The following is a 57,671-nucleotide window of genomic DNA, read 5'->3' as shown; positions in this document are numbered from 1 at the left end:
ATCAGGATCTCTTTCGCTCCCCTAAAGCTGATTGCCTTTCCGGAAGATGGCCAGCCGGCGACAAAACTGTAGTCGGTTTTACCATTGTTATAATCAATCACAACAGCATCGTCAAGCGCTGAAGTAGGATCAGCACCACCGCTGTCAAAATTCCAATGGTAGAGGAGTTGCGCTGTGTTGTTTTCGCTTGTCGAAGCGCTTCTAGTCTTAAACGATTGTGCTCTCAAGGGGGTGACAATCGTTTCAAAATCCTTGATTTTGAATGTTACCGCATGTGTTTTTTCGTTGCTTTCATCAGGAAGTTTCGAGTTTTTCTTACAGGATGATGCTACGGCTAGCATCACGATGAATAAGCACGAAAAAACTCCCAACGTAAACTGGGATTTCTTTTTCATAACGATGAATGATTTATAAGTTAACTAACCGGCAGATTAAAATTAACTCATAAATCATTAGGCTTCAACACTGTAACTAAAAAGTTACTTCTGTACAATCACTCTTACAGGTCGTTTCCCTGTCTACTTTTTGGACATAAACTTTTCGGGAAGTACTGGAACGATCCAGGACCAGTATATTATTTGTTCCGGCCGGACGGACGTATTCGCCATTGAACTCGTCCCATTCGTAAATTGGTTTACCTTTCTCATCCAACCAAATATAATTATAACGTGAATTTTGTTTTTCCTGTACGGTCAACTGCACCTTATTTTTCTTTTTGTCAATCTTGATGCGGATTTCCTTGGGTTTTTCCACTTGCATAAGTGTTTTCACCAGAATTTCAGCTTGCGTGGAGTACTTATCTTTCCAATAGGCAACAACATGATATTTTTTGGATACGGAGAGGTTCCGGACAAAAATATTAGCTCCTGAGCCAATATGTGTACCGGTTGCTGTCTCATACCAGCGATATTCAAGTCCTGCGACAGGCTTTTTGACCGTAAGCACCTGATCGCCCCCAAAACAAGTTTCCAATGTATCCCCCCAGCGATTGGTGGGTTTGGCTAGCGCATTGGATTGGAGCTGATTAAGTTTCCATACAATAGAATCCTTAAGGTTCACATAATTTGGGTTGCGGAGCAAACCCGTAGTATCCTGAATACATACTTTCAATTCATTTGCGCCATTATGCAGCATTCCCGGGTCTAAATAAATTGAGTCGATATTATGAGCAATCGCTTCATTATTAAGAAGCCATACCAGCTTAAATGTATTTGGAGACGGTTTTGCTAGGCGCAAAGTAAATTTCTGTACACTATCCAAGGTCAGCACATTATTTAGTACTGGTTTTACAGCAATAAAGGGACTCGATTTTCGCTTTATTGAAGCCACGAACTGTTCTTGACAAACGGGACAAAACGGGGCCACAAGATATTGCATTTTGCAATATTCGTGCGGTCTGAACCAAGTTGACGGAGATCCTTTCCCGCCATAAGAATAGATCCCTACGCCATCTTTTCCAAGCCAATATTTCCAGGGAAGAGTATTTACATCTGCCGTTTGGGAACGGTTGACTGACTCGATAGCATATTGATTGCCTGCCCAATACTCATCAGCCAGCTGTGCAAAAGAATGCCCAATCTCGTGGACAGCGATATCGTTGCTTTTGAAGTTGACCGTTGAGGTGGCCCACTTTCCTCCCGATCCGCCATAAAATGGTGAGTTAACCAATATGACCACCTGTGTATAATTTGGGATATGTGTTTTCAATACTTCCTCAATACGGTCATTTTTTTGAGGGACCACGAGACGATGCAATCCGCCATTGTCAAAGCTACTACCAAAAATTGTATTGGGATGCGTAATCGGTACCGCATGATCTCTGGTGAATTTATTATAGCGTTTTGGATATTTACTGAGATCGGTATCACCATGTACGCAGTCACTCGCTTTACAGTCATGGATGGCGCCGGATTCTTCTGATACAGTCTGAATAGCAAACACATTAAAGAAATTACTGTATTGTTTGAAAGGCTCTATCGCAAAAAAATAGTTGGTAAACTGCTTGGAATCTCCTGCATAATCTTCCAATTGGTCTTTTGTATAGCCATCACCCAAGATAACCAAGTTCACCATATGGTTAGCTGATCCTTGGTACAGCAGGGTATCAATCTTGAAATGCTGCGATTGGGCTGCTACCGGCAACCAACAGCCAAGTAGTATAAGCACTATAAAAATTAAGCTTTTATTCATCGGAGTAACAATCGTTAGATTTCAAAATTAGGGTTTTCATCCCCTTAATTTTTAAACTTTATTGCGGAGTACTTCTCCGATATTATCCACTGATCTGGATTTGTAGGGCCCTCTGCGGCCGTCTTTTCAGCAATGTTTCAGCTATAGCAAGTCCTGTAGTTTAATCCCGCATCCGATGTTCCTGCACATATTCGCTTGGGGAATGCTTTGTGATCTTCTTAAATACCCTGTTAAAATTGACCACGTTGTTGAACCCCGTCTTAAATGCAATATTGGAAACGCTTTCAGAGGACTCGTCAATCAGCATTTTACAGGCACGCTCAATCCTAATTTCATTCAGAAAAGTAACATAAGTCTTTCGGGTATGTTTTTTAAAGTACTTACAAAATGCATGTGGCGTCATGTGGGCAACTGCCGCAATATCTTCAAGGGAGATCTTATCGCCAAAATGCTGAAAGGTATATTGAAATATTTCATTAATGCGCAAGCCTTCGGCATCCGAAAATTTCTTCTGAGGAATGCCCGTATACAGCGAGGTCCATTGATCGACCTTTTTACTCAAAAAATTGATCAGTTTTACAAAAGATAACAGCCGGTCTATCCCTGCACTTGTATTGATCTGGACAAATTTATCCTTGAGCGCAACAGCATGTTCGGCATCCAGTTTCTTACTTACATTGATATGTTCCAAAAAATATTTGACATCGTCAAATTCAGGAAAATCCAGAAAAGATTTAAAATGCTCATAATCAAAGAAAATATGGATAGCGTGAATGCCATCCTTGATATCCTCTGCTGTTTTAAACATATGCGGCTCATCTGCATCAACGATATAGATTTCATCTTCTTCAAAACTATGCGTAAAGTTGCCGATCATAAAGGTACCCCGTCCTTTTAGGATATAGGTCAATTGGATCTCTTTATGCCGATGATAATTACTATAAAAGGATGGCAAGATATCTTCCTGTACACAAATAGATCCTTGATAAACCACCGGAACTGTAAATTGAACAACTTTCATCGTCTATTGAAATAACAAATATTAAACCGTTAATTCAAATATACCATTTTTTAAGACAATAATCGTTAATTTTTATCCAAAAACTCGTTGACTTTACTGATAAACCGCGGCAATGTGGGATCTTCGCCTGTGAGCGACAAGATTTTGAATGTCTGTGGATCAACCCACAGGTAGCTTGGTGAACGGTCTATACCAAAATCATTTTCCATTGTAGTCCGATCATTGGTATTCAGATAATAGTTATGCGGTCCCAAAGCAAGGGAGTTACTTGCCTTAATCCATTTGTCTTGATCACTATCTAACGAAAAATAAATGACTCGCACCCCCATTGTCTTTAGTTGTGGCTCTTTTTTACGCAATAAACTAACGTCGGAGAGACTGTATGAGCTGGATGCTTTCCAGAATGCGACGATCAGCATTTTTGCTTTTGAAAATTCAGTCAATGCCAGCGAATCCCGTTGAATATTCATTGGCGTGATGGCTGGAAAGACTGGCATATTCTCGTAGAAATCTTTCACACGGTCTACTTTCTCACGTGCAAATTTATAATAAGGGTGTTTCTGTAAAGTCACATCAAACTGTTGAAGCGCGTTATCAAATTTTTTAAAGTTCGCCTGATCGATGGAAACATACTTAAAAAAGTAAGGGAGCACCAAAGAGGACCGATGTATACTGTCCAGGATAAAATCAGCATATAATTCGCGAAGGTTATAAGGTTTAATGGCCGACAAGCGTTGTATTTCATCCACCGCTTGCTCGTAGGATCCGTCATTGCGTGCTGCCATGCCTGGAAGCTTACCATTTAATGTACCGATCCTCCCCTTTCGTTTTTCTTCCTTCAACTTTTCTTCTTGTTCACGTTTGTGATATCTTTCGATAAATTGGATAAAATCTCTTGCATTATCAGATGTTGTCGTCAAGGTATACAGTCCTTGATGCTCCTGTAAATCATAGTCACTATCGCCTTCCAGAAAAAGCGTATAGGGATCTCCTCCATTAATCTGGATCGCATAGAAACCGGTCATAGCCAATTCGCCTTCCAAGACAAATTGCCCATTCTTCACGCTTGTTTTTGTAAATTGCTGTATTTTGTTCTCAGGGTCTATAAGTGTCACAGGACTTCCTTCGGCTGCAGTTGTCTGGCCAGTTATCTTATAAGCAAATGTTTTCAACAGCGCTTCTTTTCTTGTCTTATCTGTTTTTTCGGAACAAGCGGCTGCTCCCAGCAAAATAAGCAACAAGCAAAAATAGTTAACGAACTTTATAGTCCTTATATGCTCCGTTTTCAAATATCCGAACATTTCCTTTTTTTCCTTTTATTTTAAGTGCGACAATTTTCCCCTGTTCCCAACGCATATCCACCGTGTAATTACCTCTGGCCTTCAGCCCTTTGACCTGCCCTTTAGCCCAGGCTTTGGGCAAGGCCGGCAGTAGGTGAATATAGCCATTATGGCTTTGGATCAGCATCTCTGCAATACCGGCAGCACCACCAAAGTTGCCATCAATCTGAAACGGCGGATGAGCACAGAATAAGTTGGGATAGGTTCCCGCACCGACACCCTGATAGGTTGTCTCACTGACAAAAGCAGGTTTGAGCAGCTGGCGAAGAATCTCCAGCGCATGATCGCCATCCTGCAATCTTGCCCAAAATAAAATTTTCCAAGCCCTGGACCATCCTGTCCCTTCATCTCCTCTTACTGCCAAAGTCTTGCGCGCAGCTTCTGCCCAAGCAGGAGTCGTTTGTGGCGAGATGAATGCCGCAGGATACAAGCCATAGAGATGGGACACATGGCGGTGTGTGGGTTCAACCTCCTGATAATCTTCGAGCCATTCCATCACACGCCCAGATTTACTGATCACTATCGGTGGTGGAATCTCTTTTAACTTCCCTTTCAAGCTAGCTGCAAAACGATCTTTCATAGACAAAATAGAATCTGCCTGAATCACTGCCTGATACAGTTCGCGTACAATCTGATTGTCGATTGTAGGCCCCATCACGACTGCCGCAACCTTTCCGTTGGACATTCGAAACGCATTTTCCGGGGACACAGATGGCGAGGTTACCCACCAACCTGTTTTTGGATCATGCACTAAGGTATGATCATAAAATTGTGCAGCGCCTTTGAGTATCGGATAGATTTCTTTCAGATATTCTTTATCACTGGTAAAAAGATAATGCTCCCACAGGTGGTTGCACAACCAGCCTGACGCAGTGCTTGCTCCCCAGGAAGCCTGTTCGCCCGGAGCAGAATACCCCCAAACATTGGTCATCATATAAACGACCCATCCGGGCGCATTATAATACGCTTTCGCAGTTTGCTCACCTGTTTTTGCTATCCGCTTGATCAACTCAATAAAAGGTTGATGATATTCACTGAGATTATTCACCTCCACTCCCCAGTGATTCATCTGTGCATTGATATTTAAATGGTAATCACCATTCCATGGTGTATTGATCTGATTGGCCCATAAACCCTGCAAATTTGGCGGAAGTGAATTTGAGATTTTTGGTGCCGCACTTGAAATATTCAAATAACGGCCATATTGATAATAAATACTTGCTAAATCGGGATCCTGTGCCGGATCTTTATAAAAATTAGCGATTCGTTCGTTGGTCGGAATGTCCGCATTCGATTTATTCCCAAATAGATTCAGTTCGACCCGGTTAAAAGTCTTCTGGTAGCTATTCACATGATTACGGTACATTTTTGCAGCATTGGAGGAGTGCAATGCTGCAATGGTCGCTTTTACAGTAGCCAGTGGATCCCGTCCATAATAAGACGTGCTCGCAGTGATATAGATAGCAAGGTTGCCTTTCGCCGAAACTTCCAGTACCTGGTGCTTTTTATTGACCTGAAGATCCTTGCCCTGTACGTTTAGTAAACTAACAAATTTCAGATTTTTACCCCCTTTACCATCCGGGAGCGACCCTTCGACCAAAATACCATCATCCAATAGCGTGTAACGGTCAATATGCTCCTTGCGTTCGAAAGAAATACCGACCGTCTGTCTGGCGCCGCTGTTTTGATTCAATTGAATAACACCGACATTCCTGTCAAACGAAGTATAATAGGTTCGCTGAATCTTTATGTCCCCAGTACGAAAAGAGGTTTGCGCTGTCGCCGTGGTTAGGTCCAAGGATCTTGTATAGTCCGCTATCGGAGAGGAGGGTAATTGATAGTGCAGTATGAGATCTCCCAGTAACTGATAACAACCATAAGGAACCTCCGCGCCATTTCCAAAGCCGGAGCCTTTTCCTTTGGTGATAAAGGTTTCATTAACCAATTTCTCGGCCTCGTCATTTTTACCTGCTTTCAACAAGTTCTGAATCGCACTGACATTTTTATAGGCCTCATACTTATTGGGATCTTCTGGACTCCCTGACCACATACTGATCTCATTCAACACGATTTTTTCCTTCTTCGGATTTCCATCCGGCATCATCCCCATTAGCCCATTGCCCAGTGGCAAAGTTTCTTCCCAGATAACGGCCGGTTTATTGTACCAAAGGCTGAGTGGATTTTGCTGAGCGAACAAAAGCGTGGTCTGACAGATGCAGACCACAAGAAGTGTTAAAATTCTATTTTCCATAAAGTTCAAGCTCCGCAATAGTCAGCTCATTTCCTTCAATAAATTGCTTTGGTTCAAATTTTATAAACTTGGTATTGTTGTTCGTTTCAAAAAATACCTGTTGCAAAATTGGATTTGCTTTGATGTTGGAGAATTCGCCCTCCTTAACGCTTGTCCACTTTTTGCCATCTCTACTAGTTGAAATTGTATATTTGGTCGGAATACCAGCAGTCTTTTTGTCCTGGCGAGGCAGGAAACCAATCCCTGAAATAGGGCCATTCGTTTCAATGACCAAAACCCCGCGGTCTGCTACGGTCGCAAAGGTACTTGGATTAGCATCGGTTATATAGGCATTATCGGTAGAGCTGCCTGTCTTTAATTTAAAACCTGTTTGTTTTTTAAGCTCTTTTGTATTGAAAGTAAAGGATTCGTTATATTCCTTAAATAGTCCGAAGTCACTCAAGGTAATTGCGACAGGAGCATAGATATGCACGCGTAAATCTGCCGTTGTCGTTGGCTGCTCAAGTTTTAGCAGGCGATTCGCACCAATGCTGGTCGCTCTGGCCAATGGTTTCCAGGCGTTATCTACCCTGTGTTCAATAATAACGCTGTCAATCCGTTGTCCGAGCTTGATATTTTCACGCAATTGGATAAGATCAAATGTCGCCGGTGATGTTAGCTTAATTTCAAGCGTAGCTGAGGTTTTGGCATCATCAGTTGCCCAATAGCTGTAACGGTCATTATCGGTAATCAGCGATGTTGCATATGTCTTGAAATCATCGTTGCGCGTATTGGAGGCCGTAATGGTAGCACCTTTTGCCAGATTTGTCCGGAAAGTTTCTTTGATCTTTTTACCAAAAGCCTGTAGCGATTTCACGTCATTTTCGTGGAGTGTACCTGAAGGCATTGGCGCCAGGCCAAGATTCATACAGGCACCTCTACCCACAGATTTCAGATAGATTTCAAACAGCTGATTTGGTGTTTTTACACGGCTATCCTGTTCCTGATGATAAAACCATCCCGGACGTTGGGGCACATCACATTCTGCGGGAATCCAATATTTCCCATTCCGGTCGCCCGTTTCGGCATTATGCGATTCGGTCGCACCGGGTACAGCCACTTTTCCATTTAAACCTCTCGGTGTAAATGTCGCCCAAGAAGTTTCAGCAGCGAAACCATGCTCATTACCGACCCAGCGCATATCAGGTCCAATATCCGAGAAAATAACGGCATCGGGTTGAAGTTTACGCACAATAGGCCATGTTTTCTCATGCCATTCATAATAAGTCGTCCGATCGATGATCCTTTTTCCCTCATGTCCGCCATAGTAACCATCACCGCCATTTGCCCCATCGTGCCACGAAGTGAACAAAGGACCATAATTGCTCATCAGTTCGGTCAGCTGCTGCCGATAAGCAGTTGCATAAGCTGGCGTTCCATAATGTTCATCATGACGGTCCCAAGCAGACAGGTATACCCCGAATTTCATTCCATTGCGATGTGTCGCTTCCATAAATTCTTTCACCATATCCCCCTTCCCATTCTTCCAAGGTGAGGATGCAACGCTATAAGAAGTTGTTTTGGTCGGCCATAAACAAAATCCATCGTGATGTTTCGCTACACTGATCAAGCCCCTGAAACCACCATCTGCCGCTGCTTTGGCGATTTGATTCGCATTAAATGCCGAAGGATTAAATAAGGAGGGCTCCGCATCTCCGTACCCCCATTCCTTATTTTGAAAAGTTGTCGGTGTATAATGGATCAAACAGTAGGTTTCCATCTCCTGCCATTTCAATTGGCGTTCGGTTGGCAAGGCCCCATAAGGTTTTAACGTATCTGGTTTGACTACCGTACCGCTGGAAAGTAAGATGGAGGATAACAAGATTGTGAACATATTCTTTATTAAATAAGTACTAGAAAATTAGGTTGTAAAGCCCTAATATAAGAAGTTTTATAAACTTATCCATGTAACATTTGCGCTCTGGAACAGATTGGAAACATGTGTAAAATGCGCCTTCTAGCTAAAAAATGGCCTTCACGAATGATATCAATCGATTGATATAAAGTGTTTAGCTATCCTGTAAAATGATCTCCCACCGCAGTGTAAGTGTGTTTTTTTTATAAATCTTATAAAGAAAAATTTATTTCAACGCAGGAGTGCAAACAAAAAACATAGGTTTGTTATTAATAGAAGATAAAGAAGTTAGCTGTACTACAGCAGCTGATTGCATGTCATTGGGACAAGACTGGCATGATAATTATAAGCTATAGGGCAGAAAAAGGAATATTTATTTTATTAAAAATGATTATGAAAGTAAATTTAATGATTTTAGCAGTAGCATTGGCATTTTCCACTGTCGCTTGTAATACAGCAGGAAAAAAATCCGAAGCAACAGGAGCCGGCGATACCGCAACATCGGTGCAAAAACCAAGTGTGGTGGATAATGCATCGCTGGAAGGAACTTGGGAACTAAAGTCACTCACTACGCCCGAGACAGCCGGAAAAGGGCTCAAAGACCTCTTTAAAGACAAGATTCCTACTTTGACTTTCACAACCAAAGACCACAAAGTCGAAGGCAACAATGGCTGTAATGGTATCGGCGGCACTTACGAAAGTGAAAAAGGCAATTCCATTAAAATCGGTGATAAATTGATATCTACGATGATGCACTGTGAAAATGCCGCTTATAACGAATTTATGAATGGTCTAAAGTCAACGACAAACTTTGATGTTAAGGATAATGCGTTAACATTCATTTCCGGCGATATTGTTGTGATGCAATTTGTAAAAAAATAGGGTAATAACAGCGAACTCTGCTGACATATAGGCGCCGCTGCCCATAACGATGGTAATAAAAAAGGGGGCTTACAGATCTACTGTAAATCCTGAAAAAAACTGAGTACAAGGATGTGCTCAGTTTTTTTTATAAAAACACGTTATTTAGCAGCGAAATATACCATATTAAAATTTCATCTCGTAACTTTACACATCATGAAAAAAGATCAATCTAAAATCATACGTGAACAGGTCGATCGTTCAGCACTACGCGAACATTCGACTCCCTTATACCTCACATCAAGTTTTATCTTCGACAGCGCTGAACAAGGTCGGGCGGTCTTTGCTGGAGAAGAAGATGCAATGATTTATTCCCGCTATGCCAATCCGAATACATCCGAATTCATCAACAAGGTCTGTATTATGGAAGGTGCCGAAGCTGGCTTATCTTTTGCGTCCGGGATGGCCGCAGTATTCGCGTCCTTTGCGGCAATTATTGAAAGTGGAGACCACATTGTTTCTTCACGTGCAATATTTGGCTCCACCCATCAGTTATTTACCGAACTTTTTCCACGTTGGGGGGTGACAACAACTTACGTAGATGCAGCTAATCCTGAGGAGTGGGAGAAGGCCATACAGCCTAATACGAAGATTATATTTCTGGAATCGCCATCCAATCCAGGACTCGAATTAGTAGATTTAGAATGGCTGGGTAAATTCAAGCAAAAATATCCGAATATCATTCTTTCGATCGACAACTGTTTTGCGACACCATATCTTCAAAAACCGATTCAATATGGTTTTGATTTGGTGATCCATTCGGCCACCAAATATATGGACGGACAGGGTCGTGTTTTAGGTGGTATCGTGGTTGGGAAACAGGAATTGATCGATAAGCTCATGTTCTTTATCCGACACACAGGACCAGCATTATCACCTTTCAATGCCTGGATCATTTCTAAAAGTCTCGATACCCTGGGTATCCGTATGGACCGCCATTGTTCAAATGCACTCGCACTGGCCCAAGCATTGGAAAATCATCCGGAGATTGAAGATGTAAAATATCCTTTCCTACCAAGCCATCCACAATATGAACTGGCGAAGAAACAGATGAAAGCAGGAGGTGGTATTGTTACACTTGTTGTCAAAGGTGGTTTTGAACGTGCAAAAGCTTTTGTCGATCAGCTGGAAATGATCCTATATACATCCAATTTAGGTGACTCGCGATCAATCGCTACGCATCCTGCATCAACGACGCACTCTAAGTTGTCAGAAGATGAGCGACTAAACCTGGGCATACAACCCGGCAGTATTCGTTTGTCTGTTGGCCTGGAGGATCAGGAAGATATTATCAACGATATCTTACAGGCTTTAGAGAAAACCAAATAAGTGATAAAAAGCGTGCTGAGGCACGCTTTTTATCGCTTATTTGGTTTTTAGTATTGAGATAGGAGATTTGTTCTCAACATCCAATATTCTCCTAGTTCAATGAAGCAATAGCAGCTGCATAGTTCGGTTCGTCCGCAATCTCCGCAACTTGCTCCTCATACAATACTTTTCCGTTTTCATCCAATGTAATAACCACACGGCTCAATAGACCGGCCAAGGGTCCATCCGCAATCGCCAATTGATAAGCATCAGAGAAATTCGAATCTTTATATTCGGATAATGTCACCACATTGTTCAAGCCCTCAGCTGCACAAAAACGTCCCTGTGCAAACGGTAAATCTTTCGATATACACAGTACAACCGTATTGTCCAATTGAGATGCTTCTTTATTAAATGCACGTACGGAAGCTGCACAGGTTCCGGTATCCACACTTGGAAAAATATTCAACACAATTTTTTTCCCTTTAAAGTCTGCTAAAGATTTATCGGAAAGATCGCCTGCAGTTAATTTAAAATCAGGTGCTTGCTCACCGACTTGTGGTAAGTTGCCTTTAGTATTCACTGGATTACCCTTAAAAGTGATTGTAGCCATAAAATATGATTGTTTAATTTTAGTTTCCTTGCACTTAAAGGTACGAGCAAAAAAAATATTACACAACATTTATTAATATTAGCCAAACATTTACTATGTTAGCATTGTATTTTAAAGAGGAACGTTAACCAACAATAAACACTAGTATGAAGAAATTATTATTCTCAATACTTTGTGCATCACCATCACTGCTCTTTGCACAAGGGTCTCAAGTGAATACACAGGGCGTACGGGCATTAGGCATGGCTGGTGCCGGATCTGCGCTTTTCACAGACGAAACAAGTATATTCTACAATCCGGGAGGTTTAGCAAAAATGGACCACAATGCGGTTTCTGCAGGCATATCCACGGTAATGTATCGATCAGCCTTCAAAGAATCAGGAAGCAATCAAGTGTATAACACGCGCTCGCAGGTCACTCCTCCTTTTTCTGTTTTTGCGACCTTTGGTCCAGACAATGCCCGTTGGAAGGCCGGACTTGGTGTCTATACGCCTTATGGCGGAGCAGTGGACTGGGGAGACAGTTGGCCTGGAAAATACGAGCTCAACCACCTAAAATTGCGTGCGATTTACATCCAGCCCACCATCAGTTATAAACTTACGGATAACTTAAGCGTCGGTGCAGGCTTTGTTTACAACATCGGTATGGTGGATTTGGCCAGATCATTACCTTTATTTTTAACGGACGGGTCCTCCGCACATGCGAAATTGACCGGAACAGGTACCGGGATAGGTTACAACGTCGGCGCCCATTACAACTTTGACAACAATGTCGCGATCTCTTTATCTTACCGGTCAAAAGTCGTTACAAAGCTGAAAAAGGGGGATGCCGAATTTACGGTGCCTGATGCTGTTGCAGCCTCGTTTCCCGACACCAAATTTAGCGCAGAACTTCCTTTGCCAGCATCACTTAACCTCGGCCTCTCGGTTCCGGTGAGTGACAAAGTGGATATTGTTGCCGACGGAACTTTTATCCAATACAATATCTATAAAAAGCTAGTTTTTGATTATGCAGACAATACACCTTTGCTACAGGATACAGAGCAAATAAAAAATTATAAGAATGCATTTTCAGGAAAAGTTGGGGTGAATTACAAAGCCAACGAAAAGTTAGCTGTACGTGCCGGAGTGGGATATGTAAAAACGCCAGTTGATAAAGACTATGTCTATGCGGAGACTCCGGACAATGACCGTATTATGGGTGCGCTGGGCTTGTCTTACGCGATCAACGACAAATTCAGCCTTCATGCAGCTTATGTTTTACAAAAATTGAAAGAGCGCACTGTCACAAGCCCCGTCACACAAATTGAGGGTGCTTACAAGACTAACATTCATGCCCCTTCAATTTCATTCACCTATAAATGGTAATAGATTATGAAAAGATTTCAAAAAAATATTAAGCTTTATATTGGTTTTGCTGCGCTGGCATTGGCTGCGTCCTGTAAACCATCTATCGACATTGACACCAAAGGCGGAAACCCCGAAAATGTAGATTTCAGCAAATATATTGCTGTTGGTAACTCCCTGACTTCGGGCTACGCCAATAGTGGACTTAGTCTGAAGGGGCAGGAACAATCTTTCCCGAATATGCTCGCACAAGAGATGAAAAAAGTAGGCGGCGGAGAGTTTTTGCAGCCTTATTTTCCTGCAGAAAACTATAATGGAAGCGGGTTCTTATATTTAAAAGCACTGGTGAACGGTCAGCCACAATTGGGGACCGTAACTGATCACCTGGCCATCCGTGGTCAAACAGAAGACAAAAAGCCCCTTTACATCAAATACACTGGCCCCATCAATAATCTCGGCGTACCCGGCATGCGCTTGGATATGGCATTTGCGCCAGGAATAGGTACGACAAAAGGGAATCCTTATTTCGAGCGATTGCTACCAGACAATGCACCCGCTACAACGACCTACGTAGATTTTGCAACAACCAAAGACCATACGTTCTTTTCCTTCTCATTAGGAAATAACGACGTGCTGGGCTATGCCACAAACGGTGCCGTAACCACGGATGCCACAAACACCCTGATTTCAGAACAGACCTTTACAGTGCGTTATACTGAATTTATAACCAAATTGACAAGCAAAGAACAGAAAGGGGTCGTAGCCACCATTCCTGATGTGACGGCAGTGCCTTATTTCACGACAGTAACACGTCAGGCCCTACTGGCTGGAGCGAATGCGGCATTATTGGCACAAAACCCCACGGCCACTCCATTCAAGGATATTTATATTAAAACAAAGACAGCCCCTTTTCGGGCAGCAACGGATAAAGACATGTTTATCCTTCCATTTTCCTCGGCTGGGCTATTGGGCAGACAAGATCTCAAAGACCCTGCAACAGGTATTGTTAATCCGGCTCCTTACGGCCTACACCCCGCGAATCCAGTTGGTGATAACTTCGTTTTAGATGAGGCTGAGGCAAAAATGGTCCAAGATCGTATTGTTGCGCTCAACACCACGATCAAACAGGTTGCTGATAGTAAAAAACTTGCTGTGGCGGACATCTACAGTTTCCTGAACAAAGTAAAATCGGGCTATCAGATTAACGGTATCGCCATCAGCAATAAATACATCACCGGTAATATATTCTCTTTGGATGGTGTTCACTTAACGCCTATGGGCTATGCCATTATGGCCAATGTTTTTGTTGATGCCATCAATGCGAAATATAGCACCAAACTAGGAAAAGTAAATGTGAGCCAGTATGGCGGAGTTGCCTTACCTTAGTGCTATAAATTAGCCAAAAGGATCTAAAAAAGGTCATTTGAATTGAACATTCAGATGACCTTTTTTTGTAAAACAATGCGTATTTTTGTTATACAAAGTCATTCATCGACTTGAAAAAGTTTTATGTTTGTTTCACATTCATTCGCTTCAAAAGCTGGGTCAGACAAATCTGTATAAGAAGACAACACAATGAAAACCAGTACTGATGGTAATAGGGATGCAACAACAAATACAATACGCGTAAATAATTATTCTTATGAAAGTCAAATTAAACCGTGTCAATCAAGCTGTGCATTTCGAAGCCAGCAGTGAATTATCTACTGTCAAAGTGAATATCGATGGTTCTGAAGCCATCGGCGGTGAAGGCAAAGGTGTCCGCCCCATGGAATTGGTCTTGATGGCATTAGGTTCTTGTAGCGTTTTTGATCTACACAGTATATTGGTCAAACAACGCCAGCAAATTGACGATATCCAAGTGGAAGTAGAAGGAAAACGTCGCGAAGAAATCCCGCAGATATTCACAGCTATCCACATCAACTTTTTCCTAAAGGGGGATATTGATGAAGTGAAAGCCGCAAAAGCCGCTGAATTAGCCGTGAAGAAATATTGCTCTGTTCATGACATGCTTGCAGCAGGTGGTATCAATATCACCTACTCGTTAAAAATAAACTAAGTTTATTTTTAACATCAAACGCTCGATGGCGATCGCTGTAATTAAAAGCGATCGCCATCGAGCGTTTGGCATTTGTATAAGAACTAAAGCCTGTTTTGCTCTTCGGTCTTATTCGGCTGATTACTGCTTTTGATCTTTTGGTTTCCAATGTGGTACCGCAGCGTGACATTGACCTTTCTTGTATCCCGATAGTCATCAAAATAGTTATTCTGATCGGCATACTTTGACGAGATTCTCATCTTTTCAGTCCTGAAAAGATCCATAAACGCCAGATTGACTTCCAGCTTTTTGTTAAAAAATTTACGGTTGGTCGTTAAGTAAGTGCTGGAATAACCTGTAATCCGAAATGGCCCTTGAATAGTCGGCGAAGTAAAACTGTTTCCGAGTTCTACATTCCAGCCGGCATTTTTGTCCAGCACATAACTTGAACTGATATTTCCATTGCCGATGTATACGTCGTTCTTGTGCAGTAGGGCATCAGATCCCATAAAATAATTCTCATTGTACATGCCTTCCAGCTGAAGATTTAATCCCCAGCGGGAGGTCAACTGAAAGCTCTTGCCCAGGTCTATCCCCGTTCCCTGTCCTTTCTTAATATTCGTATATTGAAAGATCAGCTGATGATTGACATTATCCTGCAAGGCGATTTCCATATTAGGCCATTTCTCGAACCTGTAAAATAGATCCACATTCCAGCTGTTCTTTGTCCAGGTCAGGTTGAGGTTATGTACAATGGTAGCCCTTAAGCGTGGGTCGCCCTGAAAATACGAAAATAGGTTATAATAAGATTTCGCGGGGTTAAGCCATGAATAGGCAGGCCGACTGATTCTTTTGCCATAGGAAAATCCAACTTGCTGCTGATCTGACAATGCATATTGCATATAGAACGTAGGGAATAGCACAAAATAATCCTTCTTGTTGATATCCTTGGGCGCTGAGACTATACCCTCCAAATCGGTATACTCCCCCCTTAAACCTGCTTTCCAGCTCCATTTTTCCCATGTATAGTTAAACGATGTATATAAGGCCACATTAGTTTCTTTATAATCAAACAGACTGCTCTTTTCGGGCCGGTGCTGCAGTGTACCGGATTCATCGTCTGAAAACAGCAGGTCGCTTGTGGTCTTAACGGCACTAAATTTTCCCCCAAATTCTACTTCCAACCCCTTTATCTTTCCTGTAACGTCCAGCTGTGAGGAAAAAAGCCTGTTTTTACTATCGTTATTACTAATAAAGCGTGTACTTGATGGTTCTTCACCTTTGAAATTCAAGGCTGTCAATACATCTTGATCGTTGCTGGCATGGCTGGATGTAAAGTAAGATGACCAATTGATATTCCATTTGGGGCTGAGTTTCTTCGTCACCTGTAGATAAAGGTTATTGGTCTTGCTGGAGCGTTCATGGTCATTTGTTGTAAAATAACTGGATTCTTGTATGTGATCCTTATTATAAATTATGGTAGGTACCTCATATACTCCATATGATCTTGGTCCATAATATCCATTTAGCCCCATATTGATCGTCCATGTGGTATCCGGGGTATATTCGGCGGAAAGTACATAACTATTTTGGCTATTATTGGTATCGAAACGGTCCATCGTGCCTTCCCATGAGGTCTGTTCCTTGGGATAATACACATAATTTGTCTCATAACGGGCATAGGTACCACGTCCAAAATTATATGTTGCCCGTAGATTAAACTTCTCGTTCTTATAATACTGTGTCAGCCCAAACAATTGTTTCCAGGTTGTACTCTTTTCGGCCAAGGCCAGTAGTGTACCCCGATACCCATATAAGTTGGATTTGGACAGCTTGATGTTGATGATCGTACTTCCCTCCGCTTCATATTTTGCGGGTGGATTGGTAATGACCTCGATGGATTGTACATCATTACCGGCTGTGTTCTCCAGGTAGGTTTTCAATTCATCACCGCTCAGCAAGACCTTGCGGTCATTAATAAGTACCACGATCTTTTTGCTTCCCCGTACCATCAGGTCTGAACCGCTGGCCATCACCAAAGGCGTCCGTTTTAGAATATCCCAGGTGTTGTATGCAGAGAGATTACTATTTTGGACATTAAATTCAAGGCGATCCAACTTTCGGGTCAGTCGAGGCTGTCGGCCCACGACATTCACCTCCTCCAATTCCTTTGTCTGTGGAAGAAGTGTCAAGATCAGCGGACTCTTCACAGTATCACTGTAAAAAAATAATTCCTTAGCCCCAAAGTTCAAATGCGAGGCTTTAAGGTAATATTTGCTGTGCGGTGTCAATGTTAATTTAAACTTTCCAGCGCTATCTGTTTTCATTTCACCAATCTGTCGATAAGTACTGTCCAACAAGACAACCGACGCATCAGCCAGCATCTCCTTATTCCCCTTTTGGATTCTCCCCACCCGTATCGTCTGTGCTGTTACGAGCCCTGGAGCTAGAAGCAAAAATAATAAGCATTTCATATTTCGGTATTGAATGTCCAAAATTGTTCATTAACCTTGCTAAATATGGTTAATGAAGAGTTAATGCTAGGTTAAAGCCTATGATCTTCATTGTGAGCAGTTATATTTGTATATGGAATTGAAGCCTAAAAATTATATTATTCTTTTCATCCTATTTTTTACTGTCCTGATCGGCATACAAGGGTATCAATTATACAATACCTATCGGCTTAAACTACGGGAAGTATTCGCCGACGTAAAAAAAAATCTGAACAAATTGGATGACACTGATTCCGTTTTTGATAACAACCTATTGAGTAAGGATATCGCCCGGGATTATTATATCAAACTGGTCAAAAAAGAGATCACCGAAGAAAACCTAAAAAAACTGTATACAACACATGCACAGAAAACTTCCGGCGAACTAACAAGATATGTTGACAGTATATTCCGGCCACTGGGAATGCATGTCATCCTTAAACAGGAAATATTGAATATTTACTATAAAGATGCGACAAAACCATTGGTTAATGGCCCGATCACGGTATACACAACATCCGGTACTTTCCGAAATCCTACAGAATTATCCAGCAGTAAATGGCTGACGGAAAAAACTGAAATGAACAAGATTCAGGATAGTATCCAAAGCAGGGAAATTCTATATGTTTTTTCTGTTCCACGCAAGACTTCTTTTGAGGTGGTCAATCTGAGCTGGATTCTATTTAAGGAGCTAACCTCACTGCTGTTGAGCACCCTATTGATCCTGGCCGCTTTTATCTGGTTGTTTTACCGGACAATTAACAATCTCAAGAAACAAAAAAAACAGATTGCCGTGTTGCACGATGTAGTGGATAATATTTCACACGAACTAAAAACACCGATTGCGACCTTAAAAATAGCCGCCAAAACCCTCCAAAAATCTCCTGACAATACGATTATTGCCGTGATTGAACGTCAGGTGAACCGTTTGGAACAAACACTGGATCCATTGAACGAAAATCAAACTGCAACCAGTTTATCCCCAACAACAGCGAAAGAGCTACAGGCAATCTTCAGTGATTTTCAGCTATGCAATCCAACAGTCAGACTACTTGTGGAGCCAAGCCCAAGCATGCAGGTCTGTCTTAATTCCATAGATACAACGACATTGTTTCACAACCTGATGAACAATGCGGTTAAATACGGTGCTTCGCAGTTGAATATCCGCTTTGAGGAACAAAAAGACTATCTATCCATTCAGGTCAAAGACAACGCACAGGGCATGGAAGAAAGCGAATTACCCTATATTTTTGAAAAGTTCTACCGTATCCAGAAAGACAATATCCATGATACAAAAGGCTTAGGAATTGGCCTATTTCTGGTTAAAAATATCGTCAAGAAATATGGCGGAGAGATCAAGGTTATCAGTAAATTGCAGCATGGGACAACTTTTACCATTCTTTTACCACTTTAATTTATCAGTTCATTGGCCAACATCGTCAATCGGCGGCACAGTCTGCTACACGAAGAGCAACGAAACGGCAATGAATAAAAAGCGTATTATTAACTTTATAATGGATCAGGGAATAAGGGCTAAACATCCGTTAGATGAAACAAAGAAATGAAGAATAAGCTATTGCTGGTAGAAGATGATCCGGATTTTGGATTTATGCTGAGACAATATCTGGAGCTTTCGGACTTTCGTGTGGACTGGATTTCGCAGCCAAATGAGCTCACGGCAGACTTTCAGAAGCTGATGGGTTATGATTTAATTATTCTGGACGTTATGCTTCCACAAGTAAGCGGCTTTACTTTGGCAAAAGAGATCAGTGCACTTTTTCCTTTACTTCCTTTTATCTTTCTAACCGCAAAAGAGCAAAAGATAGATAAGTTAACAGGCCTAAAAATTGGTGCCGACGACTATATTACCAAACCTTGTGATCCTGAAGAATTATTACTGCGCATACAAAATATATTAAAGCGCAATCATAAAACTATATCGCCAAATCCCATTGCCATTGGCTCATATGTATTTCTCCCAGATCAACTGTTATTGAGCCATGCTTTGGCGCAATATAAACTCACTGAGCGAGAAGCACAATTGTTGTTATTTCTGTGGCAGCGCAACGGTCAGTTGGTAACACGGGGCGCTATCCTCGAAAAAGTATGGGGAACTGCTGATTTTTTTACAGGTAGAAGTATGGATGTCTTTATCACACGGCTAAGAAAGTACTTAAGCCATGACCCTGATCTTCATATTCGTTCGAATCGTGGAGTAGGATTTACGGTACATTTTTAAATCTGAGATCCTCATAGCGGAAGTCGTTATTGTCGTATAGCAATTTACGCTTTTGACACCCGTTTCCTAAGCGAATCCACCCAATGTTAATCCTTAAAGCTCCTCTTTTCGTCTGTTCCATAGCTTTTCTGCCCAACGGCCAACAAACCAAAAGGAAACTGCAAGAATCAGGAAAAAGACTGCTCTATTGATATTATCCCACAAGTACTCCACATAGCGGGTATAAATATTCAATACCAAAAACACAAAACCAACCTCGCGGGTAACATTATCCTTCGCTTTTAGCCCATAAATTACAAGAAACGCTGACACGGCAGTGGATAGCATCCCCCAATAAAACATGTGATACTGACGTACCGTAGTCCATTCATAAAAATCCGAATAGTTACCAAAGATAGACAGCGCCCACAAAGAAACCATAAGGTAAATCAACCCAATGATATAACTGACTGGTTGAAATATCTGTAAACGTTCAAAACGTGGCTGTAGCCAAACTGCTGCCGCCGTGATTATAGCACCGAAAATCGTAAAACGTAAGGGATAATTCATTCCCCAGAATTTAAATCCCCAATTGCTGTGATAAGCTGTCTCAGTGGCAAACCAAACGCCTAGCGCTAAGAGCATAAAGGTCCAGATCAACTTACTGTCCAATTTGACTGCAAGCACGCCGTATATCGCGACCGAAAGTAAAAATAAGAGGGAATAATGCATGGTATCTTTATCCAAGACCTTGCCCATAAAACCAATGCAGGCGGCTGTTCCAAATACACCAATCAACATCATGGTCTCCGTGGAAAGATTCTTATATGGATAACGCTTTTTATAACGAAAACCCAGTGTGTAAAAAAGTACAGCGACCGCAGCAAAAAAGAAACAGAATAAAATATTGGGCGCTTCGTAAAGGCTATCCACAAAAGCGAGGAAAGAAGCATCCGTAAACAGCGAAAAAACAGCAAACACCAAGGATGCTAATGCAATCCAGAAAGCATACCGGGCCAGCTGGCCCCAATCAAAGCTTTTAACATCAAGACTATCCATGAGTTCCTTGGCTTTTTGTTCGTCCAATAGCTTCTCCTTTTTCCAAAATTGGACAATATCTTCGATGGATTGTTTCTCCTGTTTGCTGACATCGTATTTTCGCATTGTTATTGTATTGATATTATAGAACAAAGAATAAGGAACAAAGATTTTAATCCGGCAAATTTTCGCCTTACCGAAGTATTTCCATGTTTTACTTTTATTTTTTAGGTCCTGTAAAACTTAGGGGCTTAAAAGCTGTCATAGCCACCTTAGCCGATCACAAGATAGCAATAACCTTCGTAACTTTCTTACCTCATCCAGTCATCACGAGATCTTCAAATCACATCTATATCACATTTTATTCCAAAAGTCAGATATCCTCGCATAATTCCTTTAAAATCTGTAATTTTGCATGTTTTGCATTTTATCCCACAATAGGGATTTTAAGGAGTTTTCATGGCAGTAAAAAAAAGCCCAGATTTGGGCGAACAGAGTGAAGTTCAAGTATTTGGTGCTCGCGCGCACAATCTAAAAAATATAGATGTTTCTTTTCCGAGAAATGAATTGGTTGTTATCACCGGCTTGAGTGGTAGCGGAAAGTCTTCTTTGGCTTTTGACACCATTTATGCAGAAGGTCAACGTCGGTATATGGAAACTTTCAGTGCCTATAGTCGCCAATTTTTGGGTGGTATGGAGCGTCCGGATGTCGACAAGATATCAGGTTTGAGTCCGGTGATTTCCATTGAACAAAAGACAACAAGCAAAAATCCGAGGTCAACCGTCGGAACCATCACAGAGGTATATGATTTTATGCGCCTTTTGTTTGCCCGGGCGGGTGAAGCCTTCTCCTATGTCACCGGGAAAAAGATGGAGCGCATGTCGGATGATCAGGTAATCGAGCGTATTCTGGATGAATTTGATGGGCAAGCACTCAATATCCTCGCTCCGGTCGTGAAAGGGCGTAAAGGACATTATCGTGAGCTTTTCGAGCAAATTCGTAAACAGGGCTATGTTAAGGTACGTGTGGATGGTGAAATCTTGGATCTCGTCCCAAAAATGCAAGTAGACCGCTATAAGATTCACGATATTGAAATTGTTGTTGATCGTTTGAAAATAGAGCGTGAAGACAAAAAACGCTTACAGACTTCGGTCATGCAAGCCATGAAAACGGCTAAAGGTATTATTAAAGTATCTACCAAAGATAATCAGGAGCAATTTTATAGCCGTTATCTAATGGATGCGGAATCGGGGATCTCTTATGATGAGCCTCAACCCAATACATTCTCATTCAACTCGCCATATGGTGCATGTCCGACCTGTGACGGCTTGGGCTATATCTTCGAAATCGATAAAAACGCTGTTATTCCTGATAAGAAACTCAGCATTCAAAAAGGTGGACTGGCACCCTTAGGGCCTACACGGGAGAACTGGACATTTGAGGTGCTTAAAGCGGTGTCCAAAAAATTGGATTTTGCGGTAACAACGCCGTTAGAGAAACTCAGCGACGAACAGATCGACCAACTGTTGTTTGGCAATAAAGAAGAACCTATTGTTGTCACCGTGTCCTATGGGAGCTACGGATCCCGTGAATATCGGGTCGAATTCGAAGGTATCTTTAAAATGCTGGAAGAGTTTTCCGGAAAATCTTCGGATGAAGCACCTTCATTAGATGATTTCAGAACCAAAGTTACCTGCCCAGCCTGTGAAGGAGCGCGGTTAAAGAAAGAATCATTGCACTTTAAGGTCGCAGACAAGAATATCCATGAATTATCAACCCTCGATATTTCTGCATTAAAAGAATGGTTCGACCAGGTGGAAAGCAAACTGGACGAACGCCAATTGGTCATCGCTACAGAGATACTTAAAGAGATAAGGGCCCGTTTGGGTTTTCTATTGGACGTAGGATTGAATTACTTAACATTGGATCGTACGGCAAAAACATTATCCGGGGGCGAAGCACAACGGATCCGTTTAGCGACACAGATAGGCTCACAGCTGGTCAATGTACTTTATATTTTAGATGAACCGAGTATTGGACTCCATCAACGTGACAATGAACGCCTCATCAATGCACTCAAAAACCTGCGTGATATTGGCAATTCGGTTCTGGTTGTTGAGCATGACAAAGACATGATCTTACATGCTGATTATGTAATTGATATGGGACCAGCTGCTGGTGTACATGGAGGAACGGTAGTTGCGGAAGGGCAACCTGACGAGATCTTAAAATCAGATTCGTTGACCGCGGCTTATCTTAATGGGAAAAAAGAGGTTAAAATTCCTGAAAAACGTCGTGAAGGCAATAACAAAACACTGACCATTCACGGTGCTACTGGACATAATCTGAAAAACCTGACTGTAACATTTCCCCTTGGGAAACTGATCGTGGTTTCGGGTGTTTCGGGATCTGGCAAGTCCAGCTTGATTACAGGTACCTTATACCCCATTTTAAATAAACATTTTTTCCGGGCGAAAGCAACTCCATTACCTTTCAAAAAGATCGAAGGCCTAGAACATATCGACAAGGTGATCGAGATCGACCAAAGTCCAATTGGCCGTACACCACGCTCCAACCCGTCTACGTATACTGGGGTATTTTCTGATATACGTACTTTGTTTGTTCAGCTTCCCGAGGCAAAAATCAGAGGGTACAAACCAGGGCGATTCTCGTTCAATGTCAAAGGTGGACGTTGTGAAACCTGTCAGGGAGCGGGGTTGAAAGTCATTGAAATGAATTTTCTCCCGGATGTACAGGTTCCTTGTGAAACATGCCACGGAAAGCGCTACAACCGAGAAACTTTAGAGGTGCGATACAAAGGAAAATCCATTTCCGATGTACTCGATATGAGCATCAACGATGCCGTCGATTTCTTTGAAAATGTACCAAGTATTTACAGAAAAATCAAGACCTTACAGGATGTCGGTTTGGGATATATTACCTTAGGTCAATCGTCTACAACGCTATCAGGCGGAGAAGCTCAGCGTGTGAAACTTGCCACTGAGCTTTCTAAAAAAGATACCGGAAATACATTTTACATCCTAGACGAACCTACAACCGGGCTTCACTTTGAAGACGTTAATGTACTGATGGGCGTAATCAACCGATTGGTCGACCGAGGAAATACCGTGTTGATTATCGAGCATAACCTAGATGTTGTCAAATCGGCTGACTGGGTAATTGATATCGGTCCTGAAGGAGGAAAAGAGGGCGGTCAGATATTATTTGAAGGGACTCCAGAAAATTTAATTAAAAACAAGAAAAGCGAAACCGCACGTTTCCTAAAATTAGAGATGAAATAGCTGCTCCGTATGGAGACTATACATTCTTGTAATCTCCTTTATTCGTGTAGCTCAGGATGATCATGTGCCTCGGAATGTCATCCGGTCGCACATTTTAAATAATCCTTGCTTTTGCCTGCTTCCCATCGGATTTGGTTCAATGGCAAGCAGCAGATTTCATAAAGGTTTTTCGTAACTTTGTATTATATGTCGGATATTATTCAATTACTTCCAGATAATGTTGCCAATCAGATTGCGGCGGGAGAAGTGGTGCAGCGACCAGCGTCTGCCATTAAAGAATTGATTGAGAATGCCATTGATGCTGGAGCTGACAAAATAAAACTTATTGTTAAAGATGCAGGTAAATCATTGATCCAAGTCATTGATAATGGTTGCGGTATGAGCGTAACGGATGCTCGGCTCTGCTTTGAACGTCATGCGACTTCAAAGATCAGAAAAGCTGAAGATTTATTTGCCATCCGTACCATGGGCTTCCGGGGCGAAGCGATGGCTTCCATTGCTGCGATCGCACAAGTCGAACTAAAAACACGCCGTATCGAAGATGAGCTTGGCACCGTAGTGGAAATAGAGGGCTCAAAAGTTGTCAACCAATACCCAGAAGCTGTCGCTGCTGGAACAAATATTTTAGTTAAAAATCTCTTTTACAATATCCCTGCCCGCAGGAACTTCTTGAAGAGCAATTCGGTTGAAATGCGTCATATCATTGATGAATTTCAACGGATCGCTTTGTCTAACCCACAGATTTTCCTTTCGCTACATAGTGATGGAAATGAGATTTATCACCTTCCTGCGGAGACACTGAAACAACGGATTGTCCATATCTTTGGCAACAATTACAACCAGCGTCTCGTCCCTGTAGAAGAGGATACATCCATTATTAAGGTGGAGGGCTTTATAGGTAAGCCTGAATTTGCAAAAAAAACACGTGGCGAACAATTTTTCTTTGTTAATAAACGCTTTGTACGCGATCCATATCTGCACCATGCAGTGATGAATGCATACGAAGATATTATGCAAGCGGAGACCTTTCCCTTTTATGTACTGTTTATTGATATAGATCCCGCCCGTATCGATATCAACGTGCACCCAACAAAGACCGAAATCAAATACGAGGATGACAAAGCAATCTACGCCATCATCCGTTCGGCAGTGAAAAGATCATTGGGACGATATAACATCATGCCTTCATTGGATTTTGAACAGGAGACTAGTTTCTCCAATCTGATTACCAAGAAATCATTGGATGAAATTATTGTTCCGACAGTGACCTTCAATCCGGACTTTAACCCTTTTGATACCGACAAGTCCAAACCGTCCTACTCCAGGTCTGATAGCTATGCTGAAGGCTTTGCCAAAAAAACAGGGGGAATACCAAGCAATTGGGATTCGTTATATGAGATCGTGGAAAAAGAAGAGTCTGTGCAACTTCCATTGCACAGCCTTTCGGAATTGGAGACCGATCATCCTCAAGTCATACAAATGGAAGATAAAGCCTCTTCTAAATTATTCTTTCAGCTACACAATAAGTATATTGTTTCTCAGATTCATTCAGGCTTTATCCTTATAGATCAACAGGCCGCACACGAGCGCATTTTATTTGAGCAGTTCCTCACACAACTCGATCAGCATAAAGGCTTGAGCCAGCAGAGTTTATTTCCGCAAACGATAGATCTCAACCCTTCGGATAACGAGCTCATGAAAGATTTATTGGTTGACATCAATGGCTTGGGATTTCAGATTCGCGAATTTGGAAAAAATTCCTATATTATTGACGGAATTCCGGCAGACTTGGGAACAGGGTTTGACGAAATAAAAATGATTGAAAAAATATTGGAAGATTATAAGAATAATCAATCCGAGTATAAGCTTGCAAAAAGAGAAAATCTGGCAAAAAGCCTTGCCCGCAATGCAGCGATCAAGCCAGGCACACAACTTGATAATACAGCCATGGCAGAATTGGTCGATAAGCTCTTTGCCTGTCAATCACCGAATAGTTCCATCTATGGCAACCCGGTTATCGTAACGTTTACATTGCAGGAGTTGGCAGAAAAATTTGGCAAAAACTAGAAGATAAAATTATATGTTTCAACAATTGACACCCGTTATCAAGAACTTACTGATCGTCAATATTATATTTTATATTGGATCACAATTTGTACCTATAGCATATGATTATCTTGCCGTATATTATCCGGATTCGCCTTATTTCAAAATATGGCAGGTGGTCACACATATGTTTATGCATGACAAAAACAACATTACACATATTTTCTTCAATATGTTCTCCCTTGTCATGTTTGGCCCTATGATTGAACAAGTACTTGGTCCAAAACGCTTCTTAAATTTCTATATGATCTCGGGAATTGGCGCCTGGTTTCTCTATACAGCGGTGAATGGCATACAACTGTATCTTGCTACGGGTTCTTTCGCTCCATTGCACGGCATGAGCGGAAATGAAATCATTTCCCTGGCAAATACCGGCAGTAACGAAGCATTATCATATGTCATACCTATGCTAGGAGCCTCTGGAGCGATCTATGGCGTTCTATTGGCTTTTGCTTACCTTTTTCCAAACATACCGCTTCAATTTTTGTTTATTCCTGTACCAGTCAAGGCCAAATATATGATCGGTGGATTTATCTTAATCGAGATCTATATGAGCTTATCTAGACCGGGAGATTCGGTAGCCCATTTGGCTCACGTAGGTGGGGCATTATTCGGTTACTTGCTGCTCAAATTCTGGAAGGTTAGGAAGGGAATTTATTAATAGCATGTGTAATGAATAACATTGGTTTAAAAGATTTTTGGAGGCAAACGTATAAAACTGGTTCACCGATTCCGGTTGTGATCAGTGTACAGGTGTGCTTATTTGTCCTCATCTATTTTCTGGACCTGCTTTTTGAGTTGAAACTTGTTTCACAAAGCTTTTTACAGCCGATTGTACAGCATTTGAGCTTGCCTAGCAATTTTTCAAGTTTTTTAGCGCAACCCTGGTCCCTCATCTCATTCAATTTTGTCTACGTCCAGCTTTTAACCTTGATTTTTGACAGCCTTTGGTTATATTGGGTTGGCCAGATATTCTTTACCTTTTTAAACAACAGACAATTTTTCTTTGTTTACATCGCATCTTGGCTCCTTAGCAGCGCCCTTTATGTTGGTTTTGGCACCCTTATTCCGCCCCCCACAAACCTTCATCTCATGGGCGGGGCTCATCCATTGGCTGCTGTCCTTGCGGCAATTGTCACTTTAGTTCCGAACTACGAATTAAGGCTATTGCTTTTTGGTACCGTTAAACTAAAAATCGTAGCCATTGTCTATTTCGCCCTGGAATTTTTATTTTTCACGCTTGGCAATAGACCTGCAGCGATCTCTTATTTCGCAGTAGTACTATTTGGAATGGCATTTACCTATGCGCTAAGATCAGGGATGGATTGGTCCACGCTTTTTCAGAAAAAACAAAAAAAGCCCGCAAAAATGAAAGTTGTTGTAGGCAATAATATACCGGCAAATCGGAAGCATCGTTATGACTTACCAAATCAGGATGAAATTGACGCCATCTTGGACAAGATTTCAGTATCTGGTTATGAAAGTCTGACACACCATGAAAAAGAAACGCTCTTTAGAGCAAGCAATAGTGGCGACAAGGTTGATGGATAGAAGGACTTTTTTAAGAAGAAAACTGGGATTTATAAGCAAAACAATGTTTCTGGCAAATATGCTTGCGATCATTGCTTTGCTCATGAGCTATGCGGCAACCTTCATCAACCCCAAATCTTTTTGGCCCATTGCATTTCTAGGATTAGGTTATCTTCCTCTCCTTCTTGTCAATATTGGTTTTATCTGCTACTGGCTACTTCGCAAACGAAAGGTCGCACTTTTCTCGTTGGTAGCAATATTAATCGGCTGGCCATTTCTGACCAAACATTGGAACATCCGTAAAGAAACCCCACCAGCTCCACCTGAAACACGGACACTCCGCATGATGACCTTCAATGCCCATCTATTCAAAAAGGTCAACGATGAAAAAAAAAGCTTTAAGGCTGACGTAGTCCGTATTATTGATAGCATCTCCCCGGACGTCATCTGTTTTCAAGAATACATCAGTAAAATCAAGGGAAAACACGTATTCTCCGAAGAGTTTAAGGATAAATTGGGGTATGATTATTTCTTTTTCGAACCTAGTTCCAAAAATGACTACGAAGCTTATGGCATGGCTGTTTTATCACGTTTCCCCATTTACGATTCGGGCACTATTCGTGACAACGACTATGGCATCAATAGAATATGTTATGTGGACATCAAAAAGCAGGATACATTAATTCGCATATATAATATCCATTTACGTTCGTTTGCCCTCCAGAATGAAGATAAGGAGTTTATCCAAAACCTATCCAATAAGAATGAAGACGACAATACTTCAACACGTCGGCTGAGTAGAAAATTAAAAAATGCCTTTGAACTGCGCAGTGAACAGGCACATTCGCTAAAGAAGCACATGAATGACTGTCAATACCCTTATGTCGCCGTTGGTGATTTTAATGATACACCGATGAGTTATTCGGTTAATTTAATTGGAGGCGGTATGTATAACGCCTTTAAAGAAAAAGGAAATGGGTGGGGCGTAACCCACCATGCTCTTTTGCCAATTTTTCAAATTGACTATATCTTTGCCAGCCCCCAATTTCAGGTCATGAATTATCAGGTCGTTAAACAAAAACTATCCGATCACTATCCGGTATGGGCAGATCTTCGACTTAAACCTTAGGCATCTGATACCCCAACGTTTTGAGCCCTATTTCAATAAATTTATCGCTTCTGTTTTTTATTTTATAATAGGCTTCGCGACCGAAATAATACCGCCCCACCAGCGCTTCAATATCAGATTGAATTAAATCATGTAGATTTTTTGCCTCATCCGAATTGACCGAAATCCGTTTCTGCGCATTGAGAAATGATATAAATAAATTAAATTCGCTGGTTGGCAGATGGTAACCGCTAATAAAGTTTTCAATAGAATATGCTGGGAGGTGTTTGGTGAAACGATCATATACAAATTCCTCAATCGCATTGGAATGAAAGATTTCACGGTATTTAGCACTTGTTTCATTGGTGTCAATCGGGATGTTCACATCGGGCAAAATTCCACCGCCACCAAATACAAGCTTTCCCTTGCTTGTTGTAAACATTTCCTTTTGACTAAATTCGGTATCTAGTGTCCAAAGATCAAATCCGGTCATATATTTTGCTGCATCAAAATTTGCCCGGCTATATTTGCGTTGGATACATCTTCCAAGAGGCGTATAATAACGTGCCACTGTCAAATTCACGGCAGAGCCATCGGAAAAATCAAACTGTTCCTGAACCAGGCCTTTTCCATACGACCGCCTTCCGACGACGGTAGCCCGATCTAAGTCCTGCAATGCGCCACTTAGGATCTCGCTCGCGGATGCCGTACTTTCATTGATCAAGACCACAACGCGACCGTCACCAAATTCCCCGGGCTTCTCGGAATAGTAGTCCTGACGTAATTCATTGGCTCCTTCGGTATACATCAACAACCTTTTTTCTTTAAAAAACTGTCCCGCTAGTTCTATCGCCGTATGCACAAAGCCGCCGCCATTATTCCGTAAATCCAAGATAAGGTCCTGGGCACCACTTTTGCGTAGGTCGATCAACGATTGTTTAAACTCATCTGCGGTCTTATGTCCAAAACGTCGAATCTTGATATAAGCAGTCTTGGGCGCAATCATATAGGAAGCGTCCAAACTAGATACGTTCACCTGATCACGAATGACCTTCAACGGATTAACGAGCGTCTGTCCGTTCCGTTGAATCGAAATAAATACGGCGGTCCCCTTCTTTCCACGGATCAATTTTTCGATTTCCGCCTCCGGCACCTTTTTTCCGGCAACATCTTTACTTCCAATTTTTAGAATACGATCACCAATCCGCATCCCACTTTTTTCAGCAGGCCCAGCAGAGACCATCCCCACTACAAGTAGTGTATCCTTCAAACGAAAATACTCTACACCTATCCCATCGAAGGAACCTTCAAGGGTTTCCTGTTTGGCAAGGACTTGATTGGGTCGTAAAAAGGTAGAAAAAGGATCAAGGCGGGAAACGACATGTTCAATCGCTTCATCTTGTACCGTGTCTACACTGATATTGTCTACGTAGTTCTCTGAGATTAGCTGGATCAGGTATTGTAATTTGTCTGAATTGCTATTGGAACTTAAACTGGAAAAAGTTCTTTTTTGGTTACTTCCCTGTTCTTCCGCATAATTTTGTCCCAACAGCAAACCGAGAAGCAAGACCGCAGCGTATGTGGCAGCTACAAAAATATTTCGCTTAATACTCTTTTGCATAGGAAAAATCCAGTGTTTATAAACAGATAACATGAGCCTGCACGCTCCTATTATTACAGCTCAAAAGTAACAAGTTTATTCGGTTTAATCTGTAAACAGCCGTATAATTTTACATTAAAAACAAAAAATTGTCGCTGATTGTCCATCTTTAAAAATTGCAGCTATTCCTATTGTCAGAAAATATGAAATAGCATGCAGTAAACTTGCAAATAAGCACAAATTTATCTTAGTTTGAACTTGGAAAGGAATTTAAAATATGCATGAAATCGAACCCTATTACAACTGGCGCGACTATTACATCGCTGCAGAAGACGAACAATCACCATTCTATGGCACGGTTTATAGCGAATTCGATTTCGACAAACAGGTCTATAACTTTTTGCTACATCCGCAATGGGATGAATTTGGTTCGCTCACACTTTATTTAAAGGTTTTGTTTGTCGACTATGAAAAACAATACTGCATTATCGAATTGATCGGTGAATGGAATGATGCCTTATACAATGACATCATGTTACTGAAAAGAGAACTTATCGATGTTATGATCAGTCAGGGCATAAAATATTTTATTCTCATTGGAGAGAATGTATTGAATTTTCATACTTCGGATGATTCTTATTATGAGGAATGGTTTCAGGATATTGACGATGGTTGGATTGCAGGAGTGGGCTTTCGCGAACATGTCATCGAAGAGTTTCAACAACAGAACATCGACTATTACATCAACTTCGGCGGTATACTCAATGAACTACACTGGCGCGCGTTGAAACCAAAGCAAGTATTTCATCATGTGAACGAATCCTTGACAAAGCGCCTGGGCTTTTGAGTATTTAGTAATGAGTATTTAGATTTTGGTTATACAAGCCTATGCATACTAATTGTTTCAATTTTTGATTTTTACCTTTTAATTTTTACTTTTTACTGTATTATCCATTAACTTTGTGACTGATGTGTTGTGTGTCATGCACTCACACGGATTAATTTTACGTTTTATATTATACAAAACAATATGTCATTCAGAATTGAAAAAGATACAATGGGTGAAGTTCAAGTACCTGCAGATAAATACTGGGGTGCCCAAACAGAACGTTCACGCAACAACTTCAAAATCGGACCGGCAGCTTCAATGCCACATGAGATCGTTGCAGGCTTTGCTTACTTGAAAAAAGCAGCAGCTTATGCCAACCACGAGTTAGGGGTATTACCTATTGAAAAGCGTGATGCTATTGCCGCTGTATGCGATGAGATTCTGGCAGGCAAACTAGATGACCAATTCCCATTGGTGATTTGGCAAACGGGTTCCGGTACACAATCGAACATGAACGTGAATGAAGTGGTGGCAAACCGTGCCCAAGTATTAGCTGGATATAAAATTGGCGAAGGCGAACCTGTATTAAAAGCAAATGATGATGTCAACAAATCACAATCATCAAATGACACCTTCCCTACGGGAATGCATATTGCTGCTTATAAAGCTGTTGCGGAAACTACTATTCCAGGTGTGGAAAAACTGCGTGACACCTTGGCCAAAAAGGCGGAAGAATTTAAGAATGTCGTTAAAATCGGACGCACACACTTAATGGATGCGACGCCATTGACTTTAGGTCAAGAAATCTCCGGTTATGTAGCTCAATTGAACCATGGTCTGAAAGCACTTAGAAATACCCTTTCACACCTATCCGAGCTAGCACTCGGTGGTACCGCTGTAGGAACAGGCCTAAACACACCAAATGGTTATGATGTTGTTGTCGCAAAATACATCGCTGAATTTACAGGTTTACCATTTGTTACTGCGGAGAACAAATTTGAAGCTTTAGCTGCTCACGATGCTATTGTTGAAACACATGGCGCATTGAAACAATTGGCAGTAGCATTAAATAAAATTGCAAATGACATCCGGATGTTGGCTTCAGGTCCACGTTCAGGTATCGGTGAAATCCTTATCCCAGAGAACGAACCAGGCTCATCTATTATGCCAGGTAAAGTGAATCCAACACAGTGTGAGGCGTTAACAATGGTTGCTGCCCAGGTCATGGGAAATGATGTTGCCATCACAATTGGTGGAACACAAGGACATTATGAATTGAATGTATTCAAACCATTGATGGCTGCCAACTTCTTGCAATCTGCACGTTTATTGGGCGACGCCTGTGTTTCTTTTGAAGAGCACTGTGCCGCTGGTATCGAACCAAATTACAAACGTATCAAAGAACTGGTAGACAACTCATTAATGTTGGTAACAGCATTAAACACTAAAATTGGCTATTACAAAGCTGCTGAAATTGCTCAAACGGCGCATAAAAACGGTACTACACTTAAAGAAGAGGCAGTACGTTTGGGTTATGTGACGCCGGAAGATTTTGATGCTTGGGTAAAACCTGAGGAAATGGTTGGTAGTTTAAAATAAGCTGTGACTATAATTTCAATAAAAAATATATCATCAAAAACATACCTATCGGCCTTTGCCATAGGTATGTTTTTCTTTTTCACTGCCTGCAAATTCAATTCGGATATGCAAAGTGAAGGAGCTTCGTTTTTACAAGGCGAATGGGTACAGGACAGCATTCCGGGACAAGGCCAGATGCTGCAATACACATTGACCGAGTTTAAATTTACCTGTGATTCTGTTTATGCTACAATGCATGTAAATAACAAAGTACAAACGATCCCGGATAGCTGCTATAAAAATGGATCCTGGACAGAACATGCCAAAGGTATTTATGTCCTACGTGGTGATTCAATTATTGTAGACGGTATTTATACCAAAGAAAATGGCAAACAAAAGATTTCAGGATGCTATCTTTCGGGTCAATACATCCCACGTTTTAAAGTAGTCCACCATTCCGCAGATTCTGTGGTACTGGAAAGCAGATTTGATCAACGCCCTATTATCCTCAGAAAGACTAAGGATATCACCTGTGTTCCGAAGAAGCGATATTAGTATTGAGATTTTGGACCTTCAAGCCTTTGGCGGATTTATTCCACTTTTATATTGATCGCTTGGCTCGTGTAAAGGGATTATTGCATCGACCCATAAATCAACATGCGATAACCCGTTTTTTATTTTTATTTTTGCTTATCAACTTCCAACCATCCATATGAATAAAGGAATAATTGCCTTAGCTTTTGGAGGACTTGCCATCGGAATGACTGAATTCACGATGATGGGAATCCTACCGGATATCGCTAAAGATTTGCAGATCGAAATCCCTACTGCGGCCCACCTTATTGCCCTGTATGCACTCGGCGTTGTCGTGGGGGCGCCCACATTAGTCTTATTTACGGGTAAATATCCTCCAAAAAAGGTGTTACTCTTTTTAATGTTGCTGTTTTTTATTTTCAACGGCTTATTCAGTATCGCACCAGGACAATTTCTGATCAGTCTTTCGCGTTTTATGGCCGGACTTCCGCACGGCGCATTTTTTGGTGTAGGGTCTGTTGTTGCGGCCAAACTCGCACCCAAAGGAAAAGAAGCCCAGGCTATTTCAATTATGTTTACAGGTATGACTATCGCCAACCTGGCGGGGGTTCCTTTAGGTACCTATCTTGGTCATCACTATTCCTGGCGGCTGACCTACGGTATTATCAGCCTATTGGGCCTGATTACTTTCGCCGCAATATATGCCTGGATGCCGAAAATTGAAGCGTCTAAAGGGAATAATATATTCAATCAACTGAATTTTTTCAATAAAAAAATTGCCTGGTTGTTGATGGCAATCATTGCTATCGGTACCGGTGGATTATTTGCATGGATCAGCTATATTGCTCCGCTGGCGACCAAAGTTTCTGGAGTTCCAGCGGATCGTGTTCCGCTTATTATGATCTTGATTGGGGTTGGTATGTTTTTTGGCAATCTGATCGGCGGAAAACTGGCCGATACCATTTCGCCAACAAAAGCAGCAATTGCAAGTTTTTCCGCCATGGCGCTATGTTTGGTTATGGTTTATTTTGTTTCGCCCCTGGGCTGGACAGCTTATCCGCTGGCTTTCATTACAGGTTTGGTATCTTTCACTATCGGTTCGCCAACACAACTCATGTTAATCCGAGCCTCAAAAGAAGCCGCTACACTGGCTGCTGCAGGTGGGCAAGCTGCATTTAACCTTGGTAATACACTCGGTGCTTTTTTAGGCGGTATTCCCATTACGTTGGGATTGGCTTATAATACACCATCTCTCGTAGGTGTAGGTATGGCAAGTATTGGTGCATTATTAACCTTACTGTATCTTAAAGTCTATGACAATAAAAGTTAATAGCTAAAAAACGATTTAAATGGCCCGAAGTAGTTACATCAGCGTATTGCGTATCATTGCGATCTTTCTAGTCATCCTGATCCACTCTTCTTCGGGTTATTTAAATAGCAATGATTTCGATGCTTTCGATTGGAAGTATGCCAATTGGATCAACAGCTTCTCCCGTTTTTCCGTCCCCCTTTTTGTCATCATCTCGGGCGCATTGCTTTTGCAAAAAGATGAAGACACCGGTATATTTTACAAGAAGCGCCTGCTCAAAATCATTCCACCTTTTGCCTTTTGGACAGTTGTCTACCTAGTCTATTACTTTATTCGGTACATCGATTTCGAGTATGTGGGTTTTCCACAAGTTATTAACATCGTGTTAATTCGTTTAAAATCAGGGAGCAACGCACATCTATGGTACTTATACATGCTTATTGGACTCTATCTGGCCATACCTTTTTTGCGAAAAATGGTCCGGAATTGTTCGAAAAAAGAGATCGAAATATTTCTATGTTTATGGTTTGCTTCGCTATTTTTCAACAACAAATGGTTTAATGTTTATCTTCCAAACTTTGATCTAACATTCTTTTACGGGTACATAGGTTATCTCATATTGGGTCATTATCTATACAATTATCAACTCACTTGGCCAAAGTGGTCTAGCCTACTATTCTTTATGTGTAGCTGCTTTATCACAGGTTGGGGGACCTCTTATCTTAGTCTTGAAAAAGGAGAGTTTGATCCCACCCTGTATAATTATCTGTCACCTAATATTGCTTTGAGCGCAGCTTGTCTATTTGTATTTATTCAATGTGTAAAACTCCCAGAACGATTGAGTACATTCTGGGAATTTATTGATATCCATAGTTTTGGAATCTATTTATGTCATATTCTATTATTGAACTATATACATCCACTGGTTCCGTTCGCTACACCATGGAAAATACCGATAGCGGCTATCCTCACCTTAGTAACCAGTGCCCTACTGACTTATTGCTTACGCAAGATCCCTTTTGGGAAATATGTCAGTGGTTAGTTCAATTTGATCCAGCACTTATTTTTCGCCCTCGACCTTATTATAGACATACAGATGTGCATTGGGCCCCTCGATCTCTTTTCCTTCCTGATCTAGTCCGATCAATTTATTTTCACCAACTTTTAATTTTATGTTAGTTTCTTTGCCGGTCAGGTGTACAACCGAACCGTTGTCATGCCACATCACTTTACCTGAATCTTCTACTTTTGTATTCTTATTGATATATTCACTAACAATAGAAAAAGTATTATCGTTTTTTAAGGTGATATTCGTTTTGATACCTTCACAATCCGCGCAGGGAATTGTTGCTTCGTATTTACCAGGCCAATCTAATGAATTCTGGGAAGTATGAACTGTGTCTGCTACCATTGTTGCATGATCAGAAGAATCTGACTCTACCACCTGTTGATTTTCCTTTTTTGTTTGATTACAGGCACTCAAGGAAAGCGCTGCTAGGCAAATAAATAATACGGATGATTTCATATTTGTGCTATTTTGAGTTTGTACCCAATAACAAGCAATTTCGACGCCAAGAAAATGCTATCCAATTCCAAAAAACTGCACCCTCCAACTAAACAGAAATAAAAATTGAAAAAGCTACTTTGTATGGAAGAATTAAAAGTGAACGTATAGCTATATATCCAATATGATATAAAAAGGACCATCCAATCTTGGACGGTCCTTTTTATGATATACTGTACAACAATAAGTACTATAAACTGATTTATTTATAGCACAATCTGCCGACAGGAATTGCAGATCTTATTTCAGACTAGAATGGCAAATCATCATCATCTGATGAACCCGTCAAATCCACAGGAGCAGGCATATCAGCATAACCCGGAGCAGATGGTGCTGGAGCAGCATTACCTAATTTTGTTACACGCCATGCAACCAATGAATTGAAATATGTCGTGACGCCATCTTTATTTGTCCAAGGACGACCACGAAGATTAAAAGATACCTCTACCTCTTCGCCAATAGCTAGGTTGTCAAAAATTGAAGTTCTGTCCTGTGTAGACTCAAAACGGATATACTCAACAAATTGTGGGTTTTCGGCATAAGCTACAATCATATCCCGTTTTTTGAATGATTCTGTCACTTGTTGTGTCGCTCCTATCTCGTGTACTTTTCCTCTAATTTCCATAATCAAAAAAATAAATATTAAAGCGTAAAATTAAGCAATTTTTGAGGAAGAGTTTAATTAACTTTGTACAAAATATGATGGAAGTTTTCAACACCCCCAATAAAGTTATCATTACGTGCAATAAACGCTTATCGCCGTATTTGCAACAGGAAGTTAAAGAGTTAGGTTTTGATATTGTCAGAGCATTTCAGACTGGAGTCGAATTAAAAGTCAGTGTAAACGATACGATCAAGCTCAATCTGAACTTGCGCACCGCTTCACAGATCCTATATTCGTTAAAAGAATTTTCTGCGAACAATCCCACCGAACTCTACGAGGAGCTAAGCACAATTGCTTGGGAAGAACTCATTCAATTCGATGGTTATTTCTCCGTTAGCTCCAATGTGGACAATGAAACAATTAGCACACCTTTATTTGCCAATGTGAAGGTTAAGGATGCGATTGTAGATCGTATTAAAGATAAAAAAGGCATGCGTCCAAATTCTGGGCCGGAAAATAACAAAGCTGTCGTTCACCTTTATTGGAAGGATGACCGTGCTGAAATTTTTCTTGACACCTCAGGCGAGACACTTGCCAAACATGGCTATCGCAAGATTCCGGGCAAAGCCCCTATGTTGGAAGCCTTAGCTGCTTCGACAATTATCGCATCGAAATGGGATGGCGTATCGCCCTTTGTCAATCCAATGTGTGGATCTGGAACCTTGGCTATCGAAGCGGCATTAATTGCGACCAATAGAAAACCGGGTTTATTGCGCATGAATTACTCATTCATGCATTTCATCGGTTATGATGAAACCGTTTTCTTTCAGGAACGTCGCTTGTTAAAAGATCAGATCAATAAAAAAGCGGCACCACAGATTATTGCGACAGATATTTCCGAAGAGGCAATCAACGTCTCTAAGATGAATGCCCGTACAGCTGGCGTAGAACAATTAATTTCATTTGACGTATGCGATTTTGCGGAAACGCACGTTCCTAAAGAGGGTGGTGTCATTTTATTCAATCCAGAATATGGCGAACGTCTAGGTACCCATACCAAATTGGAAATTACCTATAAACGCATGGGCGATTTTATGAAACAGGAGTGCAAAGGTTATAGAGGCTATATATTTACAGGTAATCCGGATCTAGCAAAGAAAATTGGACTCCGTGCGTCTAGGCGTATAGAATTTTATAATGGTAAATTAGATTGTAGATTATTAGAATACGAATTATACGAGGGTACTCGCGAAAAAACAAAAGTATTGTATGAATAACATTATTGAACGCACAGTCGCATTTGTGCAAGATCGTTTGAAATTTGCAGAGGCAGGCCACGATTGGTCGCATATTCAACGCGTATGGAACAATACGAAGTTAATTTTAGAAGATGAACAGGCTGATGTCATGGTTTGCGAATTAGCAGCACTCTTACATGATATTGCTGACAGCAAATTCCATGATGGTGATGAGACAATCGGCCCTCGCGTTGCTGGAGAATTTTTGGCAAGTCTAGAAATTTCTCCTGAAATCATTGATCATGTCAAAAAAATCATCTTTAACATGTCATTTAAGGCGAGTTTAGGTGAAGTGTCTTTTCATTCAAAAGAGATGGAGATTGTACAGGATGCCGATCGTTTAGACGCCATCGGTGCGATAGGTATTGCACGTGCATTTAGTTTTGGTGGCAATAAGGGACGGGAGATGTACAACCCGAATATTCCGGTACAGGAATATAAAGACAAAGAAGCGTACAAACATTCTGAAGCGCCTACAATTAATCATTTCTATGAGAAACTATTATTGTTAAAAGATAAGATGAATACCGAAGCCGCAAAAAAAATCGCGGAACACCGCCACCAGTATATGCTAGGGTTCCTCGACGAGTTTTTGGCAGAATGGAATGGTAAAAAATAAATTACAGTTAACAATAACTAAATATAAAAGTGGTACTTTAGATCTTGCGAATCGAGATAAAAAGTACCACTTTTTTTATCCCGTAAAATCAGCTTTCAAACGAACACATATGAAAAAACACATTTTTAGCTGTCTGACGTTGGCTATGGTCATTTCATCTTCATCACTATTTGCACAGACCAAAGCAATAGCACATCGTGGTGTATGGAAAAACAGTCATCTACCCCAAAATTCCATTGCTTCTTTAAAAGCCGCTCATGAACTTAAACTTTTTGGGTCTGAGTTTGATGTTCATCTTACGAAGGACAATATCCTTGTCGTTAACCATGACAATGATTTCTATGGAATCGACATCGCAACAGCAACCTATGCAGAACTCCTCGCCAAAAAACATCCCAATGGCGAATCCATTCCGACCTTGGAAGAGTATATCAAAGCAGGGAAAAAACTAAAAGGATTACGTCTGATACTGGAATTAAAAACCAACAAACTCGGTGTCGAACGGACGCTTGAGGCAGCAACAAAATCTGTTGAAATGGTAAAAAATCTAAATGCTGAAAAAATAACAGATTATATCGCTTTTAGCTTTGAAGCCTGTCAAAAAATTCATGAACTCGCTCCAAAAGCAAATATTCAGTACCTGAATGGTGATAAATCTCCTGCTGACGTTAATACTGCTGGAATTAACGGTTTGGATTATCACTTTTCAGTATTCAAAAAGAATGCGAGCTGGTTGCAGGATGCCCACAAATTGGGGATGAAAGTAAATGCCTGGACAGTCAATACCGAGGATGAAATGAAGAATCTAATTGATCAAAAAATCGATTTCATCACCACGGACGAACCAGAGTTACTACTTCGCGTATTGAAAAAATAAAGGTTATCTCCGAGATCATCGCCGGTAATATACAACAGCATACTATGGCATCAATTATACTGATGAAAGTAGTTACTCGAACATAAATAATTCTAATGAAAAAATACTTTATTCTCGCTGCGGCATTATGTTTATCATATATCACTTATGCACAAGATTTCATTGCAGCTACATACAATATAAGACAACGGAATACCATAGATACTGGTAATATGTGGGTTGACCGTAAAATACCTTTGACCAATCTGATCAAGTATCATGGTTTTGATATATTCGGTGTTCAGGAAGCCTTTCATGATCAGGTTCAGGATCTTAAAACGTTGCTTCCGGGATTCGATTATGTCGGTGTGGGTCGTGATGATGGCGCACAGGAAGGTGAGCACTCCGCAATTTACTACAATACCAATCGATTCAAAGTAATAAAAAGTGGTACATTCTGGCTTTCAGCGACAGATACTGAGCATCCAAATAAAGGCTGGGATGCGGCTTTACCGCGCATCTGTACCTGGGGGGTTTTTGAAGACAAAGCCAATAAAAAACGCTTTATTTTTATGAACACGCACTTTGATCATATCGGACGCACGGCCAGAACAGAAAGCGCAAAATTGATCCTAACCAAAGCAAAAGAATTTGCCAAGGACCTACCATTGATCTTAACGGGTGATTTTAATGTTGATGAGAAAGATGAAGCTTATTTTACACTTGCCAATAGCAAAGTTGTAACAGATGTGCATGACTTGTCACCGCTTAAATATGAGCCAAACTCTTCTTTTAACGGTTGGGGAAAGAGCCTCAGGGCCTCTGGCCGTATTGACCATATTTTTATCACAAAGCCTTTCCAGACAAAGAAATATGGTATTCTGACAGATACTTACATGAGTAAATTCCCTTCTGATCACTTCCCTGTTGTGACAACACTTTCATGGAAATAGGTCCTATAAATTAAAACAACTTTAATACGGCGAATAAAGCGCGCCAAAATGAACTGCACCCTAAAAGATTTATCCAACTTTTAGGGTGTTTTTATGAAGTAAAATTATGAGACGAAACCGAAATAAGTTTTAAATTCGGCGTATCTATCAACAAAGGCTGATGTGACAATGCATAGCTTTCGTTACGATGAGGTTGTGGCGTATCCGTTACGAATACAGACAATCTAATAGAAGAACAGCCAGCAATTTAAACTTTAATAAAAATTAACAGTCGATATCCTTAATTTTGACAGCAAAATATATCATGATGAAATTTCCATTACTATATTGTACCCTATTTGTTTCGGGGCTATTGTACTCCAACTCAAGTGAAGCGCAGATCTTTAAAAAGATTAACGAGGCGTTGAATAAGGCAAACCAGAGTCAAACGGACAGCACGAAAAATGCGAGTCCCTCAACCACCGGAACTTCAGTCTCTGGTTCAGGTTCGACCACATCGAATGCCTTAGCCTCATTATCAAATAAAGATGCTTCACTAGGTATCAAACAAGCTTTAAGCAATGGCCTTAATCTAAGTATAGAGTCATTAGCAAAAAAAGACGGGTTCCTAGGCGACGCAGCCGTAAAGATTTTAATGCCTGCAGAGGCACAAAAGGTAGAGAAAACACTTCGTGCTGTGGGTATGGGCAAGCTATGTGATCAATTTATCCAAAGCATGAACAGAGCTGCGGAAGGTGCTGTAAAAGAAGCCGCGCCAGTATTTGTGAATGCGTTGTCCAAAATGACCATCACTGATGCGACCAATATCCTTCTGGGAAGCAAGCAAGATGCCGCAACGACGTTTTTCAAAACCAATACATCAGTCGAACTGACCAATAAGTTTAGCCCTGTCATTCAGTCGGCGATGGGTGTAAACAATGTAGATCAATATTGGACGCAATTGACGAGTGCTTATAATAACTTGCCCTTAGGAAATAAGGTCGAAACAAATTTGACTGCTTACGTCACACAAAAGGCCATAGATGGTTTATTTATTAAGGTGGCAGATCAAGAATCAAAAATTAGAAACAATATCGGTGGAAGTCGGAATACAAATATTTTGCAGAAAGTATTTGGCTACGCGGATGAAAAAAAATAAGCTAAACTATTGATTTAGTCCTTCAAGAAGGTGCAGGATTTTAGTTAAACATTGATCCCGGTAAACAAGACTTGTCAGTTTATTGACAAGTCTTGTTTGTTTTTGGCCGAAGCCCATTAGAATTTGTAAATTTGATCACCCTTATCACATTAAGGCGATTAGAATGAGTACATTTGAGATTAATAACATAAGTGACTTTTCGGTTTCGGAAAGATTTCAACGCTACGTACAGATTGATACACAATCGGATGCAAATTCTCCGACATGCCCTTCCACCGAAAAACAAAAAAATTTGGGCAAATTATTGGTAGAAGAACTATTGGCGCTGGGCATTTCGGATGCGGCCATGGATGAAAACGGCTACATCTATGCAACCATTCCTTCCAATACCTCCAAAAAAGTTCCTGTTATCTGTTTCTGTTCTCACATGGACACCTCTCCGGATTCCTCGGGTAAAGATGTAAAACCACTTTTACACCACAATTACCAAGGACAAGATTTAGTACTTCCGGACGATAACAGTATTGTCATTAAGTACGCCGAACATCCCGATTTAGCCAACCAGATCGGCAACGATGTGATTACGGCAAGTGGCACGACACTATTGGGGGCGGACGATAAAGCGGGTATCGCCGAAATCATGGATGCTGCACGCCTATTGATGAAACATCCTGAGATTAAACATGGTACTATCAAGATTTTATTCACACCAGACGAAGAAATTGGCCGTGGCGTTGATAAAGCAGATTTAAAGCGTCTGGCAGCAGACTTTGCCTATACCATGGACGGTGAAAAAGCCGGCACTATCGAGGATGAGACATTTTCCGCAGATGGGGCAACATTAACAATCCATGGCGTCTCGGTGCACCCCGGTTTTGCAAAAGGAAAGATGCAAAGTGCAATTAAAATTGCTAGTGCCATCATTGAGGCATTACCGAAAGACCGACTTTCTCCGGAAAGCACCAATAAGAAGGATGGTTTTGTACACCCTGTTAATATTAGTGGGTCTGTAGAAAAAGCTGAGATTCAATTTATCATTCGTGATCATGCAACGGCAAATCTAAAAAAACATGAAGATGAACTGGAAGCAATTGCAAAATCCATCGTCAGTCAATATCCAAATTGCAGCTACACATTTGTTGTAAAAGAGCAATACCGCAACATGAAAGAGGTCTTGGATCAATATCCAGAAATTATGGAGATCGGTATGGAAGCGATTACGAGAGCCGGTATGGTCGCAGAAAGAAGAAGCATCCGTGGTGGTACAGACGGGTCACGCCTGTCATTTATGGGGCTTCCATGTCCTAATATTTTTGCAGGTGGACATGCATTCCACGGAAAACAGGAATGGGTATCGGCACAAGATATGGAAAAAGCGGTCAAAACAATTTTGCATGTTGTATCTTTATGGGAAGAAAAAGCATAAATACATTCTAAAATCAACATATTTTTAATGAAAAACGACGTTTTAAAAGCAATACACTACAGAAGATCAGTATTTCAAGCTTCTTTTACCGAAGAAGAAGTCAGCAAAGAAGATATCCTCAGCATCCTAGAGGCAGCCAATGCTGCACCAACACATAAACGGACACAGCCTTGGCGTTTCGTTATCTTCCGCAAAGAAGGACTTCAACGTTTGGGTACCGAATTATCGCGCATCTATAAATCGGTTACCCCAGCGGAAAAATATACGGAAGCGACAGAAATCACCATGGGTAAGAAAGCAACACAATCCAATGTTGCCATTGCACTTATCGTCAACTATACAGGCGAGGTGCCTGAATGGGAAGAATTGGCTTGTACTGCTGCCGCTGTAGAAAACATGTGGTTAGCTGCACACTCATTGAATATCGGCGGATACTGGGCAACACCAGGCTTAATTAATCATTTGGGTAGCTTCCTTAACCTGGAAGAGAACCAAAAATGTATCGGCTTATTTTATTTAGGTCATCATCAATCGGAAGCACGTGAACCTATACGTACAGCTATCGAAGAAAAAATTCGTTGGGAAGAATAAGGTAGCACAGCTCTACCATAAATAAACAAGGGCTCGAAACATTCGAGCCCTTACTGGTTTTTACGTTCTTCGATGCCAAGTGATTTTCCTTACCAGGGGATATATCCTGTTCGCACAATCTATTGATTCCCCATAGATACATGCTGTATCTTTATCTTAACATGGACAATTTTTTTTAAATATTTAATAATACCGATTTAACGGTTTAGCAATACTATACAAATAATTTCGCAACATACTTGTGACAGACACTGATCAACTAAACTAGAAACGAAATTATTATGCAGAAAAACATCATTTGGTTTGCGCTTTTAACCATTATTACGTTTTTTCAAATTCCAAACAGAAGCTGGGCTCAAGGTACTGAAGCTACTATCACGGGACGTATTACCGATGAAACTGGTCCGGTCAAGGGCAGTTCAGTATCTGTGAGGAATGAATCCACTGGATTCAGACAAACAACGTTGACCAATCAAAATGGAGTATATACCTTCCAGCAGCTGCCCTTAGGCTCTCCATACACTGTATCAGTCAATCATGTCGGTTATGCCGAACAAAAGAAAACAGACTATAAATTAAGTTATGGCGATGAGCTTACAATAGATTTTAGATTATCTTCTACAGAAACGAAGCTTGACGAAGTGATTGTACAGGGCGCTGCTGCTGATCTTAAAAATAAGATCAAAACATTAGGCGCTTCTACCGCTATTACGGCAAATGATCTAAAGAAAATGCCTGTAAATGGCCGGAATTTTTCTTCGCTGATCGATCTATCACCAGTGAGCAGTGGTACGAACCTTGCGGGCCAACGCGCATCTTCGACTAATTTTACGGTAGATGGTATGAACTCACGCAGTACGGTAGCCGGCGGAAATAGCGGTGGTGCTTATTCCATTTCGATGGAGGCTATTCGTGAATTCAAGGTGGTCACCAACGATTACGATGTCACTTTTGGCCGTAGTGGCGGCGGAAGCATTACGACCGTGACCAAATCAGGAACAAATACCCTGACTGGTAGTGCCTTTACTTTTGCGCGGGCAGATTGGCTTTCCAGTAAGTATAATCTGAATGAAACTCCACGCAAACAAAAATTCTCCACTTATCAATATGGATTTTCGTTGGGGGGGCCAATTATTAAGGATAAAGCCCATTTCTTTGTTACATGGGATCGTCAAATGGATACACGACCGCTGCAGATCGCTGATATCCAAACAACCGAAGATATTGCACGATACAAAGTTACACAAACGACTTTGGATGATTTCACTCGAATTGCTGTAGGTAAATATGGCGCTAGTGCCGATCGCCTATTTGGCTCTTTTGACAAAAAGAAAAAGACTGATGCCGCGTTCGCTCGAATCGACTGGCAATTAAATGAAAAGAACCTATTGACCATTCGCAATAACTTTGTGTATGACTCCGACAATCAACAGGAAGGGGATAATACGGGAATTAATGCCTATGAATCTTACACCAACAGAAAGTATATAAACAATAGCCTTATGGCTTCTTTGCGTACTTCGATCAGTTCCAAGTTGACAAATGATTTGAAGATCCAGCATTTTTACGAACGCTCTGAAGCACAACATAATGTTGATGGATTTGACCAGTCACATAGTATTCCCCGCGCGATCGTTGAATCCATCGAATCAGTAGATGGTACGAATAAATACAACAATTCCATCCAGCTCGGAGGGCAACGCTTTTCACCAGAATGGTTCAATGGCAATATGCTGCAGTTAGTCAACAACCTATATTACAACACAGATAAGATCAAATATACTTTCGGTGCCGATATCATGTATACGAACATGGATTTTCGTTATGGTAGTGAAATGAACGGTCGTTTTTATTTTACAGGTTTACAAAACTTCGATAACCTGACCCCTTATCGCTATGCACGCGATGTTTATATGACTGACAAGGAAAACACTTTGGTCAACAATCTGGCTGTAGGTGTTTATGGGCAGATGGAAGCTAAAATTGCAAGAGGTCTTGACGTAGTCGGCGGCATACGCCTGGACAACACGAAATACCTCAAGAAGGCTACATTCAACCAGACAGTCTATGACGAACTAGGTCTTTCAACCAACAATGGGATAAACACATTTCAAATACAGCCTCGTGTGCAATTCAACTGGGATATCAATGAAGAGAAGAAAAATATCATCCGTTTTGGAGCGGGTATATTTGGGTCGGCACTCAACCCATATTCTATGTTAAATAATATGTTGTTTGATGGTTCACGCATTGCTGGCGTAGATATCACGGATCCTACATTAATTCCTAAGCCAAATTTCGCAGGATATCGCAAGGACCCCGATACAGCTCCAGGACGCGAACTGCTGGACAATCCAAAGATCGAAAAACTTGTCACAATCAATACCAATAGCAAGGATGTGAAAGTGCCGACGGTATATAAAGCCAATATTTCCATCAATCATTTTTTCACGCCTTCGCTACGCATCGGTTTAAGTGCTTACGGTACTTGGGGACGCAACAACTACATGTATGTGGATCGTAACATGGTGGAGGATCCTTACTTTAGGTTGACTGCTGAGGGAAACCGTGGTGTGTATGTTCCTGCGTCAAGCATCAATACAACGAACGGCGCAGCCAACTGGACCAATAGCCGTAAGACCCAACAAGTCGGTCGGGTATTGGAAATGAATAGTGATGGAAAAAACAATTCGTACACCGTTGTATTGGACGGAACTTATCGTTACTACAAAGATGGACAAATCACGATGTCTTATACCTGGAATGATACAAAAGATAATACCTCGTATAATGGTAATGTTGCCAATACTGCTACCCTCTCCCTAATGGTCAAAGACGATCCGCGCGACTTAAGTACAATGTCGTACTCGGATAATCAATTCCGTCATAAAGTCGTGTTCTATGGAACGATGCCCTCTTTATGGGGTATTTCTATGGGTCTGCGATTCAGTGGAATTGCTGGAACACGTTATTCATTAGCTGTCAATGGAAATGTCAATGGAGACTTTGTAAATTCCAACGATCTTGCCTTTGTCTACGATCCTAATAGCACTAATACACCAGCATATATCAAGAATGGTATTCAAGCAATTTTGGACGATCCAAATGCAGAACAGAGCATAAAAAACTACATCAATGGCAATTTGGGCCAAGTAGCAGAACGTAATGGAGGAATCAATGGTTTCTATGGCGTATTTGACCTGCATTTGGCAAAAAATGTAAAATTCTATAAAAATCATGGACTTGAAGCCTCTATTGATATCTTCAATGTAGCCAATCTTTTGAAAAAAAGCTGGGGTGTGGGGCATAACTTAGGCAAACAAAATCTTTATGCGATCAAGAGTTTCGATGCCGCCAATCAGCAATATATTTACAATATGAGTTCAGGTGTTGGTGTATCCAATTTAAATGGTAATCCTTTTCAAATTCAGCTTGGGTTGAGGTATGCATTTTAAGGATGGATACTATTTTCAAAAAAATGAGCCATTTCCTTCAAGAGAATGGCTCATTTTTTTGCACTAAGATTTTTCTATCCCAAAACAATGTGGAGGTTTGATGACATTCGATTGGGAGGGATGCTTCATCTCTTTTATGGGAAATGTAATTTTCAAACGGGCTTTGGCTCCCTGCCACTTAACTCCGGACCGAAGAAGCCGTACAGCCTCATCAGCAAGAGCCTGTTCAGGAGTTCCTTCCGTCCGGATCTGCTCAGGCAGCCCGTCTTTACCGATGGTAAAATTGACAATAATCTCCCCTCCTCTTCCCGTATCCAGTTCCTGATTATTAAGGTATTGTTCAAACGCTTTCCATCCTCCTAGCGGTGTCGCCTCTCCACCATCCAACAAGGGTTCAATTGCCACCATGTTCTCCGGTTCGCTAAGTGTAACATCTGTGCTGCGCTCCGCCGTGCCATTGAAATGTTTAAAATATAAAAGCGCCAATAACACGACAAACAACACTCCCGCTGCCGCACCTATGGCCAAACGTTGCCAGGTATAATATTGTGCATGCCTTGTTGCTATCGTATCCTCGACCCGGCGGCTCAGCCGCTGCTGCAACAAGCTCAATTGCCGTGCATCCACGCCATTCTGCAATCGATATCCATCTATGGCATCCTGCAAAAAAGGATCTTCCAATGCTTCTTTTTCCAGTTGAAACATTTCCTCCCTACTCATCAAACCATGGATGTAATTATGAATTCGCGATAACTGATAATTATTTTCCATTTTCTTTCCTTTCCATACAGATTTTTAGATTGCGTTTTCCATTCTGGATAGCACTCTTGACTTTATTCAGGTCATACCCTGTTAAATCTGCGATATCTTTATAGCACTTTTGTTCCAGATAAAACAAACGTACACATTCTTTCTGTTCCTGATTTAAGGTTTGCATGCAACCTTCTAATCTTTCAAAATCCCGTTCTTCCCATTTTGCCTCTTCGCTGCTATTGAGTTTCTGCTCGCTCTCAAACAAGTTATCCTCAATATCCACCTGTGTCGTCCTCTTATCTTTGCGCAATTGCATCAAACAGTAATTCTTACTGTATACATGTAACCAGCTTTTAAAATTATCGACCTCATAATGACGAAGCTTTTGAATGAGTTCTTCAAAAATTTGCATGACCGCATCCTGGCTACGATCGGGATCCTGTAAATACTTGAAGCATACACCATAAAGCAAGGACATGTAAGGTGAATATAATTTCCCCAGCGCAGACAGGTCTCCGGTTGTTTTATAATGTCGTAATAGCTCTTTTTCGTTCATGCGCAAATCTTTCACCTTAAGGATGAATTAAGATACGGTTTTCCATAAATAAAGCAAATATAGCCGAAAAAATTATCCACTATAAATTCCTACAGCAACACTTGCCCATCTCGGAATACAAAAAAACCGTCTCTAAATCATTAGAGACGGTCGATGAAATATGTTATTGGTTACGGATCTAATTTCCTTGCTTCCAATTGTACCGAAGCGTTACGCCATAGGTTCTTGGATCAGCTACGACACCGGCATATTGGCCATAACTACCCGGAGCAGCGAGCAACTGCTCATAATAATCTTTGTTTGTCAGATTTCTGCTCCAGACAAATACCGAAACACCATTTGACCCTCTAAAACCTAGTCTTGCATTCAGCAGTGTATAAGCTTCGATGTTCAGGTATTGTGAAGGGGATGAACTTGAGGAAAACTTAGAGCGATGGAAAAGATCAGCACCTAAAAAGTAGGATCCGTTGATACCGATCAGTTTACCACTCTGATTAATTTCCCCGCCCAAAGACCAGGACCATTTGGAAACGCCAGGAAGAGCTCCACCTGAGATATCCTTGAAAGCCTGAGGTCCACCAACTTCTTCCAATGGCACGGGCGCATTCGTAAATTTCACATATTTCGCATCGGTATAGGCCACTGCCCCATTTAAACGAAGAAAGTGCCCGATATTAATGTTACCATCCAATTCCACGCCTTTGACACGTACTTTCTCGGCGTTAGCCAAATAACCGCGATTTACACCTGGTTCGGGTGTTTGAACCTGTGTTTGATAATCTTTGATATCGGTTTGATAGAGGGATAGATTAAGGATCGAGTTGCGCGTTGGATTGGTCTTCACCCCAAGCTCTTTGTGGCGTACCGCTTCCGGTTTTACCTCCGCCAGATCCAACAGTACCGCTCCATTTGCTGTAGGTAATCCCCCCACATTGATTCCAATTGGTTTATAGCTGATGGAATAGGTCGCGTAAGCATTGATTTTGGGATTGAAACGGTATTTTGCCGAAAGCTGACCCGAAAAATTATCCGCGTCTGCGTTTATATCAAACGTCTGGTTGGTATAGACCCCGTTTTTGAGAGCCAACAGCGCCGGATCGGATGTCTGTAGCCCACCATAGGTCTGTCTGTCGTAATTTGCTTTCTTTTTGTCGTAGTTATAGCGTAATCCCGGCAAAATATGGAGTTTCGAAGTCACCTCCCAATCAATCTGTGTATAAGCGGCTAAGCTTGTACTTTTGATTCCGTAAACGGTCTTGATGCCGAAGTTGTCAAATAGTCCGGGAGTTTCCCATAAGGCGCTTGTCGAACTTTTCTGGAAACGCCAGAACGCGGACCCCGTTTCCTCTGTATGTACAGGATCGGTACCAAGGTCCTGCCATAAACCAAATAGACCAACGACACCACTCACTTTCTCGCTGATTTTGCCCGAATATCTAAATTCTTGTGACCATTGGTTATGCACCGAATTACCGGCAGAAACTGTGTAAACAGGAAGACCTAAATAATCCCGGTCATTGAGTGGCACCCAGGTCCATTTTCGCCAGGCTGAAGTTGATGTCAGAGTACCTTCACCAATCTTGATATCGGCATTCAGCGCTACGCCGCCCAGTTTATTGTCGGCTTTGGACTGTGTGTCTAGGTCAATCTTACGTTCAAACGCACTTTTGTAGGGTAGCTCATAACCCAAATCTTTGATAATGGCATCAAATTGACGGTAGTCCGCCCGCTGTGTTTTGACAACGCCGGCAACTGCCCAGCCATAACCATCGGGTTTTTGGGAAGAAACGTCGCCCGAGAGCACAAGTTTGATATTTTCGGTTGGTGTAAATAACAATTGGCCCCGGAACCCAAGATTATTGATATCGTTTATTTTCCGGTTTGTATGCACGTTAAAGAGGTTACCGTCCCGTTGTGTACCGGAGAAGGAAGCCCGTGCGGCCAAATTCCTAGCCAGAGGTCCGGAGATGGATGTCTTAGCCTGAATAAAGCCCTGATTGCCATAACTGACCTCAACATTGGCCTCAGGTGTAAATTGAGGTAGCCGTGATGTAATATTAAAGGCTCCGGCAGTGGTATTCTTGCCAAAAAGCGTCCCTTGTGGACCTCGTAACACTTCAATCTGATCTATATCAATAAAATCCAGCCAGGTTGCCGCAGGACGTGCGATATACACACCGTCCAGATAGAATCCTACACCGGGGTCGATACCATCATTGGTTAATCCATAGGTTGAACCAAGGCCACGGATGTTGAGTGTCGTATTACGGGCATTAGAAGAATACAATTGTACAGTGGGAACAAGTTCTTTCAGTCGATTGACATTGAAAGCTCCGGCATCCTCAAGGGCTGCTCCGCGGATAATAGAAACGGGGATTGGCACATCCTGCAATTGTTCTTTACGTCGACGGGCAGTGACCACAACTTGGTCTAAGGCTTCCAAACGCGGAGTAAGTTCGATCACGGTAGGCGACTGGTCTACAACAACACGCCGTGTCTGATAACCCACAATGGATACAATAAGGGAAAAAGGCAATTTTTGTCCTGTAACAAATTGAAATACGCCTTTGCTATCGGTCTTCACCTGGTGGGTAACTGCTTCAAGCTGCACGGTTACACCCTGTAGGGGTTCTTTTGTCACCGCATCTACGACAGTACCTGTTAATGAAGCATTTATAATGGGTTTAGGATCTTCTACTTGCGCGTAAGTCTGATAAGACGCTGCTAAAAGCAAGCTAAAAATGACGCTAATTCGAAAAATAGCATTTTTTTTCATAAATTTATTCAGTTTAATAGTGAAAATAAACAAGTGCCAACGCCAATAGAACTTGTTTCATTGTTAAAACTTTGTTTAAAAAGGGAAGCCTCGGCTTCCCTTTTCTAATATAAGAGAGTGTAAGAGAGAAATTTTAACAACACATTCGTTTTTCATTATTTTCTAGGGAAATAAAAGCCACTTTCAATGCATTAATCTGTAAGCTTATTTTTAAAAAGTAATCTTGTTTCATTCTTTCCATAATTAAGTATATTCATTTTTTCAGCTACTCCTTCATGACCCACTGTAAATCAGGGTAACAGTACAAATATAGAAATATTTTTTAAAAGACTACTAATTTGATAGATTTTATAAATATTTTTTTAAAAATACTTTAAATAGCTATTTTACAGCGTATTAAATAGTAAAAAAAGATAATCCTTTAAAAATCATCTGAACAAATGCTATGTTTACGCACTCTTGAAACAACGCTGCTGATAACTGTTGGTAACGCTTACTACTTATGATGTAGCGTATTTTTCTATTCAGTAATCAAAAATATTTTTAGGTAAAAAAAGGAATATCTGTTTTCTTGCATATAATTCTACATGATTGCCAGTCTTGTTTTAAAAAGCCCATAAAACAAAAAGTCCACCGGAATGGTGGACTTCGTTTAAATAATATTTTCAATAGATAATAATCCATTATAGGGCACCAATAATAATCCATTATAGGGCACCAAACTTAACGGAACAGCACCAGCGCAATCAGCAATGTTATAACAACATTAAAGGTTTGCGCGATCAAAAATGCATAAAGTGGTTTTTTGTTATCCTGTACAAAGAGATCTTTGAAATTGGTTTCCAGACCAATCGAGGTAAACGCCAAGGTAAACCACAGTCCCTGCAGGTTCTTGAGACTTCCCTTGACAGCATCTATTTTATCTGGGGAGATTACAAAGGAAAATAATAGTGATGCAAATACAAAGCCCAGTACAAATTTTGGAAAGCGCTCCCAGATAATTTTCAGCGTAGGTTTATCCCGTTTTGTTTCATCGTCTACAGATTTCGCATAGGTCCAGTAGATACTGATCGCGAATGCCGCAAGTCCCAGCAATACATTTTGTGAGAATTTGACAATTGTACTGATCTTTAACGCTTCCTCTCCCACAAGGGAACCTGAAGCAACCACAGCTCCTGTGGTATCAATACTCCCACCTAGCCATGCGCCGGTCACCTCTTGCGACAAGCCCATCCATTCAGCCATATAGGGCATAAAGATCATCATTGGAATTGCAGTGATCAACACCAAGGAAATCACATAAGAAAGTTTTTTACTATCACCTTTAATCGCTCCGGAAGTAGCTATGGCGGCAGAAACACCGCAAATAGAGACTGCGCTGGACAACATCAGCGACATTTCCTTGTCTATATTCAGTTTTTTACAGATCCAAAAAGCAAAATACCATACCGATAGTACAACTGCTAAAGCCTGAATAAGACCTAGCGAACCTGCCTTTAGGATATCTCCAAAGATCACGGTAGTACCCAATAAAATTAATCCGATCTTAACGTAAAGCTCTGTGCTGAGGGCTTCTTTAAACCAGGAGGGTAGCTTAAAGCAATTACTGATAATTAAACCAATGATCAAACTAAAAATAACCGCCTCGAGATTATATTCTTTCACCGTGGAGTTCCCAGCTAATATCAGTGCAAATATTGTTAGCATAAATACCACTGGAAATACGACTAGCAGATGTTTGACGGATTTACCGAGCAAAAATGCACCAAGAATACCCGTCACAAAGACAACGATAAACTGCTGAAAAATCTTGCTGAGATTGGCCAGATCAAAAATCGTGGAGGTCAGTTCTGAAATATTAGCCCATGAAAAATTAGGTACCGGCGCAACAATGCCGGAAAGTGCTAAAAAAATGGTAGCGAGTCCCAAAATGACGACTACCCAGTCTTCTGTAAATGCAAATGATCTTGACGATGCCATATTATGGTTAGTATTAAAAAACTAAATTTAATATAATTGCGAATACTTTTGGTTATTGTAACACAAAAATGGCCGAAGATTTCTCTCCGGCCTACAACCAAAACCAATAATCATTATCAATCAAAAACAATATTTATTTTCTTCTATTAATTTTTTTGCAATCCGCTGGCGCGCGTCTTTAATATTAAATGGCTGTGCTTTTGTGAACCTGCGTAATCCGACAAGCATCATATTCAGTTCATCGCCTTCGCCAAAGGAATACAGAGCTTCCTTACCTGCAGCATTAATTTTGTCAATCGCACCATACAAATAGATCTTTGCCATATCTGTCGCGTACTCAGCCTTTTCAGAACCGGTATGCACAAGCTTTTCTGCACGTAAAAGGACAGATTCTGCGATGTATACGTAACCGATAATATCTGCGATATTCATCAGGATCTCTTCTTCTTTTGAAAGTGACATCATCAACTTCTGAACCGCAGCTCCAGCAATGAGCAGACCTGCTTTCTTGAGGTTGGCGATAATTTTCTTCTCCGCCGCGAATGGGGCGTCATCTTCTTCACCGAAATCAGGAATTGCCAATAGTTCACTCGCCACGGCCTGTGCTGGTCCCATCAGATCCAGTTCCCCTTTCATGGCCCGCTTTAATAACATATCCACCACAAGCAATCTATTCACCTCATTGGTTCCTTCAAAGATCCGATTGATACGTGAATCGCGATAAGCACGCTCCATCGGTGCATCGGCTGAATACCCCATTCCGCCATAGATCTGCACCCCTTCATCCACTACATAGTCCAGCATCTCTGAACACCATACTTTGATAATGGCGCACTCGATCGCAAATTGTTCCACGGATTTCAATTTGGCTTTCGCCTCATCCATACCGCCTGCGATCAATGCATCATAGGCATCATCAATATTTTGGCCGGCACGATAGGATGCGGATTCCACGGCAAATAAACGTGTAGCCATCTCTGCCAATTTATATCGAATGGCACCAAATTTAGAAATCGGCAAGTTAAACTGCACACGTTCATTAGCATATTGAACCGCATGATTGATCACCATACGAGCTGAACCGTTGGTCGCAGCACCTAGTTTGATCCTCCCGATATTCAGGATGTTTACGGCAATCTTAAATCCGTTTTCACGCTCTGAAAGCATATTTTCAACAGGGACGGGGCAGTCATTAAAGAAAATCTGACGTGTGGAGGATCCTTTGATTCCCAATTTATGTTCTTCGGGATTCATGGTGATCCCGCCAAAATCTTTCTCGACAATAAATGCGGTCAGATTTTTGTCATCATCGATTTTTGCAAATACTATAAAGATATCTGCAAATCCACCATTGGTAATCCACATTTTCTGACCATTGATCAAATAGTGGGTTCCTTCGGCATTTAGTTTTGCGGAAGTACGGCCTGAATTGGCATCCGATCCAGCATTGGGTTCTGTCAAACAGTAGGAAGCCTTCCATTCGCCTGTGGCGAGCTTGGGAATATACTTCGTTTTCTGCTCTGCATTACCATAATAAAGAATCGGCAAGGTACCAATACCCGTGTGTGCAGACAAGGCGACGGCAAAAGAAAAACCGCCACCCACGGCTTCCGCTACAAGCATTGACGTATTGAAATTTTTGCCAAACCCACCATACTCTTCTGGAATCGATACACCCAGCATACCCAGTTCACCAGCTTTATCCATCAGGCTTGGCATCAATCCTTCTTCCTGTGCGTCAATACGATCAAGCTTATTTAACACTTCGGTATCTAAGAAATCCAAACAGGTCTGACGAATCATTTTCGCTTCTTCATCAAACTCCTCAGGAATAAAAATAGCCGTATAGGGAGTCTCTCTAATAACAAACTCTCCGCCTTTGATTGCTTTATTTTCGCTCATTGTTTTTTAAGTTTGAGGTGTAATCGATCATTGGCTTTTAACCTTCACCGTTTACACAATATTTTGAATATTTATTCGCTGTGAGACAGCAAATAAAATGGTTTATCTGTTATTTTTAGTGTCCGAACTTTAGTCCAATAGTTCAAAAATACCGGCTGCACCTTGACCAGTTCCCACACACATGGTCACCATACCATATTTTTTACCGCGGCGTTTCAGTTCATGCAAGACCTGCACGGTCAGCTTTGCTCCTGTACAGCCTAGGGGATGCCCCAAGGCTATCGCCCCGCCATTGACATTGACTTTTTCTTCATCAAGCCCCAGTTCACGAATAACGGCCAAAGACTGGGAAGCAAAAGCTTCGTTCAATTCGAACAAATCGATATCTTCTTTTTTAAGCCCAGCCCGTTCCAAAGCTTTAGGTATTGCATAGATTGGCCCTATTCCCATAATTCGCGGCGGTACACCCGCAACAGCAAAACTGACCAGCTTAGCGATGGGTTTAATACCCAATTCCTTTACTTTAGCCTCAGACATGACCAGTACAAATGCCGCACCATCCGATGTTTGCGAGGAGTTTCCCGCGGTTACCGAACCATTGGCCGCAAATACAGGCTTCAACTTACCCAAAGCTTCCAAAGAGGTATCTGCACGAGGCCCTTCATCGGTATCTACAACGTATTCACGGGTCGCGATCTTACCGTCTTTCAGGTAGTTCTCTTTGACTGTGATCGGCACAATACCATCTTTAAGATGACCATTTTGAATGGCCGCGACAGCCTTTTGATTGGACTTCAGCGCAAAGGCATCTTGATCTTCACGGGAGACATTATACTCTTTCGCTACAGCCTCCGCTGTGAGCCCCATACCCCAATACCAATCGGGATGCTCTTTGGCAACAACAGGGTTGGGAACAATTTTCCAGCCTCCGAAGGGCATTCCGGACATCACTTCAACTCCACCGGCGATAATAACATCTGCCATACCTGCCTTGATCTTTGCAACCGCCGTAGCGATCGTCTCCAATCCAGATGCACAATACCTATTAACGGTAACGCCAGGTACTTTATCCGTATCTAAACCCATCAGGGAAATAAAACGTGCCATGTTAAGCCCTTGCTCGGCCTCAGGCATCGCATTGCCCACAATGACATCATCTATATCATCTTTATTTAAATTTGGCACAGTGGACACAAGATGTTTTATCACATCTGATGCTAAATCATCGGCCCGCATAAAGCGAAATCCTCCTCGAGGTGCTTTACCTACCGCTGTACGAAATCCTGCTACTATGTATGCTTCCATTATTTTTATTTTAGTAGTGAGTAGTGGGTATTCAGTATTGAGTACCACCACTCAATTATCATTTATTTTAAAGACTTCATAAGATTGTATAGCATTTTTTCAATTTCTTCAATTTCCGCAACCAATCCATCTTTAATTTCTTTAGTTAAAAATGTAAGTCGATAAGCCAATTCAATCTGTGTCTGTAATTCATAAGCAGAGCCGTTTGCTATTCCAAGAAATTGTATAAACTCCCCTTTTGTATTTCTACCTGCACCTTCAGCAATATTTGAGCAGATAGAGATCGTACTTCTCCTGATTTGAGATATCAATCCGAATTTCTCTGTGTTCGGAAGGTTTTCTGTACATCTATAAATGCTTACCGACATATCCATTGCCTTTTGCCATACTTTTAATTCTTGGAACTTATGCATTGCTCAATACTCATTACTCAATACCCAATACTAATTCCGTAAAGGCTTACCTTTTGTCAACATGTACTGAATTCTTTCGAGTGTTTTACGTTCAGCGCAGAGTTCAAGGAAGGTTTTGCGCTCAAGATCCAGCAAATACTGTTCGGAGACTTCCGTTGGCGATGACAGATTTCCACCACACATCACCCAACCCAGTTTTTCCGAGATTTTGCGATCATACTCGGAGATATAATTCCCTTCGCGCATCGAAGATGCGCCTACATATACGATCCCTAATCCTTGATTGCCCAACACTTTGATATCATTGCGCGGTGCTGGCTGTACATAACCTTCATCGGCCAGCTCTAGCGCTTTTGCTTTTGCATCTGCAAGTAAACGCGCACGGTTCATCGTGATGGCAAACTTATCTTTCTGCAAGTAGCCCAATTCGTAGGCTTCATAAGCGGAGGTTGATACTTTCGCCTGACCAATGGTCAGGAATTTATCCTTTAATGTATTCTGAACGATCTGGTCATCTTTAAATTCTTCGGAAGCACGTAATGTAAATTCTTTGGTACCGCCCCCACCGGGGATAACACCTACCCCAAGTTCAACTAATCCCATATAGGTTTCGGCGTGAGCCTGCACAAAGTCTGCGTGCATCGAAAACTCACATCCACCACCCAAGGTCATCTGAAATGGCGCCACGACAACCGGAATGGACGAATAGCGCAAGCGCATGGATGTGCTTTGAAAGGCACGAACAGCCATATTTAACTCATCAAAATCCTGCTCCACGGCCATCATAAAAATCATTCCGATATTGGCTCCCGCAGAGAAATTCTTCCCATCATTTGAAACAACCAATCCTCGGTATTCCTTTTCAGCAAGATCTATCGCCTTATTCAATCCCTGAATGACGTCACCGCCGATCGT

The 57,671-nt window shown here is 41.4% G+C and carries 45 protein-coding genes (2 of these 45 only partly in view); 25 read left to right on the top strand and 20 right to left on the bottom strand.

What is annotated here, in order from left to right; genetic code table 11:
• From HPC41_RS21765 to HPC41_RS21740, 6 genes are all read right to left on the bottom strand, one after another.
• Positions 1-395: the 5' end (the start) of a hypothetical protein gene (locus HPC41_RS21765; protein ID WP_172396190.1), read on the bottom strand. The gene continues 1,042 nt to the left of window position 1, outside the view; the window shows 395 of its 1,437 coding nt (coding positions 1-395); its start codon is at positions 393-395; the stop codon falls past the left edge of the window.
• 76 nt (positions 396-471) lie between these two features.
• Entirely contained in the window at positions 472-2,190 is a 1,719-nt protein-coding gene (locus HPC41_RS21760; protein WP_172396189.1) for a M64 family metallopeptidase, read from the bottom strand.
• Between the two features lie 160 nt (positions 2,191-2,350).
• A complete protein-coding gene (locus tag HPC41_RS21755) occupies positions 2,351-3,211 on the bottom strand; it encodes a helix-turn-helix domain-containing protein (protein WP_172396188.1) in 861 nt (286 codons plus the stop codon).
• Positions 3,212-3,276: 65 nt separating this feature from the next.
• Complete coding sequence (locus tag HPC41_RS21750) at positions 3,277-4,452, bottom strand: thioredoxin domain-containing protein (RefSeq protein ID WP_172396187.1); 1,176 nt, start codon at positions 4,450-4,452, stop codon at positions 3,277-3,279.
• Between the two features lie 10 nt (positions 4,453-4,462).
• The gene (locus HPC41_RS21745) at positions 4,463-6,802 is read right to left on the bottom strand and encodes a glycoside hydrolase family 95 protein (protein ID WP_172396186.1); all 2,340 of its coding nucleotides are present in this window, start codon (positions 6,800-6,802) and stop codon (positions 4,463-4,465) included.
• The gene (locus HPC41_RS21740; protein ID WP_172396185.1) at positions 6,792-8,675 is read right to left on the bottom strand and encodes an alpha-L-fucosidase; all 1,884 of its coding nucleotides are present in this window, start codon (positions 8,673-8,675) and stop codon (positions 6,792-6,794) included. Before HPC41_RS21740 ends, HPC41_RS21745 begins: the two co-directional genes overlap by 11 nt.
• Positions 8,676-9,089: 414 nt before the next feature.
• Here HPC41_RS21740 and HPC41_RS21735 point away from each other — a divergent pair, with 414 nt between their 5' ends.
• Both HPC41_RS21735 and HPC41_RS21730 read left to right on the top strand, forming a co-directional pair.
• Positions 9,090-9,578 carry an META domain-containing protein gene (locus HPC41_RS21735; protein ID WP_172396184.1) on the top strand — a complete coding sequence of 163 codons (489 nt, stop codon included), beginning with the start codon at positions 9,090-9,092 and terminating at the stop codon, positions 9,576-9,578.
• Between the two features lie 195 nt (positions 9,579-9,773).
• Positions 9,774-10,946, top strand: a complete 1,173-nt coding sequence (locus HPC41_RS21730; protein WP_172396183.1) for a trans-sulfuration enzyme family protein — start codon at positions 9,774-9,776, stop codon at positions 10,944-10,946.
• Positions 10,947-11,037: 91 nt separating this feature from the next.
• Here HPC41_RS21730 and tpx read toward each other — a convergent pair whose 3' ends face one another.
• Positions 11,038-11,538 carry a thiol peroxidase gene (gene tpx / locus HPC41_RS21725; protein ID WP_108634842.1) on the bottom strand — a complete coding sequence of 167 codons (501 nt, stop codon included), beginning with the start codon at positions 11,536-11,538 and terminating at the stop codon, positions 11,038-11,040.
• A gap of 146 nt (positions 11,539-11,684) precedes the next feature.
• On the opposite strand from tpx, the gene HPC41_RS21720 reads away from it, so the two are divergent.
• The 3 genes from HPC41_RS21720 to HPC41_RS21710 all read left to right on the top strand — a co-directional run bounded on the left by HPC41_RS21720 (position 11,685) and on the right by HPC41_RS21710 (position 14,943).
• Positions 11,685-12,905, top strand: a complete 1,221-nt coding sequence (locus HPC41_RS21720) for an OmpP1/FadL family transporter (protein WP_172396182.1) — start codon at positions 11,685-11,687, stop codon at positions 12,903-12,905.
• 6 nt (positions 12,906-12,911) lie between these two features.
• The gene (locus tag HPC41_RS21715) at positions 12,912-14,270 is read left to right on the top strand and encodes an SGNH/GDSL hydrolase family protein (RefSeq protein ID WP_172396181.1); all 1,359 of its coding nucleotides are present in this window, start codon (positions 12,912-12,914) and stop codon (positions 14,268-14,270) included.
• Between the two features lie 256 nt (positions 14,271-14,526).
• Positions 14,527-14,943 carry an OsmC family protein gene (locus tag HPC41_RS21710; protein ID WP_172396180.1) on the top strand — a complete coding sequence of 139 codons (417 nt, stop codon included), beginning with the start codon at positions 14,527-14,529 and terminating at the stop codon, positions 14,941-14,943.
• An 83-nt stretch (positions 14,944-15,026) separates the two neighbouring features.
• Here HPC41_RS21710 and HPC41_RS21705 read toward each other — a convergent pair whose 3' ends face one another.
• Positions 15,027-17,396 carry an outer membrane beta-barrel family protein gene (locus HPC41_RS21705; RefSeq protein ID WP_172396179.1) on the bottom strand — a complete coding sequence of 790 codons (2,370 nt, stop codon included), beginning with the start codon at positions 17,394-17,396 and terminating at the stop codon, positions 15,027-15,029.
• A 112-nt stretch (positions 17,397-17,508) separates the two neighbouring features.
• Here HPC41_RS21705 and HPC41_RS21700 point away from each other — a divergent pair, with 112 nt between their 5' ends.
• Positions 17,509-18,828, top strand: coding sequence for a sensor histidine kinase (locus tag HPC41_RS21700; protein ID WP_172396178.1), 1,320 nt, complete (start codon positions 17,509-17,511; stop codon positions 18,826-18,828).
• A 147-nt stretch (positions 18,829-18,975) separates the two neighbouring features.
• The gene (locus tag HPC41_RS21695; protein ID WP_172396177.1) at positions 18,976-19,653 is read left to right on the top strand and encodes a response regulator transcription factor; all 678 of its coding nucleotides are present in this window, start codon (positions 18,976-18,978) and stop codon (positions 19,651-19,653) included.
• A gap of 93 nt (positions 19,654-19,746) precedes the next feature.
• On the opposite strand, the gene HPC41_RS21690 is transcribed toward HPC41_RS21695, so the two are convergent.
• Entirely contained in the window at positions 19,747-20,796 is a 1,050-nt protein-coding gene (locus HPC41_RS21690) for a DUF2157 domain-containing protein (RefSeq protein ID WP_172396176.1), read from the bottom strand.
• A gap of 333 nt (positions 20,797-21,129) precedes the next feature.
• Here HPC41_RS21690 and uvrA point away from each other — a divergent pair, with 333 nt between their 5' ends.
• From uvrA to HPC41_RS21665, 5 genes are all read left to right on the top strand, one after another.
• Positions 21,130-23,973 carry an excinuclease ABC subunit UvrA gene (gene uvrA, locus HPC41_RS21685; protein WP_172396175.1) on the top strand — a complete coding sequence of 948 codons (2,844 nt, stop codon included), beginning with the start codon at positions 21,130-21,132 and terminating at the stop codon, positions 23,971-23,973.
• Positions 23,974-24,159: 186 nt separating this feature from the next.
• On the top strand, positions 24,160-26,040 hold the full coding sequence (gene mutL / locus HPC41_RS21680) for a DNA mismatch repair endonuclease MutL (RefSeq protein ID WP_172396174.1): 1,881 nt from the start codon (positions 24,160-24,162) through the stop codon (positions 26,038-26,040).
• 13 nt (positions 26,041-26,053) lie between these two features.
• Complete coding sequence (locus HPC41_RS21675; RefSeq protein ID WP_172396173.1) at positions 26,054-26,740, top strand: rhomboid family intramembrane serine protease; 687 nt, start codon at positions 26,054-26,056, stop codon at positions 26,738-26,740.
• A gap of 11 nt (positions 26,741-26,751) precedes the next feature.
• Positions 26,752-27,630, top strand: coding sequence for a rhomboid family intramembrane serine protease (locus HPC41_RS21670; protein WP_172396172.1), 879 nt, complete (start codon positions 26,752-26,754; stop codon positions 27,628-27,630).
• Entirely contained in the window at positions 27,575-28,738 is a 1,164-nt protein-coding gene (locus HPC41_RS21665) for an endonuclease/exonuclease/phosphatase family protein (protein WP_246250943.1), read from the top strand. The genes HPC41_RS21670 and HPC41_RS21665 overlap by 56 nt, the downstream gene beginning before the upstream one ends.
• Here the strand turns inward: HPC41_RS21665 and HPC41_RS21660 are convergent.
• The gene (locus HPC41_RS21660; protein ID WP_172396171.1) at positions 28,728-30,338 is read right to left on the bottom strand and encodes a S41 family peptidase; all 1,611 of its coding nucleotides are present in this window, start codon (positions 30,336-30,338) and stop codon (positions 28,728-28,730) included. The genes HPC41_RS21665 and HPC41_RS21660 overlap by 11 nt on opposite strands.
• A 256-nt stretch (positions 30,339-30,594) precedes the next feature.
• On the opposite strand from HPC41_RS21660, the gene HPC41_RS21655 reads away from it, so the two are divergent.
• The 5 genes from HPC41_RS21655 to HPC41_RS21635 all read left to right on the top strand — a co-directional run bounded on the left by HPC41_RS21655 (position 30,595) and on the right by HPC41_RS21635 (position 35,609).
• A complete protein-coding gene (locus HPC41_RS21655) occupies positions 30,595-31,164 on the top strand; it encodes a hypothetical protein (protein WP_172396170.1) in 570 nt (189 codons plus the stop codon).
• Positions 31,165-31,347: 183 nt separating this feature from the next.
• Complete coding sequence (gene fumC / locus HPC41_RS21650) at positions 31,348-32,745, top strand: class II fumarate hydratase (protein ID WP_172396169.1); 1,398 nt, start codon at positions 31,348-31,350, stop codon at positions 32,743-32,745.
• Between the two features lie 105 nt (positions 32,746-32,850).
• A complete protein-coding gene (locus HPC41_RS21645; RefSeq protein WP_172396168.1) occupies positions 32,851-33,279 on the top strand; it encodes a fumarate hydratase in 429 nt (142 codons plus the stop codon).
• A gap of 157 nt (positions 33,280-33,436) precedes the next feature.
• On the top strand, positions 33,437-34,588 hold the full coding sequence (locus tag HPC41_RS21640; RefSeq protein ID WP_172396167.1) for an MFS transporter: 1,152 nt from the start codon (positions 33,437-33,439) through the stop codon (positions 34,586-34,588).
• A gap of 19 nt (positions 34,589-34,607) precedes the next feature.
• Positions 34,608-35,609, top strand: a complete 1,002-nt coding sequence (locus HPC41_RS21635) for an acyltransferase (protein ID WP_172396166.1) — start codon at positions 34,608-34,610, stop codon at positions 35,607-35,609.
• Between the two features lie 18 nt (positions 35,610-35,627).
• Here the strand turns inward: HPC41_RS21635 and HPC41_RS21630 are convergent, their stop codons facing one another.
• Both HPC41_RS21630 and HPC41_RS21625 read right to left on the bottom strand, forming a co-directional pair.
• On the bottom strand, positions 35,628-36,092 hold the full coding sequence (locus HPC41_RS21630) for a copper resistance protein NlpE (RefSeq protein ID WP_172396165.1): 465 nt from the start codon (positions 36,090-36,092) through the stop codon (positions 35,628-35,630).
• Between the two features lie 289 nt (positions 36,093-36,381).
• Positions 36,382-36,756 carry a DUF3127 domain-containing protein gene (locus tag HPC41_RS21625; protein WP_172396164.1) on the bottom strand — a complete coding sequence of 125 codons (375 nt, stop codon included), beginning with the start codon at positions 36,754-36,756 and terminating at the stop codon, positions 36,382-36,384.
• 77 nt (positions 36,757-36,833) lie between these two features.
• On the opposite strand from HPC41_RS21625, the gene HPC41_RS21620 reads away from it, so the two are divergent.
• From HPC41_RS21620 to HPC41_RS21585, 8 genes are all read left to right on the top strand, one after another.
• Positions 36,834-38,012 carry a THUMP domain-containing class I SAM-dependent RNA methyltransferase gene (locus HPC41_RS21620; RefSeq protein ID WP_172396461.1) on the top strand — a complete coding sequence of 393 codons (1,179 nt, stop codon included), beginning with the start codon at positions 36,834-36,836 and terminating at the stop codon, positions 38,010-38,012.
• Complete coding sequence (locus HPC41_RS21615; RefSeq protein WP_172396163.1) at positions 38,005-38,652, top strand: HD domain-containing protein; 648 nt, start codon at positions 38,005-38,007, stop codon at positions 38,650-38,652. The genes HPC41_RS21620 and HPC41_RS21615 overlap by 8 nt, the downstream gene beginning before the upstream one ends.
• A 109-nt stretch (positions 38,653-38,761) precedes the next feature.
• Positions 38,762-39,529, top strand: a complete 768-nt coding sequence (locus HPC41_RS21610; protein WP_246250941.1) for a glycerophosphodiester phosphodiesterase — start codon at positions 38,762-38,764, stop codon at positions 39,527-39,529.
• 95 nt (positions 39,530-39,624) lie between these two features.
• On the top strand, positions 39,625-40,461 hold the full coding sequence (locus tag HPC41_RS21605; protein WP_172396162.1) for an endonuclease/exonuclease/phosphatase family protein: 837 nt from the start codon (positions 39,625-39,627) through the stop codon (positions 40,459-40,461).
• A 304-nt stretch (positions 40,462-40,765) separates the two neighbouring features.
• The gene (locus HPC41_RS21600; RefSeq protein WP_172396161.1) at positions 40,766-41,599 is read left to right on the top strand and encodes a DUF4197 domain-containing protein; all 834 of its coding nucleotides are present in this window, start codon (positions 40,766-40,768) and stop codon (positions 41,597-41,599) included.
• 163 nt (positions 41,600-41,762) lie between these two features.
• Entirely contained in the window at positions 41,763-43,025 is a 1,263-nt protein-coding gene (pepT, locus tag HPC41_RS21595; RefSeq protein ID WP_172396160.1) for a peptidase T, read from the top strand.
• A gap of 27 nt (positions 43,026-43,052) precedes the next feature.
• The gene (locus HPC41_RS21590; RefSeq protein WP_172396159.1) at positions 43,053-43,616 is read left to right on the top strand and encodes a nitroreductase family protein; all 564 of its coding nucleotides are present in this window, start codon (positions 43,053-43,055) and stop codon (positions 43,614-43,616) included.
• 281 nt (positions 43,617-43,897) lie between these two features.
• A complete protein-coding gene (locus tag HPC41_RS21585) occupies positions 43,898-47,071 on the top strand; it encodes a TonB-dependent receptor (protein WP_172396158.1) in 3,174 nt (1,057 codons plus the stop codon).
• Positions 47,072-47,134: 63 nt separating this feature from the next.
• Here HPC41_RS21585 and HPC41_RS21580 read toward each other — a convergent pair whose 3' ends face one another.
• The 8 genes from HPC41_RS21580 to HPC41_RS21545 form a co-directional block, all read right to left on the bottom strand.
• On the bottom strand, positions 47,135-47,842 hold the full coding sequence (locus tag HPC41_RS21580) for an energy transducer TonB (RefSeq protein ID WP_216660848.1): 708 nt from the start codon (positions 47,840-47,842) through the stop codon (positions 47,135-47,137).
• Complete coding sequence (locus HPC41_RS21575; protein WP_172396157.1) at positions 47,832-48,380, bottom strand: RNA polymerase sigma factor; 549 nt, start codon at positions 48,378-48,380, stop codon at positions 47,832-47,834. Before HPC41_RS21575 ends, HPC41_RS21580 begins: the two co-directional genes overlap by 11 nt.
• 178 nt (positions 48,381-48,558) lie before the next feature.
• The gene (locus HPC41_RS21570; RefSeq protein ID WP_172396156.1) at positions 48,559-51,156 is read right to left on the bottom strand and encodes a TonB-dependent receptor; all 2,598 of its coding nucleotides are present in this window, start codon (positions 51,154-51,156) and stop codon (positions 48,559-48,561) included.
• Positions 51,157-51,879: 723 nt separating this feature from the next.
• Entirely contained in the window at positions 51,880-53,136 is a 1,257-nt protein-coding gene (locus HPC41_RS21565) for a YeiH family protein (RefSeq protein ID WP_172396155.1), read from the bottom strand.
• Between the two features lie 120 nt (positions 53,137-53,256).
• Complete coding sequence (locus HPC41_RS21560) at positions 53,257-55,038, bottom strand: acyl-CoA dehydrogenase family protein (protein WP_172396154.1); 1,782 nt, start codon at positions 55,036-55,038, stop codon at positions 53,257-53,259.
• A gap of 129 nt (positions 55,039-55,167) precedes the next feature.
• A complete protein-coding gene (locus HPC41_RS21555; protein WP_172396153.1) occupies positions 55,168-56,343 on the bottom strand; it encodes an acetyl-CoA C-acyltransferase in 1,176 nt (391 codons plus the stop codon).
• A gap of 62 nt (positions 56,344-56,405) precedes the next feature.
• Positions 56,406-56,756: a four helix bundle protein gene (locus HPC41_RS21550; protein WP_172396152.1), complete on the bottom strand. Its 351-nt coding sequence runs from the start codon at positions 56,754-56,756 to the stop codon at positions 56,406-56,408.
• A gap of 30 nt (positions 56,757-56,786) precedes the next feature.
• Positions 56,787-57,671 carry the final stretch of a 3-hydroxyacyl-CoA dehydrogenase/enoyl-CoA hydratase family protein gene (locus HPC41_RS21545; protein ID WP_172396151.1) on the bottom strand. 1,545 nt of this gene lie beyond the right edge of the window, so the window shows 885 of its 2,430 coding nt (coding positions 1,546-2,430); the start codon falls outside the window, past its right edge; the stop codon is at positions 56,787-56,789.

Origin of the sequence: Sphingobacterium prati, from assembly GCF_013167215.1 — a bacterium.
GTDB classification, from domain to species: Bacteria; Bacteroidota; Bacteroidia; order Sphingobacteriales; family Sphingobacteriaceae; genus Sphingobacterium; species Sphingobacterium prati.
This window is presented reverse-complemented; position numbering and strand designations above follow the sequence as displayed.

What these genes read in the sequence shown, in the direction of transcription:
- HPC41_RS21710 (WP_172396180.1), top strand. Translation starts at nt 14,527, where the DNA reads ATGAAAGTCAAATTAAACCGTGTCAATCAAGCTGTGCATTTCGAAGCC.
- HPC41_RS21625 (WP_172396164.1), bottom strand. Translation starts at nt 36,756, where the DNA reads ATGGAAATTAGAGGAAAAGTACACGAGATAGGAGCGACACAACAAGTG.
- HPC41_RS21615 (WP_172396163.1), top strand. Translation starts at nt 38,005, where the DNA reads ATGAATAACATTATTGAACGCACAGTCGCATTTGTGCAAGATCGTTTG.
- HPC41_RS21745 (WP_172396186.1), bottom strand. Translation starts at nt 6,802, where the DNA reads ATGGAAAATAGAATTTTAACACTTCTTGTGGTCTGCATCTGTCAGACC.
- HPC41_RS21635 (WP_172396166.1), top strand. Translation starts at nt 34,608, where the DNA reads ATGGCCCGAAGTAGTTACATCAGCGTATTGCGTATCATTGCGATCTTT.
- HPC41_RS21640 (WP_172396167.1), top strand. Translation starts at nt 33,437, where the DNA reads ATGAATAAAGGAATAATTGCCTTAGCTTTTGGAGGACTTGCCATCGGA.
- HPC41_RS21655 (WP_172396170.1), top strand. Translation starts at nt 30,595, where the DNA reads ATGCATGAAATCGAACCCTATTACAACTGGCGCGACTATTACATCGCT.
- HPC41_RS21550 (WP_172396152.1), bottom strand. Translation starts at nt 56,756, where the DNA reads ATGCATAAGTTCCAAGAATTAAAAGTATGGCAAAAGGCAATGGATATG.
- HPC41_RS21560 (WP_172396154.1), bottom strand. Translation starts at nt 55,038, where the DNA reads ATGAGCGAAAATAAAGCAATCAAAGGCGGAGAGTTTGTTATTAGAGAG.
- HPC41_RS21570 (WP_172396156.1), bottom strand. Translation starts at nt 51,156, where the DNA reads ATGAAAAAAAATGCTATTTTTCGAATTAGCGTCATTTTTAGCTTGCTT.
- HPC41_RS21600 (WP_172396161.1), top strand. Translation starts at nt 40,766, where the DNA reads ATGATGAAATTTCCATTACTATATTGTACCCTATTTGTTTCGGGGCTA.
- HPC41_RS21620 (WP_172396461.1), top strand. Translation starts at nt 36,834, where the DNA reads ATGGAAGTTTTCAACACCCCCAATAAAGTTATCATTACGTGCAATAAA.
- HPC41_RS21575 (WP_172396157.1), bottom strand. Translation starts at nt 48,380, where the DNA reads ATGAACGAAAAAGAGCTATTACGACATTATAAAACAACCGGAGACCTG.
- HPC41_RS21760 (WP_172396189.1), bottom strand. Translation starts at nt 2,190, where the DNA reads ATGAATAAAAGCTTAATTTTTATAGTGCTTATACTACTTGGCTGTTGG.
- HPC41_RS21605 (WP_172396162.1), top strand. Translation starts at nt 39,625, where the DNA reads ATGAAAAAATACTTTATTCTCGCTGCGGCATTATGTTTATCATATATC.
- HPC41_RS21675 (WP_172396173.1), top strand. Translation starts at nt 26,054, where the DNA reads ATGTTTCAACAATTGACACCCGTTATCAAGAACTTACTGATCGTCAAT.
- HPC41_RS21690 (WP_172396176.1), bottom strand. Translation starts at nt 20,796, where the DNA reads ATGCGAAAATACGATGTCAGCAAACAGGAGAAACAATCCATCGAAGAT.
- HPC41_RS21695 (WP_172396177.1), top strand. Translation starts at nt 18,976, where the DNA reads ATGAAGAATAAGCTATTGCTGGTAGAAGATGATCCGGATTTTGGATTT.
- fumC (WP_172396169.1), top strand. Translation starts at nt 31,348, where the DNA reads ATGTCATTCAGAATTGAAAAAGATACAATGGGTGAAGTTCAAGTACCT.
- HPC41_RS21645 (WP_172396168.1), top strand. Translation starts at nt 32,851, where the DNA reads ATGCAAAGTGAAGGAGCTTCGTTTTTACAAGGCGAATGGGTACAGGAC.
- HPC41_RS21585 (WP_172396158.1), top strand. Translation starts at nt 43,898, where the DNA reads ATGCAGAAAAACATCATTTGGTTTGCGCTTTTAACCATTATTACGTTT.
- HPC41_RS21630 (WP_172396165.1), bottom strand. Translation starts at nt 36,092, where the DNA reads ATGAAATCATCCGTATTATTTATTTGCCTAGCAGCGCTTTCCTTGAGT.
- tpx (WP_108634842.1), bottom strand. Translation starts at nt 11,538, where the DNA reads ATGGCTACAATCACTTTTAAGGGTAATCCAGTGAATACTAAAGGCAAC.
- HPC41_RS21565 (WP_172396155.1), bottom strand. Translation starts at nt 53,136, where the DNA reads ATGGCATCGTCAAGATCATTTGCATTTACAGAAGACTGGGTAGTCGTC.
- mutL (WP_172396174.1), top strand. Translation starts at nt 24,160, where the DNA reads ATGTCGGATATTATTCAATTACTTCCAGATAATGTTGCCAATCAGATT.
- HPC41_RS21555 (WP_172396153.1), bottom strand. Translation starts at nt 56,343, where the DNA reads ATGGAAGCATACATAGTAGCAGGATTTCGTACAGCGGTAGGTAAAGCA.
- HPC41_RS21735 (WP_172396184.1), top strand. Translation starts at nt 9,090, where the DNA reads ATGAAAGTAAATTTAATGATTTTAGCAGTAGCATTGGCATTTTCCACT.
- HPC41_RS21755 (WP_172396188.1), bottom strand. Translation starts at nt 3,211, where the DNA reads ATGAAAGTTGTTCAATTTACAGTTCCGGTGGTTTATCAAGGATCTATT.
- HPC41_RS21730 (WP_172396183.1), top strand. Translation starts at nt 9,774, where the DNA reads ATGAAAAAAGATCAATCTAAAATCATACGTGAACAGGTCGATCGTTCA.
- HPC41_RS21590 (WP_172396159.1), top strand. Translation starts at nt 43,053, where the DNA reads ATGAAAAACGACGTTTTAAAAGCAATACACTACAGAAGATCAGTATTT.
- HPC41_RS21660 (WP_172396171.1), bottom strand. Translation starts at nt 30,338, where the DNA reads ATGCAAAAGAGTATTAAGCGAAATATTTTTGTAGCTGCCACATACGCT.
- HPC41_RS21715 (WP_172396181.1), top strand. Translation starts at nt 12,912, where the DNA reads ATGAAAAGATTTCAAAAAAATATTAAGCTTTATATTGGTTTTGCTGCG.
- HPC41_RS21610 (WP_246250941.1), top strand. Translation starts at nt 38,762, where the DNA reads ATGAAAAAACACATTTTTAGCTGTCTGACGTTGGCTATGGTCATTTCA.
- HPC41_RS21720 (WP_172396182.1), top strand. Translation starts at nt 11,685, where the DNA reads ATGAAGAAATTATTATTCTCAATACTTTGTGCATCACCATCACTGCTC.
- HPC41_RS21700 (WP_172396178.1), top strand. Translation starts at nt 17,509, where the DNA reads ATGGAATTGAAGCCTAAAAATTATATTATTCTTTTCATCCTATTTTTT.
- HPC41_RS21705 (WP_172396179.1), bottom strand. Translation starts at nt 17,396, where the DNA reads ATGAAATGCTTATTATTTTTGCTTCTAGCTCCAGGGCTCGTAACAGCA.
- HPC41_RS21740 (WP_172396185.1), bottom strand. Translation starts at nt 8,675, where the DNA reads ATGTTCACAATCTTGTTATCCTCCATCTTACTTTCCAGCGGTACGGTA.
- HPC41_RS21670 (WP_172396172.1), top strand. Translation starts at nt 26,752, where the DNA reads ATGAATAACATTGGTTTAAAAGATTTTTGGAGGCAAACGTATAAAACT.
- HPC41_RS21580 (WP_216660848.1), bottom strand. Translation starts at nt 47,842, where the DNA reads ATGGAAAATAATTATCAGTTATCGCGAATTCATAATTACATCCATGGT.
- uvrA (WP_172396175.1), top strand. Translation starts at nt 21,130, where the DNA reads ATGGCAGTAAAAAAAAGCCCAGATTTGGGCGAACAGAGTGAAGTTCAA.
- pepT (WP_172396160.1), top strand. Translation starts at nt 41,763, where the DNA reads ATGAGTACATTTGAGATTAATAACATAAGTGACTTTTCGGTTTCGGAA.
- HPC41_RS21665 (WP_246250943.1), top strand. Translation starts at nt 27,575, where the DNA reads ATGAAAAAGAAACGCTCTTTAGAGCAAGCAATAGTGGCGACAAGGTTG.